This is a genomic window from Streptomyces sp. NPDC002520 (genome assembly GCF_053595235.1).
Window position 1 is genome coordinate 57,672 of the sequence record NZ_JBSFXG010000014.1, and the last position, 55,856, is coordinate 113,527.

General features: G+C 70.3%; 52 protein-coding genes and 1 pseudogene (1 of these 53 only partly in view). 20 read left to right on the forward strand and 33 right to left on the reverse strand.

The window, feature by feature from the left end; all coding sequences use genetic code 11:
• From ispG to dxr, 3 genes are all read right to left on the reverse strand, one after another.
• Position 1 carries a 1-nt sliver of a flavodoxin-dependent (E)-4-hydroxy-3-methylbut-2-enyl-diphosphate synthase gene (ispG, locus tag ACWD5D_RS20895; protein ID WP_451374223.1) on the reverse strand. The gene continues 1,157 nt to the left of window position 1, outside the view, so just 1 of its 1,158 coding nucleotides falls inside the window; the start codon is cut by the window's left edge — 1 of its three bases falls inside, at position 1; its stop codon lies beyond the left edge, outside the window.
• A gap of 169 nt (positions 2 to 170) precedes the next feature.
• On the reverse strand, positions 171 to 1,460 hold the full coding sequence (locus ACWD5D_RS20900; RefSeq protein ID WP_451374342.1) for a M50 family metallopeptidase: 1,290 nt from the start codon (positions 1,458 to 1,460) through the stop codon (positions 171 to 173).
• Positions 1,461 to 1,468: 8 nt separating this feature from the next.
• Positions 1,469 to 2,740: a 1-deoxy-D-xylulose-5-phosphate reductoisomerase gene (dxr, locus tag ACWD5D_RS20905; protein ID WP_451374224.1), complete on the reverse strand. Its 1,272-nt coding sequence runs from the start codon at positions 2,738 to 2,740 to the stop codon at positions 1,469 to 1,471.
• Between the two features lie 199 nt (positions 2,741 to 2,939).
• Here dxr and ACWD5D_RS20910 point away from each other — a divergent pair, with 199 nt between their 5' ends.
• Positions 2,940 to 3,398, forward strand: a complete 459-nt coding sequence (locus tag ACWD5D_RS20910) for a lamin tail domain-containing protein (protein ID WP_451374225.1) — start codon at positions 2,940 to 2,942, stop codon at positions 3,396 to 3,398.
• Between the two features lie 84 nt (positions 3,399 to 3,482).
• Here ACWD5D_RS20910 and ACWD5D_RS20915 read toward each other — a convergent pair whose 3' ends face one another.
• The 4 genes from ACWD5D_RS20915 to ACWD5D_RS20930 form a co-directional block, all read right to left on the reverse strand.
• The gene (locus ACWD5D_RS20915) at positions 3,483 to 5,420 is read right to left on the reverse strand and encodes an acyl-CoA dehydrogenase family protein (protein ID WP_451374226.1); all 1,938 of its coding nucleotides are present in this window, start codon (positions 5,418 to 5,420) and stop codon (positions 3,483 to 3,485) included.
• A 206-nt stretch (positions 5,421 to 5,626) separates the two neighbouring features.
• Positions 5,627 to 7,072 (reverse strand): aldehyde dehydrogenase family protein, encoded by a 1,446-nt coding sequence (locus ACWD5D_RS20920; protein ID WP_451374227.1) that lies wholly within the window; start codon positions 7,070 to 7,072, stop codon positions 5,627 to 5,629.
• A gap of 204 nt (positions 7,073 to 7,276) precedes the next feature.
• Positions 7,277 to 8,866: a PucR family transcriptional regulator gene (locus tag ACWD5D_RS20925; protein WP_451374228.1), complete on the reverse strand. Its 1,590-nt coding sequence runs from the start codon at positions 8,864 to 8,866 to the stop codon at positions 7,277 to 7,279.
• A gap of 201 nt (positions 8,867 to 9,067) precedes the next feature.
• Complete coding sequence (locus ACWD5D_RS20930) at positions 9,068 to 11,203, reverse strand: ATP-binding protein (protein WP_451374229.1); 2,136 nt, start codon at positions 11,201 to 11,203, stop codon at positions 9,068 to 9,070.
• A gap of 248 nt (positions 11,204 to 11,451) precedes the next feature.
• On the opposite strand from ACWD5D_RS20930, the gene gabT reads away from it, so the two are divergent.
• Positions 11,452 to 12,786: a 4-aminobutyrate--2-oxoglutarate transaminase gene (gabT, locus tag ACWD5D_RS20935; RefSeq protein WP_451374230.1), complete on the forward strand. Its 1,335-nt coding sequence runs from the start codon at positions 11,452 to 11,454 to the stop codon at positions 12,784 to 12,786.
• A gap of 371 nt (positions 12,787 to 13,157) precedes the next feature.
• Complete coding sequence (locus ACWD5D_RS20940; protein ID WP_451374231.1) at positions 13,158 to 13,820, forward strand: phosphatase PAP2 family protein; 663 nt, start codon at positions 13,158 to 13,160, stop codon at positions 13,818 to 13,820.
• A 125-nt stretch (positions 13,821 to 13,945) separates the two neighbouring features.
• On the opposite strand, the gene ACWD5D_RS20945 is transcribed toward ACWD5D_RS20940, so the two are convergent.
• From ACWD5D_RS20945 to ACWD5D_RS20975, 7 genes are all read right to left on the reverse strand, one after another.
• Positions 13,946 to 14,413 carry a bifunctional DNA primase/polymerase gene (locus ACWD5D_RS20945; protein WP_451374232.1) on the reverse strand — a complete coding sequence of 156 codons (468 nt, stop codon included), beginning with the start codon at positions 14,411 to 14,413 and terminating at the stop codon, positions 13,946 to 13,948.
• 165 nt (positions 14,414 to 14,578) lie between these two features.
• Entirely contained in the window at positions 14,579 to 16,009 is a 1,431-nt protein-coding gene (locus tag ACWD5D_RS20950; protein WP_451374233.1) for an NAD(P)/FAD-dependent oxidoreductase, read from the reverse strand.
• A gap of 32 nt (positions 16,010 to 16,041) precedes the next feature.
• Positions 16,042 to 16,842 carry an ABC transporter permease gene (locus ACWD5D_RS20955; protein WP_451374234.1) on the reverse strand — a complete coding sequence of 267 codons (801 nt, stop codon included), beginning with the start codon at positions 16,840 to 16,842 and terminating at the stop codon, positions 16,042 to 16,044.
• Positions 16,843 to 17,772, reverse strand: coding sequence for an ABC transporter permease (locus ACWD5D_RS20960; protein WP_451374235.1), 930 nt, complete (start codon positions 17,770 to 17,772; stop codon positions 16,843 to 16,845).
• Between the two features lie 2 nt (positions 17,773 to 17,774).
• Entirely contained in the window at positions 17,775 to 18,929 is a 1,155-nt protein-coding gene (locus ACWD5D_RS20965) for an ABC transporter ATP-binding protein (RefSeq protein WP_451374236.1), read from the reverse strand.
• Between the two features lie 8 nt (positions 18,930 to 18,937).
• Entirely contained in the window at positions 18,938 to 20,185 is a 1,248-nt protein-coding gene (locus tag ACWD5D_RS20970; RefSeq protein WP_451374237.1) for an ABC transporter substrate-binding protein, read from the reverse strand.
• 52 nt (positions 20,186 to 20,237) lie between these two features.
• Positions 20,238 to 21,773 carry a gamma-aminobutyraldehyde dehydrogenase gene (locus ACWD5D_RS20975; protein ID WP_451374238.1) on the reverse strand — a complete coding sequence of 512 codons (1,536 nt, stop codon included), beginning with the start codon at positions 21,771 to 21,773 and terminating at the stop codon, positions 20,238 to 20,240.
• 209 nt (positions 21,774 to 21,982) lie between these two features.
• Between ACWD5D_RS20975 and ACWD5D_RS20980 the strand changes: the two genes are divergently transcribed.
• On the forward strand, positions 21,983 to 22,540 hold the full coding sequence (locus ACWD5D_RS20980) for an NADAR family protein (protein WP_451374239.1): 558 nt from the start codon (positions 21,983 to 21,985) through the stop codon (positions 22,538 to 22,540).
• A gap of 211 nt (positions 22,541 to 22,751) precedes the next feature.
• On the opposite strand, the gene ACWD5D_RS20985 is transcribed toward ACWD5D_RS20980, so the two are convergent.
• Positions 22,752 to 23,594 carry a DUF4190 domain-containing protein gene (locus ACWD5D_RS20985; RefSeq protein ID WP_451374240.1) on the reverse strand — a complete coding sequence of 281 codons (843 nt, stop codon included), beginning with the start codon at positions 23,592 to 23,594 and terminating at the stop codon, positions 22,752 to 22,754.
• 356 nt (positions 23,595 to 23,950) lie between these two features.
• On the opposite strand from ACWD5D_RS20985, the pseudogene ACWD5D_RS20990 reads away from it, so the two are divergent.
• Positions 23,951 to 25,130, forward strand: a pseudogene (locus tag ACWD5D_RS20990) (adenosine deaminase).
• A gap of 29 nt (positions 25,131 to 25,159) precedes the next feature.
• On the forward strand, positions 25,160 to 25,843 hold the full coding sequence (locus ACWD5D_RS20995; protein ID WP_451374241.1) for a glycerophosphodiester phosphodiesterase: 684 nt from the start codon (positions 25,160 to 25,162) through the stop codon (positions 25,841 to 25,843).
• Between the two features lie 70 nt (positions 25,844 to 25,913).
• Here ACWD5D_RS20995 and ACWD5D_RS21000 read toward each other — a convergent pair whose 3' ends face one another.
• The 5 genes from ACWD5D_RS21000 to ACWD5D_RS21020 all read right to left on the reverse strand — a co-directional run bounded on the left by ACWD5D_RS21000 (position 25,914) and on the right by ACWD5D_RS21020 (position 29,066).
• Positions 25,914 to 26,105, reverse strand: coding sequence for a hypothetical protein (locus ACWD5D_RS21000; RefSeq protein ID WP_451374242.1), 192 nt, complete (start codon positions 26,103 to 26,105; stop codon positions 25,914 to 25,916).
• Between the two features lie 47 nt (positions 26,106 to 26,152).
• Positions 26,153 to 26,680 carry a hypothetical protein gene (locus tag ACWD5D_RS21005; protein ID WP_451374243.1) on the reverse strand — a complete coding sequence of 176 codons (528 nt, stop codon included), beginning with the start codon at positions 26,678 to 26,680 and terminating at the stop codon, positions 26,153 to 26,155.
• A 117-nt stretch (positions 26,681 to 26,797) separates the two neighbouring features.
• Positions 26,798 to 28,048: a formamidase gene (gene fmdA / locus ACWD5D_RS21010; protein ID WP_451374244.1), complete on the reverse strand. Its 1,251-nt coding sequence runs from the start codon at positions 28,046 to 28,048 to the stop codon at positions 26,798 to 26,800.
• A 28-nt stretch (positions 28,049 to 28,076) separates the two neighbouring features.
• A complete protein-coding gene (locus ACWD5D_RS21015) occupies positions 28,077 to 28,700 on the reverse strand; it encodes an AmiS/UreI family transporter (RefSeq protein WP_451374245.1) in 624 nt (207 codons plus the stop codon).
• Positions 28,701 to 28,787: 87 nt separating this feature from the next.
• Positions 28,788 to 29,066, reverse strand: coding sequence for an FmdB family zinc ribbon protein (locus ACWD5D_RS21020; protein ID WP_451374246.1), 279 nt, complete (start codon positions 29,064 to 29,066; stop codon positions 28,788 to 28,790).
• A gap of 187 nt (positions 29,067 to 29,253) precedes the next feature.
• Between ACWD5D_RS21020 and crcB (ACWD5D_RS21025) the strand changes: the two genes are divergently transcribed.
• From crcB (ACWD5D_RS21025) to ACWD5D_RS21045, 5 genes are all read left to right on the forward strand, one after another.
• A complete protein-coding gene (crcB, locus tag ACWD5D_RS21025; protein WP_451374247.1) occupies positions 29,254 to 29,691 on the forward strand; it encodes a fluoride efflux transporter CrcB in 438 nt (145 codons plus the stop codon).
• The gene (locus ACWD5D_RS21030) at positions 29,688 to 30,035 is read left to right on the forward strand and encodes a DUF190 domain-containing protein (RefSeq protein ID WP_451374248.1); all 348 of its coding nucleotides are present in this window, start codon (positions 29,688 to 29,690) and stop codon (positions 30,033 to 30,035) included. The genes crcB (ACWD5D_RS21025) and ACWD5D_RS21030 overlap by 4 nt, the downstream gene beginning before the upstream one ends.
• On the forward strand, positions 30,032 to 30,406 hold the full coding sequence (crcB, locus tag ACWD5D_RS21035; RefSeq protein ID WP_451374249.1) for a fluoride efflux transporter CrcB: 375 nt from the start codon (positions 30,032 to 30,034) through the stop codon (positions 30,404 to 30,406). The genes ACWD5D_RS21030 and crcB (ACWD5D_RS21035) overlap by 4 nt, the downstream gene beginning before the upstream one ends.
• 211 nt (positions 30,407 to 30,617) lie before the next feature.
• Positions 30,618 to 31,781 carry an NAD-dependent formate dehydrogenase gene (locus tag ACWD5D_RS21040; RefSeq protein ID WP_451374250.1) on the forward strand — a complete coding sequence of 388 codons (1,164 nt, stop codon included), beginning with the start codon at positions 30,618 to 30,620 and terminating at the stop codon, positions 31,779 to 31,781.
• 281 nt (positions 31,782 to 32,062) lie between these two features.
• Entirely contained in the window at positions 32,063 to 32,485 is a 423-nt protein-coding gene (locus ACWD5D_RS21045; RefSeq protein ID WP_451374343.1) for a hypothetical protein, read from the forward strand.
• A gap of 209 nt (positions 32,486 to 32,694) precedes the next feature.
• Here the strand turns inward: ACWD5D_RS21045 and ACWD5D_RS21050 are convergent, their stop codons facing one another.
• Both ACWD5D_RS21050 and ACWD5D_RS21055 read right to left on the reverse strand, forming a co-directional pair.
• Positions 32,695 to 33,888 carry an ABC transporter substrate-binding protein gene (locus ACWD5D_RS21050; RefSeq protein ID WP_451374251.1) on the reverse strand — a complete coding sequence of 398 codons (1,194 nt, stop codon included), beginning with the start codon at positions 33,886 to 33,888 and terminating at the stop codon, positions 32,695 to 32,697.
• A 223-nt stretch (positions 33,889 to 34,111) separates the two neighbouring features.
• A complete protein-coding gene (locus tag ACWD5D_RS21055) occupies positions 34,112 to 35,551 on the reverse strand; it encodes a gamma-aminobutyraldehyde dehydrogenase (protein WP_451374252.1) in 1,440 nt (479 codons plus the stop codon).
• A gap of 205 nt (positions 35,552 to 35,756) precedes the next feature.
• Between ACWD5D_RS21055 and ACWD5D_RS21060 the strand changes: the two genes are divergently transcribed.
• The 6 genes from ACWD5D_RS21060 to ACWD5D_RS21085 all read left to right on the forward strand — a co-directional run bounded on the left by ACWD5D_RS21060 (position 35,757) and on the right by ACWD5D_RS21085 (position 41,340).
• On the forward strand, positions 35,757 to 36,275 hold the full coding sequence (locus ACWD5D_RS21060) for an Lrp/AsnC family transcriptional regulator (protein ID WP_451374253.1): 519 nt from the start codon (positions 35,757 to 35,759) through the stop codon (positions 36,273 to 36,275).
• Entirely contained in the window at positions 36,260 to 37,642 is a 1,383-nt protein-coding gene (locus ACWD5D_RS21065; RefSeq protein WP_451374254.1) for an aspartate aminotransferase family protein, read from the forward strand. Before ACWD5D_RS21060 ends, ACWD5D_RS21065 begins: the two co-directional genes overlap by 16 nt.
• A 191-nt stretch (positions 37,643 to 37,833) precedes the next feature.
• On the forward strand, positions 37,834 to 38,574 hold the full coding sequence (locus ACWD5D_RS21070) for an ABC transporter ATP-binding protein (RefSeq protein WP_451374255.1): 741 nt from the start codon (positions 37,834 to 37,836) through the stop codon (positions 38,572 to 38,574).
• Entirely contained in the window at positions 38,556 to 39,941 is a 1,386-nt protein-coding gene (locus ACWD5D_RS21075; RefSeq protein ID WP_451374256.1) for a hypothetical protein, read from the forward strand. The genes ACWD5D_RS21070 and ACWD5D_RS21075 overlap by 19 nt, the downstream gene beginning before the upstream one ends.
• Positions 39,942 to 40,046: 105 nt before the next feature.
• A complete protein-coding gene (locus tag ACWD5D_RS21080; protein WP_451374257.1) occupies positions 40,047 to 40,460 on the forward strand; it encodes a VOC family protein in 414 nt (137 codons plus the stop codon).
• A 187-nt stretch (positions 40,461 to 40,647) separates the two neighbouring features.
• Complete coding sequence (locus ACWD5D_RS21085; RefSeq protein WP_451374258.1) at positions 40,648 to 41,340, forward strand: LAETG motif-containing sortase-dependent surface protein; 693 nt, start codon at positions 40,648 to 40,650, stop codon at positions 41,338 to 41,340.
• A gap of 108 nt (positions 41,341 to 41,448) precedes the next feature.
• On the opposite strand, the gene ACWD5D_RS21090 is transcribed toward ACWD5D_RS21085, so the two are convergent.
• The 7 genes from ACWD5D_RS21090 to ACWD5D_RS21120 form a co-directional block, all read right to left on the reverse strand.
• Positions 41,449 to 42,246, reverse strand: coding sequence for a maleylpyruvate isomerase family mycothiol-dependent enzyme (locus ACWD5D_RS21090; RefSeq protein ID WP_451374259.1), 798 nt, complete (start codon positions 42,244 to 42,246; stop codon positions 41,449 to 41,451).
• A gap of 24 nt (positions 42,247 to 42,270) precedes the next feature.
• Positions 42,271 to 43,293, reverse strand: coding sequence for an ABC transporter ATP-binding protein (locus tag ACWD5D_RS21095; protein WP_451374260.1), 1,023 nt, complete (start codon positions 43,291 to 43,293; stop codon positions 42,271 to 42,273).
• Complete coding sequence (locus tag ACWD5D_RS21100) at positions 43,293 to 44,894, reverse strand: ABC transporter permease (protein WP_451374261.1); 1,602 nt, start codon at positions 44,892 to 44,894, stop codon at positions 43,293 to 43,295. The genes ACWD5D_RS21095 and ACWD5D_RS21100 overlap by 1 nt, the downstream gene beginning before the upstream one ends.
• Before the next feature lie 59 nt (positions 44,895 to 44,953).
• A complete protein-coding gene (locus ACWD5D_RS21105; RefSeq protein ID WP_451374262.1) occupies positions 44,954 to 46,027 on the reverse strand; it encodes a thiamine ABC transporter substrate-binding protein in 1,074 nt (357 codons plus the stop codon).
• Positions 46,028 to 46,237: 210 nt separating this feature from the next.
• A complete protein-coding gene (gene rlmN / locus ACWD5D_RS21110) occupies positions 46,238 to 47,344 on the reverse strand; it encodes a 23S rRNA (adenine(2503)-C(2))-methyltransferase RlmN (RefSeq protein ID WP_451374263.1) in 1,107 nt (368 codons plus the stop codon).
• Positions 47,345 to 47,835: 491 nt separating this feature from the next.
• Positions 47,836 to 48,825 carry a metallophosphoesterase family protein gene (locus ACWD5D_RS21115; RefSeq protein ID WP_451374264.1) on the reverse strand — a complete coding sequence of 330 codons (990 nt, stop codon included), beginning with the start codon at positions 48,823 to 48,825 and terminating at the stop codon, positions 47,836 to 47,838.
• The gene (locus ACWD5D_RS21120; protein WP_451374265.1) at positions 48,822 to 49,361 is read right to left on the reverse strand and encodes a cupredoxin domain-containing protein; all 540 of its coding nucleotides are present in this window, start codon (positions 49,359 to 49,361) and stop codon (positions 48,822 to 48,824) included. Before ACWD5D_RS21120 ends, ACWD5D_RS21115 begins: the two co-directional genes overlap by 4 nt.
• A gap of 337 nt (positions 49,362 to 49,698) precedes the next feature.
• On the opposite strand from ACWD5D_RS21120, the gene ACWD5D_RS21125 reads away from it, so the two are divergent.
• From ACWD5D_RS21125 to ACWD5D_RS21135, 3 genes are all read left to right on the forward strand, one after another.
• Positions 49,699 to 50,301 (forward strand): sigma-70 family RNA polymerase sigma factor, encoded by a 603-nt coding sequence (locus ACWD5D_RS21125; RefSeq protein ID WP_451374344.1) that lies wholly within the window; start codon positions 49,699 to 49,701, stop codon positions 50,299 to 50,301.
• A 25-nt stretch (positions 50,302 to 50,326) separates the two neighbouring features.
• Complete coding sequence (locus ACWD5D_RS21130) at positions 50,327 to 51,118, forward strand: anti-sigma factor family protein (protein ID WP_451374266.1); 792 nt, start codon at positions 50,327 to 50,329, stop codon at positions 51,116 to 51,118.
• 225 nt (positions 51,119 to 51,343) lie between these two features.
• Positions 51,344 to 51,757 carry an ATP-binding protein gene (locus ACWD5D_RS21135; RefSeq protein WP_451374267.1) on the forward strand — a complete coding sequence of 138 codons (414 nt, stop codon included), beginning with the start codon at positions 51,344 to 51,346 and terminating at the stop codon, positions 51,755 to 51,757.
• A 124-nt stretch (positions 51,758 to 51,881) separates the two neighbouring features.
• On the opposite strand, the gene ACWD5D_RS21140 is transcribed toward ACWD5D_RS21135, so the two are convergent.
• The 4 genes from ACWD5D_RS21140 to tsf all read right to left on the reverse strand — a co-directional run bounded on the left by ACWD5D_RS21140 (position 51,882) and on the right by tsf (position 55,688).
• The gene (locus tag ACWD5D_RS21140) at positions 51,882 to 53,153 is read right to left on the reverse strand and encodes a phosphatidate cytidylyltransferase (protein WP_451374268.1); all 1,272 of its coding nucleotides are present in this window, start codon (positions 53,151 to 53,153) and stop codon (positions 51,882 to 51,884) included.
• The gene (gene frr, locus ACWD5D_RS21145) at positions 53,153 to 53,710 is read right to left on the reverse strand and encodes a ribosome recycling factor (RefSeq protein ID WP_132889831.1); all 558 of its coding nucleotides are present in this window, start codon (positions 53,708 to 53,710) and stop codon (positions 53,153 to 53,155) included. The genes ACWD5D_RS21140 and frr overlap by 1 nt, the downstream gene beginning before the upstream one ends.
• Positions 53,711 to 53,900: 190 nt before the next feature.
• Positions 53,901 to 54,659, reverse strand: a complete 759-nt coding sequence (gene pyrH, locus ACWD5D_RS21150; RefSeq protein WP_451374269.1) for a UMP kinase — start codon at positions 54,657 to 54,659, stop codon at positions 53,901 to 53,903.
• A gap of 192 nt (positions 54,660 to 54,851) precedes the next feature.
• Positions 54,852 to 55,688: a translation elongation factor Ts gene (gene tsf, locus ACWD5D_RS21155; protein WP_451374270.1), complete on the reverse strand. Its 837-nt coding sequence runs from the start codon at positions 55,686 to 55,688 to the stop codon at positions 54,852 to 54,854.
• Between the last annotated feature and the right edge of the window lie 168 nt (positions 55,689 to 55,856).

The following is a 55,856-nucleotide window of genomic DNA, read 5'->3' on the forward strand; positions in this document are numbered from 1 at the left end:
TCTGCTGTGCAACCCCAAGTCGTGGATCAGGATCCGGTCCCGTGAACGGCGGGCTCCAGACTTCGAGATTACGGCACCCCTGCGGGCGGCAGCACATCCCACCCGGCAAACCCACTCGATGGAAGGCGGCCCGGAACTCCGGGCTCCGGGCCGCCTTGAACGCCGGATGGCTACGAGATCTTCACCGGGTTAACCACGTCGGCGATGAGCACGAGCGCGGTGAAGCAGACGAAGACCCCCGCCACCACATAGGCCACCGGCATCAGCTTCGCCACGTCGAACGGACCGGGGTCCGGGCGGCGCAGGACGCGGGCCAGGTTCCGGCGCAACGACTCCCACAGGGCGCCCGCGATGTGCCCGCCGTCGAGCGGGAGCAGCGGGAGCATGTTGAACAGGAACAGGGAGAGGTTGAAGCCGGCGAGGAGGAACACGAAGTTGGCCAGCTGCTGGGAGGCGGGGATGTCCAGCGTGGCGATCTCGCCGGTGATGCGGGCGGCGCCGACGATGCCCACCGGGGAGTCCGGTTCGCGCGGGCCGTTGCCGAAGGCGGCGTCCCACAGGGCGGGGATCTTGGCGGGGATCGCGATCAGGTTGTCGACGGCGTCGCCGATCCGGTCGCCCATCCAGGTCAGGGACTGGCCGAAGTCCTGCTTCTCGATGACGCCGGCGGCGCTGAAACCGAGGAAGCCCGCCTTGACGTAGCCCTTGGCGTAGTTGCCGTGCGAGTCCTTCTTGGCGACCAGGTTCGTCGTGACCTTCGCGTGCAGGGTCACATCCTGGCCCTTGCGGTCGACGACGATCGCGACGTTCTTCCCGGCGCTGTCGCGGATGAGGTCGGAGAGGGTGTTCCAGTCCTTGGTGGGCACGCCGTCGAAGGAGACGATCTTGTCGCCCTTTTTCAGGCCGGCCTGGTGCGCCGGGGAGACCGGGTCGGACTTCTTGCAGGTGTCGCGGTTCGCGCTCTGGGCGATGGAGCACGGGGAGACGGCGGCGACGGTGGTGGTCTGCTGCTCGATGCCGAAGCCCATCAGCACGGTGAGGAACAGGCCGAACGCGAGCACCAGGTTCATGAACGGGCCCGCGAACATGACGATGACGCGCTTCCACGGCTTGCGCGTGTAGAACATGCGCGTCTCGTCGCCGGGCCTCAGCTCCTCGAAGGCCGCCGAGCGGGCGTCCTCGATCATGCCGCGCCAGGGGGAGGTGGAGCGGGCGGAGACCCGGCCCTCGTCGTCGGGCGGGAACATTCCGATCATGCGGATGTAGCCGCCGAGCGGGATCGCCTTGAAGCCGTACTCGGTCTCGCCCTTCTTCCGCGACCAGACGGTCGGGCCGAAGCCGACCATGTACTGCGGGACGCGGATGCCGAAGAGCTTGGCCGTGGACAGGTGGCCGAGTTCGTGCCAGGCGATGGAGACGAGCAGGCCGACCGCGAAGACCACTATGCCGAGAATGAACATCAAGGTCGTCATGCACGCGCCTCCGCGGTCACCGTCGTGGCTGTCAGTTCACGGGCCCGGGTCCTGGCCCAGGTCTCCGCTTCGAGGACGTCCGACACCGTGAGTGAAGTTCCCGCGTCCGGGGTGCCGTGCTCCTCGACCACCCGGATGACGGTCTCCATGATCCCGTTGAAGGGCAGCGCGCCGGCCAGGAAGGCCTCGACGCACTCCTCGTTGGCCGCATTGAACACCGCCGGAGCGGTACCCGCGAGCTGCCCCACGTGCCGGGCGAGGTTCACCGAGGGGAACGCCTCGTTGTCCAGCGGGAAGAACTCCCATGTGGAGGCCTTGCTCCAGTCGAAGGCCGGGGCGGCGTCCGGGACGCGCTCGGGCCAGCCCAGACCGATGGCGATGGGCCCGCGCATGTCGGGGGGTGTCGCCTGGGCGATGGTGGATCCGTCGGTGAACTCGACCATCGAGTGGACGTAGGACTGCGGGTGGACGACGACCTCGATGCGCTCGAAGGGGATGTCGTAGAGCAGGTGCGCCTCGATGACCTCCAGGCCCTTGTTGACCAGGGTCGCGGAGTTGATCGTGATCACCGGGCCCATGGCCCAGGTGGGGTGGGCGAGGGCGTCCTCGACGGAGACGTTCGCCAGCTCCGCCTTGGTGCGGCCGCGGAAGGGGCCGCCGGAGGCGGTGACGACCAGCTTGCGGACGTCGGCGCGGGTGCCGGCGGCGAGGGCCTGGAAGAGGGCGGCGTGCTCGGAGTCGACCGGGATGATCTGGCCGGGCTTGGCCAGCGCCTTGACCAGGGGGCCGCCGACGATCAGCGACTCCTTGTTGGCGAGCGCGAGGGTGCGGCCCGCCTCCAGGGCGGCGAGGGTGGGGGCGAGGCCGATGGAGCCGGTGATGCCGTTCAGCACCGTGTGGCATTCGGAGGCGGCGGCCTGGGTGGCCGCGTCCGGTCCGGCGAGGATCTCGGGCAGCGGCTCCCCCGCGCCGTACTCGGCGGCGAGTGCCTCGCGCAGGGTCTCTGCGGCGTCCTCGCGGGCGACCGCCACGGTCCGCACCCGCAGTCTGCGGGCCTGCTCGGCGAGGAGGCCGACCCGGGTGCCGTGCGCGGAGAGGGCGGTGACCCGGAAGCGGTCCGGGTTGCGCAGCACGAGGTCGATGGCCTGGGTGCCGATGGACCCGGTGGAACCGAGGATCACCACGTCCTTCGGGCCGTCGCCCGCGAGGGGGTCGTACACGAGGTGCGGGTCGGCGAGCGGGACGGGGCTGGCGGGACTGTCGGTCATCCCCCCATTGTGGCCGCTGGCGGAGGGCGTCGGGACAGCGCGTCCCTCGGGCGGGTGGGTTAACAGATTTCGTTGCCTGACGAAGCAGTTTCCCTTTTGTGGAGTATTAGTGAAGATCGCGTGATAGTACTGCGGACGGGTCGGTGGACCGCCGGCCCGTGCACGACTTCGCGAACGACATCCTTGGGGGGATCTCTTCATGCGCTCTGTGCGGATACGCACCGCCCTGCCCGCTCTCGCGGGCGCCGCCCTGCTCGCGGGCACCCTGCTCAGCACCCCGGCCGAGGCCGCCGGCGGTGTGCGGATCCACCGGGTCTGGTTCGACAGCCCCGGCAGGGACACCGGCTCGAACACCAGCCTGAACGCCGAGTGGGTGCAGATCAGGAACACCAGCGGCTCGGCGATCTCCCTGAACGGCTGGATCCTGAAGGACGCCTCGAACCACAAGTACGTCTTCCCGAACGTCAAGATCGGCGCCGGGAAGTACATGAAGGTCCGCACCGGCAGGGGTGCGGACACCTCGTCGGACAAGTACCAGGGCCGCCGCGCCTATGTCTGGAACAACGACAAGGACACGGCCACGCTGACGAAGGCGAGCGGCACCAAGGTCGACTCCTGCTCCTGGACCACGCGGGATCCGAGCGACAAGTACTGCTGAGCGCGGAGTACTGCTGTGTGCGCACGCGCCACCCGGCCCGGCAGGGGTGCCGGGCCGGGGGGGGCGCCAGTGCGGTCCGGCGGTCTAGGCGCCGTAGGGGCGCCGCTGGTTCTCCCGTTCGGAGGGGCCGGGGGTCGCGTCGGCGATCCACGGGCCCTCGCCCGAGGGGTCGATGATGCCCTCCTCCAGCCAGGTGTAGGCACCGCCGAGCACGCCCTTGACCACCTTGCGGTCCAGCTCGTCGGTGTTGCTCCACAGTCGGCCGAAGAGTTCCTCGACGCGGATGCGGGCCTGCCGGCAGAAGGCGTCGGCGAGCTGGTAGGCCTCGCGGCCGTGTTCGCCCTCGCCGCGCAGCCGCTCGGCGCGGACGCAGGCCGCGCTCATGGCGAACAGTTCCGCGCCGATGTCCACGATCCGGCCGAGGAAGCCCTGCTTGGTCTCCATCCGGCCCTGCCAGCGGGACATGGCGTAGAAGGTGGAGCGGGCCAGCTTGCGGGCGTGCCGCTCGACGTAGCGCAGATGCCCGGACAGGTCGATGTCGCGCTTGAACTCGCTGTACGACGACGGCAGTTGCCCGGGTCCGGCGACCAGCTTCGGCAGCCACTTGGCGTAGAAGACGCCGGCGTTCGCGCCCGCCCGCGCCTTGTCCGACAGGGTCTTGTCGGGGTCGATGAGGTCGCCGGCGACCGAGAGGTGGGCGTCGACGGCCTCGCGTGCGATGAGCAGGTGCATGATCTCGGTGGAGCCCTCGAAGATGCGGTTGATGCGCATGTCGCGCAGCATCTGCTCGGTCGGCACCGCGCGCTCGCCGCGGGCCTTCAGGGACTCGGCGGTCTCGTAGCCCCGGCCGCCGCGGATCTGGACCAGTTCGTCGGCCATCGTCCAGGCCATCTCGGAGCCGTAGAGCTTGGCGAGGGCGGCCTCGATGCGGATGTCGTTGCGGTCCTCGTCGGCCATCTGGGAGGACAGGTCGAGGAGGGCCTCCAGCGCGAAGGTGGTCGCCGCGATGAAGCTGATCTTGGAGCCGACGGCCTCGTGCAGCGCGACCGGCTTGCCCCACTGCTCGCGCTCCGCCGCCCACTCGCGGGCGATCTTCAGGCACCACTTGCCGGCGCCGGCGCACATCGCGGGCAGCGACAGGCGGCCGGTGTTGAGGGTGGTGAGCGCGATCTTCAGACCGGCACCCTCGGACCCGATGCGGTTGGCGGCCGGGACGCGCACCTGGTGGAAGCGGGTGACGCCGTTCTCGATGCCGCGCAGGCCCATGAAGGCGTTGCGGTTCTCGACGGTGATGCCCTCGGCCGTGGCCTCCACGACGAAGGCGGTGATGCCGCCCTTGTGCCCCTCGGACTTCGGCACACGGGCCATGACGACCAGCAGGTCGGCGACCACCCCGTTGGTGGTCCACAGCTTGACCCCGTCGAGGACGTAGTCCTCTCCGTCCGGCACGGCCGTCGTCGCGAGGCGGGCCGGGTCGGAGCCGACGTCCGGCTCGGTGAGCAGGAAGGCCGAGATGTCGGTGCGGGCGCAGCGGGGCAGGAAGGCGTCCTTCTGCTCCTGGGTGCCGAAGATCTTCAGCGGCTGCGGGACGCCGATCGACTGGTGGGCGGAGAGCAGGGCGCCGACCGCGGGGCTGACGGAGCCGACCAGGGCGAGGGCCTTGTTGTAGTACAGCTGGGTGAGGCCGAGACCGCCGTACTTGGGGTCGATCTTCATGCCGAGGGCGCCGAGTTCCTTGAGGCCGGCGACGACCTCGTCGGGGATGCGGGCCTCGCGCTCGATGCGGGCGGAGTCGATCGTCGACTCGCAGAACTCGCGCAGTTCGGCGAGGAACGCCTCGCCGCGCCGCACGCTCTCGGCGTCCGGGAGCGGATGGGGGTGGATGAGGTCGAGCCGGAAGCGCCCGAGGAACAGTTCCTTGGCGAAGCTGGGCTTGTGCCAGTCCTGCTGCCGGGCGGCCTCCGCCACTTGGCGCGCCTCGCGCTCGGTGACGTTGGTGCGTTGGGTGGTGGGGGCGGACATGAGGCTCACCTCGCCGCGAAGAGGGATGATTGCGGACCGTTCGTTACCGATCCGTGCTACTGGATCGTTGGTACCTGAATCGGGCCGCCCCCACCACCCCTCGCGGTCCGATCGGGTCGAAGCGGGAGCGTGCCGGCGGGCACGCAAACGGCCGGCGCCCCCGCACAGTGGGCGCCGGCCGTTCTGTCCGACCTGTCCGTGGCAGGTCAGAGAGCGAGACCGGTCAGGACCAGGACACGCTCGTATGTGTAGTCGTCCATCGCGAACTTCACGCCCTCGCGGCCCACACCGGACTGCTTGGCACCGCCGTACGGCATCTGGTCGGCGCGGTAGGACGGAACGTCTCCGATGACGACACCGCCGACCTCGAGGGCGCGGTGGGCACGGAAGGCGGCCTGGACGTCGTGGGTGAACACGCCCGCCTGGAGGCCGTACTTGGAGGAGTTGACGGCGGCGAAGGCCTCGGCCTCGCCGTCCACCTTCTGCACGGTGAGGACGGGTCCGAAGACCTCCTCGCGGGCGAGGGTGGTGTCGGCCGGTACGCCGGTGAGGACGGTCGGCGCGTAGGAGGCGCCGTCGCGGTCACCGCCGGTCTGCAGGGTGGCGCCGGCCTCGACGGCCTCCTTCACCCAGGACTCGACGCGCTTGGCGGCGTCCTCGCTGACCAGCGGGCCGACGTCGGTCTTGTCGTCGCTCGGGTCGCCGGTGACCTGGGCCTCGACGGCGGCGCAGATGCGCGGGAGCAGGCGGTCGTAGACGGAGGCGTCCGCGATCACGCGCTGCACGGAGATGCAGGACTGGCCGCCCTGGTAGTTGGAGAAGGTCGCGATGCGGGTCGCGGCCCAGTCCAGGTCGGCGTCGCTCGCGAAGTCGCCGAGGACGACGGCCGCGCCGTTGCCGCCCAGCTCCAGGGTGCAGTGCTTGCGCGGCACCGAGTCCATGATCGCGTAGCCGACCTTCTCGGAACCGGTGAAGGAGATGACCGGCAGACGCTCGTCCTGGACGAGGGCGGGCATCTTCTCGTTGGCGACCGGGAGGATCGACCAGGAGCCGACGGGCAGGTCGGTCTCGGCGAGCAGGTCACCGATGATCAGGCCGGAGAGCGGGGTGGCGGGCGCCGGCTTGAGGATGATCGGGGCGCCGGCGGCGATGGCCGGAGCGACCTTGTGGGCGCACAGGTTCAGCGGGAAGTTGAACGGCGCGATGCCGAGGACGACGCCCTTCGGGAAGCGGCGGGTGAGGGCGAGCCGGCCCTGGCCACCGAGGTCGGTGTCCAGGCGCTGGGCCTCGCCGCCGTTGAACCGGCGGGCTTCCTCGGCGGCGAACCGGAACACGGAGACCGCACGGCCGACCTCGCCGCGGGCCCACTTGATCGGCTTGCCGTTCTCGGCGGAGATCAGCTGGGCGATCTCCTCGGTGCGCTCGACCAGGCGCTTGCTGACGTGGTCGAGGGCTGCGGCGCGTACGTGGGCCGGGGTGGCGGCGAAGTCTTCGCGGACGGCGTACGCGGCGGCCACGGCCTCCTCGACCTGGGCGTCGGTCGGCACGCTGACCTTGGCGACGAGCCGCCCGTCCCACGGGGAGGTGACGTCGAAGGTGTCCTCGCCGGTGACCTGGCGGCCGGCGAGCCAGAAGGCGTAGGTGGAAGTCATGTGCGAGTCCCGGCCCTTCCTCGTTGGGGGTGTTCGTTCGGTTCGTCTCCACGGTAGGGCTGGGGCACCCCGTGGTCGCTTGTCCGAGTCGTACTGGTAGGGGGCGACGATGCGCCGGTTTGGCGAGGTGGCGGGTTTCGCCTGGTGGGAGGGGGTCGGCCCGGGGTGCCGGTCGGGCTCGGAGGGTGGGGGGCCGAGGCCTCGCTAGTCGGGGGAGGTCGCCTTCAGGGCGAGCCACAGCTCCATGCGGACGTCCGGGTCGTCCAGGGAGCGGCCGAGGATCTCCTCGACCCGGCGCATGCGGTAGCGCAGGGTGTGGCGGTGGACGCCCAGGTCGGCCGCCGCCGCGTCCCACTGGCCGTGGCGGGAGAGCCAGGCGCGCAGGGAGGCGACCAGGTCGCCGCGGCCGGTCGCGTCGTGTTCGTGCAGGGCGCGCAGCAGTCCGTCGGCGAACGCCTTCACCGCGTCGTCGGCGAGCAGCGGCAGCACGGACCCCGCCGCGACCTGTTCGTGCTCCACGAAGACCCGCCCGCGTCGGCGCGCCACCGACAGGGCCTGCTCGGCCTGCTTGTAGGCGGCCGCCGCGGCGATCGGTCCGGCCGGGGCCGACAGGCCGACGACCAGTTCCTCCTCGTTCGCGCCCGTCTGCTCCGGCGCGGCACGCGCCGCCTCCAGTGCCGCCGCGTGCGCGGCGCAGGCGGCCACCGCCGCGCCCCCGTCCGCGGCCAGCACCACCAGCCGCTCCCCCTCGGGCACGATCAGCACGGCCTCCCCGGACCGGGCGGCCGCCGACTCCGCGGCCTCCGCGATGCCGCTCAGTCCGTCGCCGTCCGCGCGTGCCGCGGCGCCGGTCAGGGACTCGGCGACGATCACCCGGAACGGGGCGTCCAGCAGGCCGCCGTACAGGTCCCCGGCGACGGCGCGGGCGTGGTCCGGCTCCCCGGCGAGCAGCATGCGCAGCACGGCGGCGCCGATCCGCTGTTCGGCCTCGTGCAGGGAGCGGGAGCGTTCGGTGGTGAGGGTGAGCAGGGCGATGGCGGAGTGGAGGGCGTAGCGCTCGGCGGTGCCGAGGGCGGCGGCCGTGCCGACGGCGAGCGCGGCGCGCGGGCGGCGGCCGGTGCCCAGAGAGTGCAGTTCGACCCGGTCCTCGTGGTCGGGCCCGCCGACCACCGAGGAGGCGGGGGCGGGCCGCTCCCGCAGCCGTTCGACCTCCGCGGTGAGCCGGGCGGCCCGGCGGCCGGCCCAGTCGGGTGCGGTGGCGACGACGGCGCCCGAGGCGTCGTACAGCGCGGCCCAGCCGTCGACCTGGGAGGCGAGGGCGGTGAGCAGTCCCTCGGGGCCGGCGTTCAGGGCCTGTCTGGTCAGTTCGCGCTGGGCGGCGAAGCCCGCGGTGACCGCCCGGTACTGGTCGGCGGCGATCGCGGCGGACACGGCCTTGCTGATGGCGAGGAAGGGGGTGCGGCGGGGCACCTCCAGCAGTGGCAGCCCCTCTTGTTCGGCGGCGTCGACGAGGGCCTCGGGGATCTCCTCGTAGTTGACGCCGACCGCGAATCCGAGCCCGACGACGCCCGCGCCCACCAGCCGCTTCACATACCGCCGCATCGCCTCGGGATCCTCCGCGTCCAGCTTGAGCGCGGTGATCAGCAGCAGCTCGCCGCCCTCCATGTAGGGCACGGGGTCGGCCAGCTCGCTCACGTGCGCCCAGCGGACGGGCACGTCGAGGCGGTCCTCGCCCGCGCGCACGGTCAGTTTGAGCGCGGAGTGGTGGACGAGCGAGGCGAGGGTGACGGGCATGAGGCCTTCAGGTCGGGTGGCGGAGGGAGCCGGGCGAGGATCGTCGGGAAGGAGAATCGGTGATCGGTGTGATCTTTTGGCCGCTTCGTATGAACAGACTATGCCGATTCTGCCTCACCGTACGGTCCCGTCCCGCCAGACCGTACGGTTCCCGTCCGCCTTCGCCCGGATCGCTCCTGTGCCCCGCCTCGTACGCCTCCCTCAGCCCCGCAGATCCACGAGCAGCGGCGGCGCGTGCTCCCCCCGCACCGTCGTCAGCGACAGCACCGCGTGCCCCGGCGGCACCCCGTGCGCCAGCTCGGACGCGGACCAGCGCTCGCGCTCGACCTGACGGACGGTGACGGCGCGGGCGGTGGGCGCCTGGCCGGTGATGACGCGGCGGACCATGTGCAGGGCCTTGCCGGCGGGGGTCTCGGCGATGATCTGCCGGTCGGTGACGTCCCGGGTCTCGGTCCACTCCTTGCCCCACACCTCGGCGAAGTCCTGCCCGTCCCAGGGGGTGAGCCCGGACAGCGCCACCCGGCACCCGGTCGCGCCGAGCAGCGGACCGCGCAGCGGCCGGGGTACGTCGTCCAGGGTGCGCAGGGTGAGGACGGTGCCGGCGTTCGCGGACCGCAGCCGCTGGATGCCGCGCACGGACTCCGGCGTGACGACCCCGCTCGAGTCGTCCAGCAGCAGGCAGGCGAAGAGCGACCGGTCCTCCCGTACCGTCACGCTCGCCGTGAACTGGGCGAGCACCAGACGGGCCAGGATCCGGGAGGCGTCGGCGTGCCCGCGCTCGGGCAGGTCGATGCGGACGCGGACCGGGTGGTCGAGGGCCTTGAGCGAGAACGGCCGGGACCGGCCGGAGGTGTCGAAGAAGGCGGCGAAGGCGGGCCGGTCGAGCAGCGCGATCCGGTCGGCGAGCACCGCGCCGAGGTCCCCGGGGTGGGCCATCTGCCGCTCCCGTGCGTCGAGTTCGCGCAGCAGCGAGTCCTGCCCGGTGTCGGTGAGCGCCTTGCGCAGCGCGGCGAGCGGGCCCGGGGTGCCGTCGAGGAGCTGGCGCAGTTCGGGCACGGACGGGAAGCGGCCGTGGACCGCGCGGAACGGGCCCAGCAGCTGGGCGAGGACGGTGGTGGAGCGGCGGCTGTCGCCGCCGGGGTGCGGGTCGGCGAGGTCGCCGACGAGGGCCTCGGCGAGTATCGCGGCGGCCTCGTCGGGGTCGGTGGTGCCGCCGTAGAGGTCGAGGTCGTGGACGGACTCGGGGTGTCCGATGCGGACGACGACGTCGTACGCGTCGGCCGGCCCGAGTCCGGCGCCCGCGGCGCCGACGACCACGACGGCGGCGCGCCCGGAGAGGGCGTGCAGGCACAGCGACTCGGAGAGCGGCCGGACCAGGGTGCCGGTCTTTCCGGAGCCGGCCGGGCCGACGGCGAGCACCGAGGTGCCGAGCAGGTCGGGGCCGAGGGCGAGTCCGGCGCCGCGGTAGTGGTACGGGTTGCGCGGGTCGTCGGCGGTGGTGCCGAGCCGGACCTGTCCCGTGAGCAGGTCGTGGCGGGCGTGGCGGGCGGGCAGGTCGCGCTCGCCGGAGGGGTGCAGGCAGGCGGCGGAGCCGTCCTTGAGCACGGCGCCGGTGAAGGTGGCGAGGCTGTGGGTGCCGGAGCGCACGCCCTGCCAGGCCCGGCTGATCCGCGCGTGGTCGACGTCCCGCATGAGCCCGGCCTTCGCCTCGGTGGCCAGCCGGTCTGCGGCGTCGTGCGCGCCGGCGGCCCGCAGCTGGGGCCATTCGGCGGGGTCCTGCTCGGGCGCGGGCGCCGGCTCGACGGCGGGGCCCGCCGGGTTCCAGGCGGGCGGCCCGAAGCGCCGCCAGAGCTCGCCCCAGCGGCCGAGCCGGCCGACGACGAGCAGAATGACCAGCGCGATGAGCGTGTAGTACGAGTACCAGAGGACGGCGTTGCCGACGTGGTCGCTGTTCTGGCGCCAGGAGTCTGGGGTGAACAGCTCCAGGGGCAGCACCCACCAGCCGCCGAGGTAGCCGTTCCAGAGCAGGGACCACACCAGCCAGCCGACGAGGAACGCGATCAGCGCGCCGCTGAGCAGCTGCCGGGCCGGGGTCAGCTCGGGCTCCTGCTCGGGCCGGGGCCGGTATCCGAACCGCCAGACGCCGGGCGCGGCCTTGGGCCGGGGCGTGCGCAGCCACGTCAGGAAGGTGGTGCCGTCGGGCCTCGGTGGGGTTCCGGGGGGTGCCGAGGGCATGGGGGGCATGGGGGGTACGGCGGAGCCCTCCACGGGTGCCGCGGGGCGCGGTACCGGGTTCGCATGTGTGCCGCGCGCGTCCCGCGTCCCGTCGCTGTCCATCGCCCTGCCCCCTGACCAGCCGTTCCGTCCACCGTCAGCGAGCAATCTAACGCCCCCGCAAGGGGAGTTCACCGTTTACGCGGCCGAGGATCCCTCCCGGGCGGCGGACGGCCGTGACTCACTGTTATGTCCATCGAGGACAAGCTGCCTCGCCGACAACGCCCACATGGAGCATGCCCACCCTCCACAGCCCGTCCTAGCCTGCGAGAAAAGAGGTAAGCGTCCGTAATACCCCCCAGGAGCCCCGCATGACCGCACTTCCGCAGGAGCGCCGCGTCGTCACCGCCATTCCCGGCCCCAAGTCGCAGGAGCTGCAGGCCCGCCGCACCGCCGTGGTCGCCCAGGGCGTGGGCTCCACGCTGCCGGTGTTCGTCACCCGGGCCGACGGCGGCGTCATCGAGGACGTGGACGGCAACAGCCTGATCGACTTCGGTTCCGGCATCGCCGTGACCTCGGTCGGCGCCTCCGCCGAGGCCGTCGTACGCCGCGCGAGCGCCCAGCTCGCCGACTTCACCCACACCTGTTTCATGGTCACCCCGTACGAGGGCTACGTGGCCGTCGCCGAGGCGCTCGCGGAGCTCACCCCGGGTGACCACGAGAAGAAGTCCGCGCTGTTCAACTCCGGCGCCGAGGCCGTCGAGAACGCCGTCAAGATCGCGCGTGCGTACACCAAGCGCCAGGCGGTCGTCGTGTTCGACCACGGCTACCACGGCCGGACCAACCTGACGATGGCGCTGACCGCGAAGAACATGCCGTACAAGCACGGCTTCGGTCCGTTCGCGCCCGAGGTGTACCGCGTCCCGGTCGCCTACGGCTACCGCTGGCCGACCGGCCCGGAGAACGCGGGCCCCGAGGCCGCCAAGATGGCCATCGACCAGATGACCAAGCAGGTCGGCGCGGACAACATCGCCGCGATCATCATCGAGCCGGTGCTCGGTGAGGGCGGCTTCATCGAGCCGGCCAAGGGCTTCCTGCCGGAGATCGTGAAGTTCGCCAACGACAACGGCATCGTCTTCGTCGCGGACGAGATCCAGTCCGGCTTCTGCCGCACCGGCCAGTGGTTCGCGTGCGAGGACGAGGGCATCGTCCCGGACCTGATCACCACCGCCAAGGGCATCGCGGGCGGTCTGCCGCTCGCCGCCGTCACCGGCCGCGCCGAGATCATGGACGCCCCGCACGCGGGCGGCCTGGGCGGCACCTACGGCGGCAACCCGGTGGCCTGCGCCGGTGCGCTCGGCGCCATCGAGACGATGAAGGCGCAGGACCTCAACGCCAAGGCGAAGAACATCGAGGCGATCATGAAGGCCCGCCTCGGCGCCATGGCCGAGAAGTTCGACATCATCGGTGACATCCGTGGCCGTGGCGCCATGATCGCCATCGAGCTGGTCAAGGACCGCGCCACCAAGGAGCCGAACCCCGAGGCGGCCGGCGCGCTCGCCAAGGCCTGCCACCAGGAGGGCCTGCTGGTCCTGACCTGTGGCACCTACGGCAACGTGCTCCGCTTCCTGCCCCCGCTGGTCATCGGTGACGACCTTCTGAACGAGGGTCTGGACATCATCGAGCAGGCGTTCTCGCGCATCTGAGCGAGGGTTCCGGCTCGGACGGGGCGGCTGCGGCAGGCCGTGTGAAGAAGGTGTGCGAGGTGGATGTCGGGACGCCGTTCCGACTGCCCAAGCACGACGGCCTGCCGTAGGTTCTACCCAGATGAGAGATACACCCCGCCCACAGGGGACTGTGGGCGACTTCAGGGCGAGGCCTCCCCAGCTTCGGCCTGGTCGTGCCCTCGCGCACACAACCGGCGCCTGACGGCTCCGGGATCTCCTCACCGATCGGACGGTCGCCGCCCCAAACCCCCCGGGGCGCGCGACGTTCCGATCCGGACGGCCGCCCCGGAACCATCCCCCCTGTTCCGGGGCGGCCGACCTCCTTCCGCCCCCGCAGGACCGCACCTGCGATGCTGGGCGCCGTGTCGACCGTTCTCCGCCGCGCCCTGCTCCTGGGCGTCCCGGCCGTGCTCTTCGCCCTGTTCACCTGGCAGGTCCTGGCGCACGGCCCGCTGCTGCGCCTGGACGCCCGTGTCAGCGGGGCGCTCGTGCATCCGGACGGGTTCTCCGAGGCGCTCTCCGATCTGGGGAACATCCAGGTCGCCGTCCCGGTGCTCGTGGTCGCCCTCGGCTGGGTTCTGTGGCGCGCACGGACCGTCGGCGGCGAGCGATGGTGGCTGCCGCCGCTCGCCGCGGCGGTGCTCATGGCCCTGGTCCCGGCGGTCGTCGTACCGCTCAAGGACTGGACCGCACGGCCGGGGACCCCCGTGGTACCCCCGGCCGTCGGCTTTTTCCCCTCGGGCCACACGGCCACGGCGATGATCGCGTACGGCTCCGCGACCCTCGTCGTGCTCCCCTGGCTGCGTTCGGCCCTCGCCCGCCGCCTGCTGGTCGCGGGATGCGTGCTGCTGGTCCTCGGGGTGTCGTACGGCCTGGTCCGGCGCGGCTATCACTGGCCGCTGGACGTGGTGGCCGCATGGTGTCTGTGCGCCGTGCCGCTGACCACCCTGTCCCTCGTGCCGGGCTCGCGGCGTCCGCGTCGACCGGACGGGCGGCCGACGCGAGCACGGTGATGCCGGGCAGGGCGAGGGCCAGGACCGCGAGGACCGCGACCAGAGGCCCGGAGCGTTCCGCAAGTGCCTCCAGACATGGGGTGGTTGGAGGGGGACACTCAAATTGGTCCAGGCCGACCTTCTGGTCAAGGTGTCCGACCGCCGCCGTCCGCCCGTCCGGCCAGTCCGGCCGCCGCCTCGTGCATCGCCAGCTCCAGCAGCGCCGGATCGGTGAGCGTGCCGGAACCGTCCGGCCGCACCAGCCAGCGCACGCCCCGCCCCGCCCGGCCGGGATGCGGCACCACGATCCAGGTGCCGGACCCGGCCGTGCGGATGCCGGTACCGAGCCAGCGGGCCGCGGTGCCCGGCGGCACGAAGAAGCCCACCCTGTCGCCACCCACATCGACGAGCACCGGACCGGGCCGGCCGAGCACGCGGGTCAGCACGTCCAGGGTGGGACTGCCGAGCTCGCCCGGGAGAATGAGCACGTCCCAGGCCCTGCCGGCGGGCAGCAGGGCGACGCCGAGGGGATTGCGCTCCCACTCCCAGCGGCACGCCTCGGGATCGGGCGCGGCGGACGCCAGCCACTGAAGTGCCGTCTTCGTCCCAGCCATGAGGGGACCTCCCTAGCTCTCCTGGACGCGGTCGCGTCTGTGGGAGAGAGAGGGAGGTCACCGGAGGGCATTACGCGGGTTGCCGATTTCCTTTGAAGTGACCTGCGTCACACCGACAGGGCCCGTCGGGGCGGGCGGAGCCCAGGGCTCGCGGGGAGGCCGGGCTCAGCTGTCGAAGCCCAGTCCCAGCCGGTCCATCGTCCGCAGCCACAGGTTGCGGCGCCCGCCGTGCGCGTCGGCGTGGGCCAGCGACCACTTGGTGAGCGCGATCCCGGTCCAGGCGAAGGGTTCCGGCGGGAACGGCAGCGGCTTCTTGCGCACCATCTCCAGCCCGGTCCGCTCGGTGCGCTCCCCGGCCAGCAGGTCCAGCATCACGTCGGCACCGAAGCGCGTGGCGCCCACGCCGAGCCCCGTGTAACCGGCCGCGTACGCCACCTTGCCCTGGTGGGCGGTGCCGAAGAACGCCGAGAAGCGGGAGCAGGTGTCGATCGCGCCGCCCCAGGCGTGGCTGAAGCGGACGCCCTCCAACTGCGGGAAGCAGGTGAAGAAGTGCCCGGCGAGCTTGGCGTACGTCTCCGGCCGGTCGTCGTACTCCGCCCGCACCCGGCCGCCGTAGTGGTGGACCGCGTCGTAGCCGCCCCACAGGATCCGGTTGTCGGCGGACAGCCGGAAATAGTGGAACTGGTTCGCCGAGTCCCCGAGCCCCTGACGGTTCTTCCAGCCGATCGACGCCAGCTGGTCGGCGCTGAGCGGCTCGGTCATCAGCGCGTAGTCGTAGACCGGGACGGTGTACGAGCGCACGCGCTTGAGCAGGTTGGGGAAGATGTTGGTGCCGAGCGCGACCCTGCGGGCGCGGACCGCGCCGTACGGGGTGCGCACGGCCATCCCGGCGCCGTACGGCTTCAGGGTCAGGGCGGGCGTGTGCTCGTACACGCGCACCCCGAGCCGGAGGCAGGCCTGCTTGAGGCCCCACGCCAGCTTCGCGGGGTGCAGCATGGCCACACCCCGGCGGTCCCACAGGCCCGCCTCGAAGGTGGGCGAGTTCACCTGCTCGCGCACCGCGTCGGCATCCAGGAAGTCGATGCCGTCCGAGAGGCCGTTCTCCTCCAGCTCCCGGTGCCAGTCCCGCAGTTCCCGGGCCTGGTAGGTCTCGGTGGCGACGTCGATCTCACCGGTGCGCTCGAAGTCGCAGTCGATGCCGTGCCGGGCGACCGCGGCCTCGATCTCGTCGAGGTTGCGCCGGCCCAGCTCCTCCAGCTTGTGGATCTCGTCCGGCCAGCGGGCCAGGCCGTTGGGCAGGCCATGGGTGAGGGAGGCGGCGCAGAAGCCGCCGTTGCGGCCCGAGGCGGCCCAGCCCACCTCGCGGCCTTCGAGCAGGACCACGTCCCGCTGCGGGTCGCGCTCCTTCGCATTGAGCGCGGTCCACAGTCCGCTGTATCCGCCGCCGACGACCAGGAGGTCGCAGGTCTCGGTGCCGGTGAGCGCGGGCTCGGCGTGGGGCTTGCCAGGGTCTTCCAGCCAGTACGGGACCGGCTGGGCTTCGGCAAGAGAAGCGATCCAGTTGTCTTTGCCACGACTCATGGCGCTTGGGGCCATGATTTCAACTCCCCACAGGGTTTTACGCCGTATTACGCCTTCTGCTTGTTACGGCGATTGCTGATGACCATCGAGGTCAGGACGAACAGCACGGCGACCAGGAACATGGCCGTACCGATGACATTGATCTGGACGGGCGTTCCGCGCTGCGCCGAACCCCACACGAACATGGGGAAGGTGACGGTCGAGCCCGCGTTGAAATTGGTGATGATGAAATCGTCGAAGGAGAGCGCGAAGGACAGCAGCGCGCCCGCGGCGATTCCGGGTGCCGCGATCGGCAGGGTGACCCGCACGAAGGTCTGCACCGGGCCGGCGTACAGGTCCCGGGCGGCCTCCTCCAGACGCGGGTCCATCGACATCACACGCGCCTTGACCGCGGTGACGACGAAGCTCAGGCAGAACATGATGTGCGCGATCAGGATCGTCAGGAAGCCGAGCTGGGCGCCCATGTTGAGGAACAGGGTGAGCAGCGAGGCGGCCATGACGACCTCGGGCATCGCCATCGGCAGGAAGATCAGCGAGTTGATGGCGCCGCGGGCGCGGAAGCGGTAGCGGACCAGCGCGAAGGCGATCATCGTGCCGAGGACGGTGGCGCCGATGGTCGCCCAGACCGCGATCTGGAGGCTGATGGACAGCGAGCCGCACATGTCGGCGACGCCGCACGGGTCCTTCCACGCGTCCGTGGAGAACTGCTGCCACTCGTAGTTGAAGCGTCCCTTCGGCTTGTTGAAGGAGAACACCGTGACGATGACGTTCGGCAGCAGCAGATAGGCGAGGGTCAGAAGTCCCGCGATGACGACGAGACGGCGCTTGAGCCAGGTGACGAGGGGCATTTAGACCAGATCCTCCGTCCCGGAGCGGCGGATGTAGACCGTGACCATGGCCAGGATGGCGGCCATGAGGATGAAGGAGAGGGCCGCGGCCGTCGGGTAGTCCAGAATTCTCAGGAACTGGGTCTGGATCACGTTTCCGATCATGCGGGTGTCGGTCGAGCCGAGGAGTTCGGCGTTGACATAGTCACCGGCCGCGGGGATGAACGTCAGCAGCGTGCCGGAGACGACGCCCGGCATCGACAGCGGGAAGGTCACCTTGCGGAAGGTGGTCCACGGCTTGGCGTACAGGTCGCCGGCCGCCTCGTGCAGCCGCCCGTCGATCCGCTCCAGCGAGGTGTAGAGCGGCAGGATCATGAACGGCAGGAAGTTGTACGTCAGACCGCACACCACGGCGAGCGGGGTGGCGAGCACACGGTCGCCGGCCGTCCAGCCGAGCCAGGTGGTGAGGTCCAGGAGGTGCAGCGAGTTGAGCGTGTGCACGACCGGGCCGTTGTCGGCGAGGATCGTCTTCCAGGCCAGCGTGCGGATCAGGAAGCTGGTGAAGAACGGCGCGATCACCAGAATCATGATCAGGTTCTTCCAGCGGCCCGCGCGGAAGGCGATGGTGTAGGCCAGCGGGTAGCCGAGCAGCAGGCACAGGACGGTCGCCGCGGCCGCGTAGAACACGGAGCGCAGGAACTGCGGCCAGTACTCCTGGAGCGCGTCCCAGTAGGTCGCGAAATGCCAGGTGACCTTGTAGCCCTGCTCCAGGGAGCCCGTCTGCACGGACGTGGAGGCCTGGTAGATCATCGGCAGCGCGAAGAAGATGATCAGCCACAGGATGCCGGGCAGCAGCAGCCAGTACGGCGTGAACCGGCCGCGCCTGCGCGGGGCTTTCTTCGCCGCCTCGGCGGAGGCGAGAGGCGGGGGCGCCTCGGTGAGCGTCGACATGGTCAGGCCGCCTCTTCCTCGACGCTCTCCACGCCGGCGTCGATGTCCTGGGCGGCGTCCAGACCGAACGTGTGCGCCGGGCTCCAGTGCAGGACGACGTCGGCGCCGGGGACGAGGCGTCCGTCGCGCTCGACGTTCTGGACGTAGACCGCGAACTCGTCGCAGACCGGGGTGTCGATCACGTACTGCGTGGAGACGCCGATGAAGCTGGCGTCGGCGATCTTGCCGGTGACGCGGTTGCGGCCCTCGGGGATCTCGCCCGCGTCGTCCGCGTGGGTGAGGGAGATCTTCTCCGGGCGGATGCCGACCAGCACCTTGCCGCCGGTCGTCGTGCGGGCGGAACTACGTGCCTCGGGCAGCACCAGCTTGCCGCCGCCCGCCTTCAGCACGATGTCGTCACCGCTCTTGGAGTCGACCTCTGCCTCGATCAGGTTGGACGTGCCGAGGAAGTTCGCGACGAAGGTGGTCTGCGGGTTCTCGTACAGGTCGGTGGGGGCGCCGAGTTGCTCGACGCGGCCCGCGTTCATCACGGCGACCGTGTCGGCCATGGTCATGGCCTCCTCCTGGTCGTGCGTGACGTGGATGAAGGTGATGCCGACCTCGGTCTGGATGCGCTTGAGCTCCAGCTGCATCTGACGGCGCAGCTTGAGGTCGAGGGCGCCGAGCGGCTCGTCGAGCAGCAGCACCTTGGGGTGGTTGATCAGCGCGCGGGCGACGGCGACACGCTGCTGCTGGCCGCCGGAGAGCTGGTGCGGCTTCTTGCGTGCCTGCTCGCCGAGCTGGACCAGCTCCAGCATCTCCTCGACCTGCTTCTTCACGCTCTTGATGCCGCGTCGGCGCAGGCCGAAGGCGACGTTCTCGACGATGTCGAGGTGCGGGAAGAGGGCGTAGGACTGGAACACCGTGTTGACCGGCCGCTTGTACGGCGGCAGGTGCGTGACGTCCTGGTCACCGAGGTGGACGGTGCCCCCCGTCGGCTCCTCCAGGCCCGCGATCATGCGCAGGGTGGTCGTCTTGCCGCAGCCCGAGGCACCGAGCAGGGCGAAGAAGGAGCCCTGGGGCACGGTCAGGTCCAGCGGGTGCACGGCGGTGAAGGAACCGTAGGTCTTGCCGATACCGGTGAGGCGGACGTCGCCGCTGTGGTCTGTCGTCGTCATCGTCGTCGTCACGCCCCTGTGAGCTTCGAGAACTGCTGCTGATAGGCCGTCTCTTCCTTCTGCGTCAGGGCTCGGAAGGAGTGAGACCTGGCCTGCATGGCCTTGTCGGGGAGGATCAGCGGGTTGTTCGCCGCGTTTTTGTCGATCTTGGCAAGATACGGCTTCACTCCCGCGACCGGACTCACGTAGTTGACGTAGGCGGCGAGTTCGGCGGCCGGCTCGGGCTCGTAGTAGTAGTCGATGAGCCGTTCGGCGTTCGTCTTGTGACGCGCCTTGTTGGGGATGAGCATGTTGTCGGTCGCGGTCATGTAGCCGCGGTCGGGGATGACGTAGCCGACGTCGGGGTTGTCCGCCTGGAGCTGGATGATGTCGCCGCCCCAGGCGACGCACGCGGCAAAGTCGCCCTTGGTGAGGTCGGACGTGTAGTCGTTGCCCGTGAAGCGACGTATCTGGCCCTTGTCGACGGCCTTCTGGAGGCGCGCGATCACCGCGTCGAAGTCGTCGCCTGTGAACTTCCCCGGGTCCTTGCCCATGTCGAGCATCGTCATGCCGACGCTGTCGCGCATCTCGGTCAGGAAGCCGACGCGACCCTTGAGCTTGGGGTTGTCGAGCAGGTCGGAGACCGACTTCACTTCGATGCCGTCGAGCGCCTTCTTGTTGTAGGCGATGACGGTCGAGACGCCCTGCCAGGGGTACGAGTAGGCGCGGCCCGGGTCCCAGTCGGGGGCGCGGAACTGGTCCGACAGGTTGGCGAAGGCGTGCGGCAGGTTGGACGCGTCCAGTTTCTGGACGTACCCCAGCCGGATCATGCGGGCGGCCAGCCAGTCGGTGAGGATGACGAGGTCGCGACCGGTGTCGTGGCCGGCGGCCAGTTCCGGCTGGATCTTGCCGAAGAACTCGTCGTTGTCGTTGATGTCCTCGGTGTACTTGACCTTGACACCGGTCCGCTCGGCGAACGCGTCGAGCGTGGGATGGGTCTTGCCCTTGTCGTCCACGTCGATGTATTCGGGCCAGTTGGAGAAGTTGACGACCTTCTCCTGGTCCGAGTGGTCGTCGGCGGACACGCCGCCCTGGTTCTTGGTCGCCGCGGGGATGCCGCAGGCGCTCAGCGCCCCGATTCCGCCGACCGCGAGCGCGCCGCCGGCGGAGGCGCGCAGCAGTGACCGGCGGGTCATGGCGGCCCGGCCGCTTCGCAAGCTGCGCCGCATGGCGGCCATTTCGACCGGGTTCGGGCGGTCGGCCTCGTACTGCTCCATGCTCGTGATGCCCTTTCGGGAGGGATCGGCCTGGTGGGAGGCCGGGTCGGTTCTAGCGGTCCCCGAAGATGGTGCGGTGCCAGTCCTTCCTGGCCACCGCGGTGTTGTCGAACATTACGTGCTTGACCTGCGTGTACTCCTCGAATGAGTACGCGGACATGTCCTTGCCGAAGCCGGAGGCCTTGTAGCCGCCGTGCGGCATCTCGCTGATGATCGGGATGTGGTCGTTGATCCACACGCAGCCCGCCTTGATCTCGCGGGTGGCGCGGCCCGCCCGGTAGACATTGCTGCTCCAGGCGGAGGCGGCCAGACCGTACGGAGTGTCATTGGCCAGACGAATGCCGTCATCATCACTGTCGAAGGGCAGGACGACCAGTACCGGGCCGAAGATCTCGGACTGGACGATCTCGCTGTCCTGGGCGGCGTCGGCGACGAGGGTGGGCCGGTAGTAGGCGCCCTCCTTGAGCTCCCCCTGCGGGGCCTCGCCGCCGGTGACCACGCGCGCGTAGGCACGGGCCCGGTCCACGAAACCGGCGACGCGGTCGCGCTGGACGTGCGAGATGAGCGGCCCGAGGTCGGTGCCGGGGGCGAACGGGTCGCCCAGCCGTACGGTCTCCATCAGGGCGGCGGTCCGCTCCACGAAGGCGTCGTAGAGGGGGCGTTGCACGTACACGCGCGTGGCGGCCGTGCAGTCCTGCCCGGTGTTGATGAGCGAGCCCGCGACGGCGCCGTTGGCCGCGGCCTCCAGGTCCGCGTCGTCGAAGACCACGAAGGGGGCCTTGCCGCCGAGTTCCAGGTGGATGCGCTTGACGGTGGCGGTGGCGACCTCGGCGACCCGCTTGCCCACGGGCGTGGACCCGGTGAAGGAGGTCATCGCCACGTCGGGGTGCCCGACCAGGTGTTCACCGGCTTCCCTGCCGGTCCCGGTCACGATGTTGATCACACCGTCCGGGATGCCCGCGTCGGTGGCGGCCTGGGCGAAGAGCAGCGAGGTCAGCGGGGTCAGCTCGGCCGGCTTGAGCACGATCGTGTTGCCCGCGGCGATCGCCGGGAGGATCTTCCAGGCGGCCATCTGGAGCGGGTAGTTCCATGGCGCGATCGACCCGACGACCCCGATGGGCTCGCGGCGGACGTACGACGTGTGGTCGCCCGAGTACTCACCCGCGGACTGCCCCTGCAGATGCCGGGCGGCGCCCGCGAAGAAGGCGATGTTGTCGATGGTGCCCGGCACGTCGAACTCGCGGGTGAGCTTCAGCGGCTTGCCGCACTGCAGGGACTCGGCGCGGGCGAAGTCCTCGGCGCGCTCCGCGAGCACGGCCGCGAACCGGTGCAGGGCGTCGGAACGCTCGCCCGGGGTGGCGGAGGACCAGCCCGGGTAGGCCTCGCGCGCGGCGGCGACGGCCGCGTCGACGTCCTGCGGACCGGCCAGTTCGTAGGTGTACACCTCCTCGCCGGTGGCGGGGTCGACCACGGCGTGGGTACGGCCCGAGGTGCCCTTCGTCAGCCGGCCGGCGATGAACTGCGCGCCGTCCGCGAAGCGGTCCTGTGCGGGGAATCGTTCCGGGGTGGCGGTGCCCGGGTTGTGCATGTCGCTCTCCTCCGCCGTTCGCCCCGCCCAGGGGGGCGAGTGGCGTAGCTCCAGCTCGATTTGAGTGCCGATCCTGACAGAGCACTAGGGCGCCAACAAGTGATTCCGTTGTTGCCTTTTGGTTACGCGACGGAATCTGTCGACCAGGTGTCGAGTCGATGCGGAAAAGGACGGACGGAGTGTCAGTGGTGCGTGCCACACTCGCGTGCATGGAGACGATCAACGGAGTGGAAGCCCTGATCAGGGAGGTTCGGGCGGGGGCCCGGATCAAGTACCTCCACTTCTGGGGGCACCGCCCGCGACCCGACGGCAGGATCGGCGCGAGCTGTCTGAGCCAGTGGTGGCCGTCACCCTTCGTAGTGGACGGGGTGGAATACGCGACGGCCGAGCACTGGATGATGGCCGGCAAGGCGCGGCTGTTCGAGGACGCGCAGGCGGAGCGCCGGGTGCTGGAGGCCGGGCATCCCGCCGAGGCGAAGAAGGCGGGGCGGCTGGTCCGGGACTTCGACGAGGAGATATGGGAGCGGGAGCGCTTCGGGATCGTCGTCGAGGGCAGCGTCCACAAGTTCACGTCGGACGCCGGTCTGCGCGCGTTCCTGCTGAACACCGGGGACCGGGTGCTGGTGGAGGCGAGCCCCGTGGACCGCGTGTGGGGCATCGGCCTCGCGGCGGACGACGCCGCGGCGTCGGATCCGGAGCGGTGGAAGGGGCCCAACCTGCTGGGGTTCGCGCTGATGGCGGCGCGGGAGCGGATCCGGGGCGGGTGAGCGGGGACGGGAGGCTGGCCGTCTGAAAGGGCGGGGCGCGTCTGCGGGGGGCGGGGGCGAGGGCGGGGCGCGTCTGCGGGGGCGGGACGCGTTGCGAGGGCGGGCGCCGAGCGCGTGCGGGGAGCGTCCGCAGCGGCGGGGTGGGGGACAGCGAGGCCCGCTCGCCTCGAGAGGGAGGCGGGCGGGCCGGCAACGGCTGTTCAGCGCCGGGTCACTGGGGCAGGACCGGTGCCGACACGCTCGGGGCAGAGTTGTAGAACGGGTCGGTGTCGGAGTTGTTGTTCCTGTCGTCGTTCACGGCGGCGACGATGGCGATCACGATGAACGCGATCCCCGCGACGCCCAGGACGATGCCGATGATGCCGGTGATGAAGCCCGCCTGGGCCTGACCCCGGTTGGTGGCCTCGCCGCGGTCCGCCCGCTTCTTGCCCTTGACGCCGAGGATCACGGCGATGATGCCGAGCACCAGCGAGGGCAGGCCGTAGAAGCAGAACAGAACGCAGGACAGGATGCCCAGCACCATGGCCGCGGTGCCCATGCCGTTCTCAGGGGCCATCGGCATGCCCCAGCCGTACCCCTGCTGGCCGTACCCCTGCTGGCCGTATCCCTGCTGGCCGTACGCCTGCGGGTAGGCCGGGTAGCCGGGGTAGCCGTAGCCGCCGGATGTCGCCGTCCCCGGCGCACCGGGGCCCGTGGGGGCGACCGGCGGGGGCGGGACGGCGGGTCCGGCCCAGCCCTGCCCGGGAGCCGAGGGCGCTCCGGGCAAGCCGTAACCGGGCGTGCCCGGAGCGGCGGGAGTACCGGGGACGCCGGGCGGGCCCGGGGTGCCCGGGGCACCGGCAGGGCCGGGTGTCCCGTAGCCGGCGGACGGCATGGAGATCATGGTGGCCTGGTCGTGCACGGACGGCGGCCCCGACGGGGGCACCTGGTCCTGCGCCGGCGGCTGCTGTCCGGGCGCCTGCTCGGGCGCCTTCTTCTCCAGCGAGGGCTTGTTCTCGGGCGCCACCCACGGGTCGAAGCCCGCTCCCCCGCCCGGCTGCGTTCCGTCCGTCACGTCCCCATCCCCCTCGGTCTGATCGTCAGGTCATGGTAGATCCTCGCGGCGCAGCCACCGGGCCCAGCCCACCACCGCCCGATGCCAGCCCACCACCGCCCGGGCCCAGCCCACCACCGCCCGAGCCGGCCCACGGCCACCCGAGTCGGCCCACCGTTCCCCCGCCGCCCGTTTCCGCCGCGGGCGTCCCGACCGCCGCGCCCGACCACCACACCACCGCCCCGCCCGACCACCACACCCACCGCCCCGCCTTCCCACCGCACCCGACCAGCCCGCCACCCCGCCGCGCCGCACCCCTCCCCGCCTTCGAGCCCGCCCCCGCTCGGGCCCCGCGCCTCGGCCTAGGATGAGCCGGCATCACCGATCAGCCGATCACCCGCGCCCGCCGCACGGACCGTGCCTCCGCGGGCGCCCATCCGGGGAGGACCCTTGACCGAGCGCAGCACCGAGCCCACCGCCGAGCACGGCGCGGAAATCAGCGCCCTTCCCGCGGCCCGTGTGGGCGACCGCGATCTGCACGCCTTCGTCGCCGGACTGCCCAAGGCCGAACTGCACGTCCACCACGTCGGCTCCGCCTCCCCCCGTATCGTCTCGGCGCTGGCCGCCCGGCACACCGACTCCAAGGTGCCCACGGACCCCGAGGCCCTGGTCGACTACTTCACGTTCACCGACTTCGCGCACTTCATCGAGGTGTATCTGTCGGTGGTCGACCTCGTGCGCACCCCGGAGGACGTCCGGCTGCTGACGTACGAGGTCGCCCGGGACATGGCCCGCCAGCAGGTGCGCTACGCCGAGCTGACCATCACGCCCTTCTCCTCGACCCGGCGCGGTATCGACGAGAAGGCGTTCATGGACGCGATCGAGGACGCCCGCAAGGCGGCCGAGGCCGACTTCGGGACCATGCTGCGCTGGTGCTTCGACATCCCCGGTGAGGCCGGTCTCGAGGCCGCCGAGGAGACGGCCCGGCTGGCCACCGAGGACCGGATCCGCCCGGAGGGCCTCGTGTCGTTCGGCCTCGGCGGGCCCGAGATCGGCGTGCCCCGGCCGCAGTTCAAGCCGTTCTTCGACCGGGCGATCGCGGCCGGCCTGCACTCGGTCCCGCACGCCGGTGAGACGACCGGCCCTCAGACGGTGTGGGACGCGCTGACCGAGCTGCGCGCCGAGCGCATCGGGCACGGCACCAGCTCGGCCCAGGACCCGAAGCTGCTGGTCCATCTCGCCGAGCACCGCATCCCGCTGGAGGTCTGCCCGACCTCCAACATCGCCACCCGCGCGGTCCGCACCCTGGACGAGCACCCGATCAGGCAGTTCACCGAGGCCGGCGTGCTGGTCACGATCAACTCGGACGACCCGCCGATGTTCGGCACCGACCTCGACAACGAGTACGTGGTGGCCGCCCGTCTGCTGGGCCTGGACGAGCGGGGCGTGGCCGGCCTCGCGAAGAACGCCGTCGAGGCGTCCTTCCTCGACGAGGCGGGCAAGGCGCGGATCGCGGCCGAGATCGACACGTACACCGACACCTGGCTCGCCCCCTGAAGGCCGGGGCCGCGGTCACAATGGGGGCCATGCAGACCGTGACTGCCGTCGCCCACCGCGGCGACCCCTATCTCTTCCGCGAGAACACCCTCGACTCCCTGCGGTGCGCGCTCGAACGGGGCGCGGACGCGGTCGAGATCGACGTCCGGCTCACCCGCGACGGCGTCCCCGTACTGCTGCACGACGAGACGTTGAAGCGGCTGTGGGAGGTCGACCGGCCGCTGTCCGCGTTGTCGGCCGAGGAGGTGCGCGGGCTGACGGACGGAGGCGTGCCGACGCTGGCACAGGCGTTGGCGGCGACGGACGGCAGCCGGGTGATGGTGGACATGTGCGGCCGGGTCGACCGGCGGGTCGCGGAGCGGGTCGTGGACGTCGTCCGGCAGGAAGGCGCCGGGGAGCGGGTGTACTACACGGCGGAGGCCGAGGCCATGCTCGCCGTCCGCGCCGCCGACCCGGCCGCCGAGATCGCCCTGACCCGCAAGACCCTGGCCCCGCCCCGGGCCGGGATGCTGGAGGCGGTGAAGCCCCGCTGGCTCAACTACCGCTTCTCGCTGGTCGACCGGGATCTGGCGGCCCGTGTCCACCACGACGGCTATCTGCTGTCGGTGTGGACCCCGGACACGCGCCGCTCGATGCGCCGCCTCCTCGACCTGGGCGTCGACTCCGTCACCACGAACCGGATCAACGCCTTGCAGACGCTCAGGCAGCCCTAGGGGGTGCCGCTCCCCTTCCCCCCTCCGGCCCGGCGCGGCACAGCGCCCGGCCGGGTGGGCGGGTCGGTGGTCACCGGCGCGTGCCGCGCTCACCGCTCCCTGTGTCGTCGCTCCGTTCGCCCTCCGCCTGGGACGGCTGGGTCCTCGGGACGTCGGGGTGCTGTTCGGGCACTGAGCGCTCACCGGTCTCGTCGCGCTCGCCCTCTGCCTGCGAGGGCGTACGCGAGTACCACGTGTCGTAATCCGAGGCTCCGGATTTCATGACGGGCCTCCTTCGTCGCTCCCCTCCATGCTCCCTCTCCACGCGCGTCACGGCGAGACGGGTTCGAGCCGGTGGTCCGTCGCGGTCAGCGCCTCCAGCCGCTTGATCTTCTGCCGTACGACGTACAGCGGGATGACCCCGAACACCCCGAACGACATGTCGATCACGGTCCACCAGAAGGGGATCCCGCGCACCGGTCCGCAGATCAGCGCGAGCGGGATGATTCCGGCGCAGGCGATCATGCCGAACTCGACGACCCAGATGTTGCGGACGGGGTCGCGGTAGGGCCCGTAGAAGGCGACCGCGATGACGAGGTGCGCGAAGGCCAGCCAGTCCGTGCCGTACAGCACGAAGGGGTACTCGGCGTCGACGGCGTCCAGCCCCTGACGCACCCGCGCGATCCAGTCCGTCAGCGCCGGCAGATGCTCCGGCACGGACAGGGCGCGCAACACGTCCTCGGTCCAGTGGAGTTCGTGCACCAGCGGGAAGGCGGTGGCCCCGCTCAGCACGAGACACACGACGAAGAAGGCCAGCCAGGCGCGTATGCCCTTGAGTTGGGCGGCTCTGTCGCTCATGGCAGGAGCGTACGCCCGGAATTGAACATGTTCAAAACACGTGCACGCACCCCGCGAGGGGCGCTGGTCGCAGCGCCCCTGAGGTGCCCCGCCCTTCACGGGGCCGGTGGTGTCGGGTCAGGCCATGGAGACCGCGCACTTGCCGCGGTCGGCCTTCATGGGGCCGGCGGCGCTGGGCCGGACCTCGAAATCGAAGATGGAGGTGGGGATGTACAGCGAGCAGCAGGCGTTGGGGATGTCGACGATGCCGCTGATGCGTCCTTCTATGGGGGCGGAGCCGATCAGGAGGTAGGCCTGCTCCCCGCTGTAGCCGAACTTCTTGAAGTACTCGACGGCGTTGAGGCAGGCCCTGCGGTAGGCCAGCGTCGCGTCCAGGTAGAAGTTCGTGTCCGTGTCGTGGTCGACGGAGATTCCGATGAAGGTGAGGAACTCCGTGTACCGCGGTTCGACGTTGCCCGGGACGAACACCGGGTTGGTGGAGATGCCGTACGTCTCCATGCCGCCCTTGATCAGGTCGACGTGGAAGTCGACGAAGCCGCCCATCTCGATGGCGCCGCAGAAGGTGATCTCGCCGTCGCCCTGGCTGAAGTGCAGGTCGCCTCCGGAGAGCTTGGCGTCCTTGACGTGTACGGGATAGAAGACCCTCGATCCCCGCGTGAAGTTCTTGATGTCCTGGTTGCCTCCGTTCTCACGGGCGGGCACCGTGCGGGCGCCTTCCTCGCGGATGCGCTGCGCGAGGTCGCCGGTGGCCGTGCCGGCGAGCGCGTTGTTGGCGTCCGGCGGTACGGCGAGCGGCGGGACCCGGTTCGGATCGGTGTCGATCAGCGCCTTCTCGCGCGCGTTCCAGCGGCTGAGCATCTCGGCGGACGGGGCGGTTCCGAACAGCCCGGGGTGGGTTATTCCGGTGAAGCGGATGCCGGGCAGGTGGCGGGAGGCCGCCTGCTGGCCGTGGAAGTCCCATATCGCCTTGTAGGCGTCCGGGAAGTAGTCGGTCAGGAAACCTCCGCCGTTGGCCTTGGCGAAGATGCCGGTGTAGCCCCAGCTCTGGCCTGCCGCGTCCCCGGACTGCTGGGGCACGGGGCCGAGGTCGAGGAGGTCGACGACGAGCAGGTCGCCCGGCTCGGCACCCTCCACGCCTATCGGGCCGCTGAGCATGTGAGGGATGGTCAGGTCGATGTCCCGTACGTCGTTGGCGGAGTCGTTGTTGCCGACCTGGCAGTCGGTCCAGTCACGGCACTCCATGCGGAACTCCGCTCCCGGCTTCACCATGGCGACCGTGGGGACGTCCGGATGCCACCTGTTGTGTCCGGGGACGTCCTGATCACGCATCGACTTGCTCTGGTCCACATTGAAGATGACTTCGGGCATGACAGCTTCCTCGTTGTTTTCGATCGGGTCACGCGGTTGCACCCGGGCCGACCTGGGTCGGCTGCCGCGACGACTGGGTGAGTGGCCACAGCGCCCCGAACACCACCACGGCGAAGGCGCCCAGTGCGATGGCGGTCTCGTCGGGGTGCTTCCAGTAGCCGGAGAGCAGCAGAGCGGCGGGGATCACACCGGTGACCCAGCCCTCGATCGCCGTGACCCAGCCGACGTAGACGCGGAGCCTGTCCTTCTTGAGTCCGAGCAGCAGGAAGAACAAGAACCACAGGAATGCCCAGTAGAGCCAGATGGCTCCGAACGGGTAGTCCTTGAAGAGGTGGAAATTGGCGAACGAGTACCCCAGGGCGACGATGGCCACAAAGAGTGAGTAATAGCCGACACCGTCGGATTCGATGCCGGCCAGAAGGCAGATACCCACATAGAGGTAGGTAAAGCCGAACAGATAGATTCCGGACGCCGCCAATATTTTTTTCGGGTCGTTGTCGGCGACGAAGATGAGGTACGTCGGCGTCAGCACCTGGAGTGCACCGACGAAAAGGTTGAACACTCCTCCTGACCGGGCGTCGAACATTTCCAGGAGCATCAGCCCGTTCATGAAGAGCACCGCACCGACGAAGAGCAGTCCCACGTTTGCCACAGGGACGCACCTCCTAAGTCCGTGTGGGGAGGACGTCCGTGTCCGGATGTCGACGCATGAAACGTATCGCCGTGTCGACCACCGCCCTCAGGGGCGCGGCAACCGGGAGAGCGCGGGGTGCGGTTGCCTGCGCGGCCGCCCGCCGGGAGGCACCTCGGAAACCACCGCCGGAGCCTCGCGGGACTGTTCCTCGCGGGCATGGAGCGCCGTGACCGCGGGCGAGGTCCGCGCAATTCCGGGGGCAGAGAACACACGCCGTGCGGCGCCCGCGCAAACAGGGCAGTCCCAGGATTTGGGTGCAGTCCCGATCGGCAACTTCACGTCGAACGTCCCGCAGCTTCTGCATAGATATTCGTAGGTTGCCATCAGCGACCTCCGGCGCCTTTTTCCTCCCTTCCAGGAGACGTCTCGTAAAACCCCGTGTCAAGCGGACGAGGACGGCATGGAGAACGCCGCACGGGCGTCACTGAAACGCGTGCCGATAAAATCGCCGTACCGAGGCCGTGGCGACGCATTCGAGTCGCGACCACCGGCTCATGAGGGGAGCGACGCCGTGGGTGAGGCGCGTCGACTCGCGGACACCCGGCGCCGGCATGCGCACGTGCTCATCGCCGTCGCCGCGGGCGGGGCGGCGGGCGCCTGCGCCCGGTACGCGGCGGCGTTGCTGTGGCCGACCGGCGCGGCGGCGTTCCCCTGGACCACGCTGTGCGTGAACGCGGTGGGATGTCTGATCATCGGCGCGTTCATGGTGGCGGTCACCGAGGTGTGGGCCGCACCCCCGTTGCTGCGCCCGTTCTTCGGCACCGGGGTCCTCGGCGGCTTCACGACCTTCTCCACATACTGTGCCGACATCGAGCGCCTGGTGCGCGAAGGCCGGGCCGGCGTCGCCCTGACGTACCTGGCGCTGACCGTGGTGGCGGCGATGGCCGCCGTGACGATCGGCGTGGTCGGCGCCCGCACACTCGTCCAGGTGATGAGGGGATCAAGATGAGACTCAAGGGTCGCGCGCTACATCTGACGATCTTCGTCGATGACACCGACACGTGGCATCACAGGCCTCTGTTCACGGAGATCGTGCACCGTGCCCACCGGGCCGGGCTGGCCGGGGCGACCGTGTTCCGCGGCGTGGAGGGGTTCGGGGCGGGTTCGGTCGTCCATACGACACGGCTGCTGTCCATGGCCGACGACCTGCCGGCGGTGGTCGTCATCGTCGACGACGCGGACCGGATCCGCGCCTTCCTGTCGGAGCTGGAGGAGTTGCCCATCGAGGGCCTCGTCGTCGTTCAGGAGGTCGAAGTGATCCACTACGAGGGCCGCAAGGCCGACAACCCATGAGGTTCCTGCTCGTCGCACTCGGCGGCGCCGTCGGCGCCCCCTTGCGGTACCTCACGGACCGGATGGTCCAGGCCCGCCACGACACCACCTTCCCCTGGGGCACCTTCGCCGCCAATGCCGGCGGGTCGATGATCCTGGGCGTGTTGACCGGTGCGGCGCTCTCCGGGGCCGCCTCGCAGGATGTGCAGCTCCTCCTGGGTACCGGCCTGTGCGGTGCTCTGACCACGTACTCCACGTTCTCCTACGAGACTCTGCGGCTGGCCGAGGCCGGGTCGCGCTTCTTCGCGGCGGTCAACGTGGTCGCCTCGGTCATCGCCGGACTCGGTGCCGTCTTCGTCGGCCTGGCCCTCGCGCAGGCCGTGTTCGGATAGCCGGCCGTGCTCGCGTCGGCGGCCGCCGTACGCCCCGGGCGCCCGAACTCCCGCCGCCGGACCGATGAAAGCAGCCGCATGCCTATCCAGTAGCCCTTTGTCGCACGGTCGGCGGGGATTGAAGCACCGACAGTCGCTCGACTAAAATTGCAACTTCCTCGGTGTCAGGCTCCGTTTACCGGTTCAGCGGCCTCACCGACGGAGGACGACCATGGCAAAGATTCTTGCGGTGCTCTATCCCGATCCCGTGGGCGGTTACCCCCCGGACTACGCCCGCGACGAAATTCCCAGCATCACCGGCTATCCGGGCGGACAGACCGCACCGACCCCGCAGGCCATCGATTTCACCCCGGGACAGCTCCTCGGCTGTGTCTCGGGCGAACTGGGACTGCGCGGTTTTCTGGAGGACCGAGGCCACACCTATGTCGTGACCAGCGACAAGGAAGGGCCCGACTCCACCCTGGACCGCGAGCTGGCCGACGCCGACGTGGTGATCTCGCAGCCCTTCTGGCCCGCCTATCTGACCCCCGAGCGGATCGCCGCGGCTCCCCGGCTCAAACTCTCGATCACCGCGGGCATCGGCTCGGACCACGTCGACCTGCCGAGCGCCATCGACCACGGCATGACGGTGGCGGAGGTGACGTTCAGCAACAGCATCAGCGTGTCCGAACACGCGGTCATGCAGATCCTCACCCTGGTGCACGACTACATGCCGGCCCACGAGTGGGTGACCGCCAAGAAGGGCTGGAACATCGCCGACAGCGTCTCCCGCTCCTACGACATCGAGGGCATGGACGTCGGCGTCCTCGGCGCCGGCCGTATCGGCCAGGCCGTGCTGCGCCGCCTCAAGCCGTTCGCCGTCCGCCTGCACTACCACGACGTGCACCGGCTGCCCGAGGAGGTCGAGCGGGAACTCGGGCTGACCTGGCATCCCGACGTGCGCTCGCTGGCCTCCGCGGTCGACGTGCTCTCGATCCACGCTCCGCTGCATCCGGGGACGCGGAACCTCTTCGACGAGGACATGATCGGCGCCATGAAGCGGGGTGCGTACATCGTCAACACCGCACGTGCGCTCATCGTCGACCGGGACGCCGTGGTGCGGGCTCTCGAGAGCGGGCAACTGGCCGGTTACGCCGGTGACGTCTGGTATCCGCAGCCGCCACCGCCGGACCACCCGTGGCGCACCATGCCGCACGAGGCGATGACGCCCCACGTGTCCGGCTCGACCCTCTCCGCACAGGCCCGCTACTCGGCCGGTGCCCGGGAGATCCTGGAGTGCTGGCTCGACGGCCGCCCCATCCGCTCGGAGTACCTGATCGTCGAGGGCGGCGGGCTCGCCGGAACGGGAGCGCGCTCCTACACCGTCGCCGGATAACGAATAACGCCACCGGACCCAGCGGCAGTAAATCAGCAGAAGATCCCTGAAGAAGATCCGGCGGAGATCCACTGGAGATCCCACAGAGATCCACCGGATGAATTCCCCTCGCGCCTGTGAGCGGATTCACCCCATAGCCCCTGGACTGGTCCACCCCATACCCTTAGCGTCCTTAAATAGATTGTTTTTCCCATATGCGTAGGAACCGGCGCCGCGCATACTGTCTTGCACACACGACCAAGGGTGCACGCCGGAAAGTGGAAGGTGGATCAGTGAGCAGCATGGACGCCGTATGGGTTCGGGGCGTGAATGGCATTCAGTTGCATCACGTGACCGATCTTCAGGATGCCGGCAGGTTTCTGGGCAACGCCGCGATGGCGCTGCGGGCCGCGCACGTGAGGACCGGCACCGACCACTTCTCCGGCATCGCCGCCGAGCTCAAGAGCCTGACGGAGCGCGTGCGCGAGCTCGAGGACGAGGCACGGTCGAAGATGCACGACCTGCACTCCACCGATCCCGAGCGGTTCGCCCGTTGCCGGGACGGCCACGAGCCGTGGCCCGGCGAGATCCCGGCGGGGTTCATTCCGCGCCACACCTGCAAGGACGAGTGCCTGTACCACGACCACGACGTCCTGGACGCCCTCATGCAGTGCACCTGCGGCCGGCCGCCGTGCCAGGCCTGCGAGATCGGCGGGAAGCTCTGACGGAGACGGGCGGAAAGCTCTGACGCAGACGACGGGCGGGCACCGGTGATCGGTGCCCGCCCGTCCACGTGTGGGCGTACGGCGCTCGGGCCGGTTTCACGCTCTCCTGGGGCTGCGCCGAGGAGGCGGCGGAACTCGCCGCCCGGCTCGCCGCCCAGGACCCACTCCCGTGGCCGGCCCCCCTACCCGTACTCGGGCTGCTACAGCCCCTACAGCCCCACGATCTTGTTCCAGCGCTGCGCGTACTCCACCCGCTCCGCGGACGTGATGTCGCGGGCGATGGCGAGGCGCCCTCGCATGGTGTCGTCCGGGAAGATCAGTGGGTTGTCGGCGAGGGCGGCCGTGTCCTTGTCCTTGGAGGCGGCCAGGACGTCCCTGGCGGCGGGGACGGGGCAGACGTAGTTGACCCAGGCGGCGAGCTTCGCGGCGGTCTCGGGGGCGTAGTAGTAGTCGATCAGGCGCTCGGCGTTGGCCTTGTGGCGGGCGCGGTCGGGGATCATGAGGGAGTCCGACCACAGCTCGGCGCCCTCCTCGGGGACGACGAAGCGGATGTCGGGGTTGTCCGCCTGGAGCTGGATGACGTCGCCGGAGTAGGCCTGGCAGGCGAGGACGTCGCCGCTGACCAGGTCCTTGGTGTAGTCGTTGCCGGTGAAGCGGCGGATCTGGCCCCGGTGGATCTCCTTCTCCACCTGGTCGCAGACGTGGTGGAAGTCGTCCGCCGTCCACTTGGTGATGTCGACGCCGTTGCCCTGCATCAGCAGCGCGAACGACTCGTCGAGGCCGGACAGGAGGGTGACCCGGCCCTTGAGGTCGTCGGCCCAGAGGTCGGAGACGTGCCGGATCTCGCGGCCCAGCTTGCGGCGGTTGTAGGCGATACCGGTGATGCCCGACTGCCAGGGAACCGTGTGCAGGCGGCCCGGGTCGAAGGCGGGCGAACGGAGCAGCGGGTCGAGGTACTTCGCCACGTTCGGCTGGTGGGCCCGGTCCATCCGCTGCACCCAGCCGAGGCGCACGAACCGCGCGCACATCCAGTCGCTGATGACGATCAGGTCGCGGCCGGTGGACTGGTGGTTCATCAGGGCGGGGCTGATCTTGCCGAAGAACTCGTCGTTGTCGTTGATCTCCTCGGCGTAGTCGACGGAGATCCCGGTGCTCTCGCGGAACGCGTCCAGCGTGGGCCGCTTGTTGGGGTTGTCGTCGTCGGTGTCGATGTACAGCGGCCAGTTCGCCCAGGTCAGCTTCTTGTCGGTGGCGGACTCGTCGCGTACGGCCCGGTCGGCGGGCTTCACGTAGGCCGCGGGCACCCCGCAGCCGGCCAGAGCGCCGAGGGCGGCGGTGCCGCCGAGCGCACGCAGCAGGGAACGGCGGGACACGGGACGCGGAAGCGAGGATGTCTGGGGCACCAACGAAGGATGCCGCGCCGCCGCACGCAGCGACAATCGACGCTGCGTCAAGCACGCCGAGTGGGACCCGACACCTTGTCGATCACAGCCGCACAGTACGGAGAACCCTCGCGCGGCACGAAGAAGCGGCCCCGGACGGGGAGGTGAACCCGTCCGGGGCCGCACATTCGGGGCCGGCTCACGCCGACCGCCCGGAGCCGGGAAGGCCCGGCTCCTTTGACTCCTACGAGTCCAGCGACGTCATCACGTGCTTGATCCGCGTGTAGTCCTCGAACCCGTACGCCGACAGGTCCTTGCCGTAGCCGGACTTCTTGAAGCCGCCGTGGGGCATCTCGGCGACCAGCGGGATGTGGGTGTTGATCCACACGCAGCCGAAGTCCAGCTTCTTGGACATGCGCATCGCGCGGCCGTGGTCCTTGGTCCACACGGAGGACGCGAGGGCGTACTCGACGCCGTTGGCCCACTCGACGACCTGGTCCTCGTCGGTGAAGGACTGGACGGTGATGACCGGGCCGAAGACCTCGTTCTGGATGATCTCGTCGTCCTGGTGCAGGCCGGAGACGACCGTCGCCGCGTAGAAGTAGCCCTTGTCGCCGACCTGGTGACCGCCGGCCTCGACCTTGGCGTGGGCGGGCAGCCGGTCGATGAAGCCGGACACCTGCTTGAGCTGGTTCGGGTTGTTCAGCGGGCCGAAGGCGACGTCCTCGTCGTCGGGCTGACCCGTCTTCGTCTCCGCCGCGGCCTTCGCGAGCGCCGCCACGAACTCGTCGTGGATGGACTCGTGGACCAGGACGCGGGTCGCGGCCGTGCAGTCCTGGCCGGCGTTGAAGTAGCCGGCGCCCGCGATGCCCTCGACGGCCGTGGCGATGTCGGCGTCCTCGAAGACGACGACCGGCGCCTTGCCGCCCAGCTCCAGGTGGACCCGCTTGACGTCCTTGGAGGCGGACTCGGCGACCGAGATGCCCGCGCGGACCGAGCCGGTGATGGAGGCCATCGCCGGCGTCGGGTGCTCGACCATCTGGCGGCCGGCCTCACGGTCGCCGCAGATGACGTTGAAGACACCCTTGGGGAGGATCGAGCCGATGATGTCGGCGATCAGGACCGTCGAGGCGGGGGTCGTGTCCGAGGGCTTCAGGACGACCGTGTTGCCCGCGGCGATGGCCGGGGCGAACTTCCACACGGCCATCATCATCGGGTAGTTCCACGGCGCGACCTGGGCGCAGACGCCGACCGGCTCGCGGCGGATGATCGAGGTCAGGCCGTCCATGTACTCGCCGGCCGAGCGGCCCTCGAGCATACGGGCGGCGCCCGCGAAGAAGCGGATCTGGTCGACCATCGGCGGGATCTCCTCGTCCCGCGTGAGCCCGGCCGGCTTGCCGGTGTTCTCCACCTCGGCCGCGATGAGTTCCTCGGCGCGCTCCTCGAACGCGTCCGCGATCTTCAGGAGGGCCTTCTGCCGCTCGGCGGGGGTCGCGTCGCGCCAGGCCGGGAAGGCCGCGGCGGCGGCCGCCATCGCGGCGTCGACGTCCGCCTGCCCGGACAGCGGCGCGGTCGCGTACGCCTCACCCGTCGCGGGGTTGACCACCTCGGTGGTCCGTCCGTCGGCGGCGTCCCGGAACTCACCGTCGATGTAGTTGCGCAGACGACGCAGCTCGGTGCTCACTGCCGGCCTCCTGATCTGTTCGAGGGTTCGATCTCTGCAGCGTGTGCGGCCCGTGTGGCCGTCCAGTCGCTGAGACACCCCAACACTAGTCGGCCGACCCACGTTTTCAACACCCCTGACGCCACTACTTCTGCGAAATCCGCAAGCTTCGGAGCCTGAAACAACGAATTTCATCGCTCGGGCCTTGCGAAACTGTCGAGGTCTCGTGCACAGTGAGGTCGTGGCCAGTCGAAGCGCAGACCAGAGGGACTCGTCCCGCGAGTCCAGGAGCGGCACTCCTACGTTGGATGCCGTCTCCCTCGCCATCATTCAGCAGCTCCAGGAGGACGGCCGTCGGCCGTACGCCGCGATCGGCAAGGCCGTCGGCCTGTCGGAGGCGGCCGTGCGCCAGCGCGTCCAGAAGCTGCTGGACCAGGGCGTGATGCAGATCGTCGCCGTCACGGACCCGCTCACCGTGGGCTTCCGCAGGCAGGCGATGGTCGGGATCAACGTCGAGGGCGATGTCGAGTCGATCGCGGACGCGCTGACCGGCATGTCGGAAGTCGAGTACGTGGTGATGGCCGCGGGCTCGTTCGACATCCTCGCGGAGATCGTGTGCGAGGACGACGACCACCTGCTGGACGTCATCAACAAACGCATCCGGGCGCTGCCCGGCGTGCGCTCCACCGAGAGCTTCGTGTACCTGAAGCTGAAGAAGCAGACCTACATGTGGGGAACCCGATAACCGTGACCCAGAAGGACCTCAGCCGCACCGCGTACGACCACCTGTGGATGCACTTCACCCGCATGTCCTCGTACGAGAACTCCCCCGTCCCGACCATCGTCCGGGGCGAGGGCACCTACATCTACGACGACAAGGGCAAGCGCTACCTCGACGGTCTCGCGGGCCTCTTCGTGGTCCAGGCCGGTCACGGCCGCACGGAACTCGCCGAGACCGCCTTCAAGCAGGCCCAGGAGCTCGCCTTCTTCCCGGTGTGGTCCTACGCCCACCCGAAGGCCGTCGAGCTGGCCGAGCGCCTCGCGGACTACGCCCCGGGCGACCTGAACAAGGTCTTCTTCACCACCGGCGGTGGTGAGGCCGTGGAGACCGCCTGGAAGCTCGCCAAGCAGTACTTCAAGCTGCAGGGCAAGCCGACCAAGTACAAGGTCATCTCCCGCGCGGTCGCCTACCACGGCACCCCGCAGGGCGCCCTGTCCATCACCGGCCTGCCGGGCCTGAAGGCCCCGTTCGAGCCGCTGGTGCCGGGTGCGCACAAGGTGCCGAACACCAACATCTACCGCGCCCCGATCTTCGGTGACGACCCGGAGGCCTTCGGCCGCTGGGCCGCCGACCAGATCGAGCAGCAGATCCTGTTCGAGGGCCCCGAGACCGTCGCCGCGGTCTTCCTCGAGCCCGTGCAGAACGCCGGCGGCTGCTTCCCGCCCCCGCCCGGCTACTTCCAGCGCGTGCGCGAGATCTGCGACCAGTACGACGTCCTGCTCGTGTCGGACGAGACCATCTGCGCCTTCGGCCGCCTGGGCACGATGTTCGCCTGTGACAAGTTCGGCTACGTCCCGGACATGATCACCTGCGCCAAGGGCATGACCTCGGGCTACTCCCCGATCGGCGCCTGCATCGTCTCCGACCGCCTGGCCGAGCCGTTCTACAAGGGCGACAACACCTTCCTGCACGGCTACACCTTCGGTGGCCACCCGGTGTCCGCCGCGGTGGGCATCGCCAACCTCGACCTGTTCGAGCGCGAGGGCCTCAACCAGCACGTGCTGGACAACGAGGGCGCCTTCCTGCAGACCCTGGAGAAGCTGCACGACCTGCCGATCGTCGGCGACGTCCGCGGCAACGGCTTCTTCTACGGCATCGAGCTGGTCAAGGACAAGGCCACCAAGGAGTCGTTCAACGACGAGGAGACCGAGCGCGTCCTGTACGGCTTCCTCTCCAAGGCGCTCTACGACAACGGCCTCTACTGCCGTGCCGACGACCGCGGCGACCCGGTCATCCAGCTCGCCCCGCCGCTGATCTCCAACCAGGAGACCTTCGACGAGATCGAGCAGATCCTGCGCTCCACCCTCACGGAGGCGTGGACGAAGCTCTGATCATCCGGCTGGATGATCGGCACCGGCCCCGGCGCCCTCCGTTCGAGTGAGAACGGAGGCCCGGGGCCGTGTGCTGTCCGGCCTCGTGTCCGGCTCCTGCCTAGCGTGCCAGTGACCGATCAGCCCAGCCTTCGTTCCCCCATACGAGGGACGAGGCACGGGAAAAACGGATCAGAACCGAGGTGTACGCCATGGAGGCCCCGCCGGACAACGACGTGCTCTGGGCACGCTCCCTGCACTACAGACACCCCGACGGCTCGCCCGGGATCACCGGGGTCTCGCTCGGTGTGCAGCAGGGCGAGATCCTCGCCGTCAGCGGGCCGCGCGGCAGCGGCAAAACGACTCTGCTGCGTTGCCTGTCCGGTCTCGCCCGGACGCAGCGCGGCGAGGTCTGGTTCAACAGCTCGCCCGTGCACACCCTGGGCCCGATGGCCCGTGAGCGGCTGCGCCGCGACCGGTTCGGCTGGATCGACCCGGCCCCCGCGCTCGTACCGGAACTGAACGTCTGGGAGAACGCCGCGCTCCCCCTGATGCTGCGCGGCACCAGCCGCCGCCGCGCCAAGGTCGCCGCCCTGGAGTGGCTGGAGCGCCTGGACGTCGGCGACCGCTCCCGCAAGCGCCCGCACGAGCTGCTGCACGCGGAGCGCCAGCGCGTGGCCATCGCCCGCGCCCTCGCCACCGGGCCCACGGTGCTGTTCGCCGACGAGCCGACGGCCCCGCTGCACCGCGCCGACCGCGGGCACGTGCTGCGCACGCTCACCACGGCCGCCCGCTCGCACGGCATCACCGTCGTCCTCGCCACGCACGACGCCGACACCGCCGCCCTCGCCGACCGCGCGATCGCGATGCTGGACGGGCGGCGCGTGAACACCGTGCACCTGCCGGAGGTTCCCGAGACGGAGGGCCGGGCCGCGTGCTCGCTCTCCGCCTGACCCGTGCCCGGCCCGCCGTGCAGCTGCGCCGCCTGCTGGTGGCCGGGGCCTCGGCGGGCACCGGCTTCCTCCTGCTCGGCACCCTCGGCTACGCCATGGGCCACCCCCAGACGCCGGGCGCGGCGGTGCTGCGCCTGGCCTGGTGCGTGGTCCCGATCGCCGCCACGGTGTACCTGGCGCTCGCGGTGGCCCGCACGGACCCCGGCACCCGGCCCCGCCCCGGGCTCTCCGCCGTGGGGCTCGGCCCCGGCCGCCTGATGGCGATCTCGTGTCTGACCACGGCGCTGGCCTGCGCCCTGGGCTCGACGCTCGCCCTGCTGGTCTTCCTGCACCTGCGCGGCGACCTGGACGGCATGCCCTTCGACGGCGCGGCCGCCCAGCTCCTCGCCTCCGAGCAGTCCCTCCCGGTCGCGGCGACCCTGACCCTGCTGGCCCTGGTCCCGATGGCCGCCTCGGCGGCCGTGGCGCTCTCCCTGCGTCCGAGGGACCCGCGCCCGGCGGTCAGGGGGGCGCGGGGATTCGGCCGCTTCGGGTCGTACGGTCGCACGTCGGGGCGCGACACGTTCGGGTCGTACGGCAGGTTCGGGGCTCGGTGGTACACGGTCGTACGGCAGAAGTCGGCCACGTCCCGGACGACGGCCGGGGCCGGCACCGACCCGGAACCCGATCCCCAGGACGGCGCTGTCGGTGACGGCGGCGACGAGGCCCCCGGCACCGGCGCCCCTGAGGCGGTCGTCGACTGGTCCGGCGTTCTCCCGGCCCCCGCGCCGGCGCGCGAGGTACCGGCGGGGCTCCCCTGGGGCATCGCCCTGCTCGCCGCCGGGCTCGCCGTGCAGGCCTACGCCGGCCGCTCCACCCCGACGCCCGAGCTCACCGACCTTCCCGTCGAGGCGGTCGCGGTGCTGGCCGGCTGGATCGTCACCGCATTCGGACTGGTCCTGGCCGCGCCGGGGCTCACGTACCTGTGCGGGCGGCTCCTTCAGTCGGCCGCCCCGGGTGCGCTCAGGCTGCTGGCGGGCCGGGTGCTCATGGCGGAGGCGGCGCGCATCGGCCGCCCGCTGGGCGTGGTCTGCGCGGTGGCCTCCGCCACCTTCGCCATGACCGCCCGGTACGACGGCTTCACCCCCTCCTTCGGGCCGCTGACCACACTCGGTCTGCTGGTGGTCTCCGGCTGCACGCTGGCGACCCTGCTGACGGCCGCCGTCGAGGCCCGCCAGTCGCGCGCCGACACCACCGCCGCCCTTCTGCGCCTGGGCGCCCCGGCCACGATGCTGCGCAGCGCCGCCGCCCTCCGCGCGGGCGCCCTGCTCGCCCTCTTCGTCCCGCTCACGCTGGTGATCGCGAACCTGGCCGTGCTCGCGCGCTGAAGTTGTCCGAAAAAAATTTTGCGGGCCGCCGATGATTTTCACGGCGGCCCGGCGTCTATCCAAGCGAACGACGACAAGCGCACGGACCACAGGGAGTGACCCTCGATGTACCAGCAGATGATCTTCGTGAACCTGCTCACCAACGACGTCGCCGCCACGAAGAAGTTCTTCACCGAGCTGGGCTACACGATCAACCCGCAGTTCAGCAACGACGACTGTGCGTGTGTCCAGATCAGCGACACCATCGTCGCGATGCTCATGACGAAGCAGCACTGGTCCCAGTTCACGCAGAAGGAGCTGGTCGACTCCACGAAGGCGAGCGAGGTGCTCCTGTGCCTGAGCGCCGAGAGCCGCGAGAAGGTGGACGAGCTCGTGGACAAGGCGCTCGCGGCCGGCGGCACCGTGCACAGCGAGCCCCAGGACCACGGCTTCATGTACGGCCGCTCGTTCGACGACCTCGACGGCCACACCTGGGAGGTCATGTGGATGGACCCGGCCGCGGTCCAGGCCCAGGGCTGAGCCCCAAACGTCCCGGCGGCTAACAAAAGAGTAAAGTCAACGGCCCTAGGTGGCATATGCGTTGACAGTTCTTACAGAGCGCTTATAAACCTGTGAGCCTCTTGGGGGAGTTGGGGCCCCGTCTCTCATCCGGCGCCCCAGCTGCCCCTCAACCCCCCGCAGTTATGCACTCTGTAAAGGACAAACGTTGTCCATATCTCGTCGTGGCGCACGTCGTTCCGTGCGCGTTCTTGGTGTTGCCTCCGCTTCCGCCGCACTGGCCCTCGGGGTCGCCGGCCAGGCGCTCGCATGCAACATCAGTGAGTTCTCCGCCGAGGCCAAGTGCGACGGTGACAAGGGCGTCATCGTCGTCTTGGACAAGGACCCCTCCGGCACGCCGGCGGTCATCACCGTGTTCCGCAAGAGCGTGGCCGGTGTCGAGACGCAGGTCGGTCAGCCGCAGGAGGTCAAGGGATCTACCGAGGGCGTCCCGGTCACCTTCTCCGAGGACTGGCAGCCGAACGCGACGTACCGCGTTCACGTCAAGGCCGGCAACGCTGTCGACGAGGACATCAAGCAGGACAAGCAGGACCTGGTGACCCCGTCCACGGCCTGCAAGAAGGAGGAGTCCCCGACTCCGACTCCGCCGGCCACCCCGTCGCCGCAGCCGTCGAAGAGCACCCCGGCCCCGACCCCGTCGGCGTCCGAGAGCACCCCCGCCCCGGCCGCCACGCCCGGCGACAACGCTCCGTCCCCGGCGACCGGTGACTCGAACCTCGCCGAGACCGGTGCGAACTCCAACACCGGCCTCGTCGCCGGTGTCGCGGGCGCGCTGGTCGTCGTCGGCGGTGGCGCGGTCTTCTTCGGCATGCGCCGTCGTGGGGCGAAGAACGGCGGCTGACGCCGTACTTCGCGACACCGCTCGGTAAACGCTGCGGCCCGTCCCCGTATCCCCGGGGGACGGGCCGCAGTTGTGTTCGTCGGGAGCCGGGACCGCCCGCGGCCGTGGTCAGCCGAAGCTGGAGTGCTCCAGCCAGAACTCCAGCACCTCGCGCTCGCCCAGCACTTCGAGGCCGGGGGCGTCCAGCGGCAGCCGCCGGTAGAAGGCGAGCAGGACCGAGGTGAGCGGGCCGCGCAGGGCGACGGTGGCCTTCTCGTGGCCGCGGCGCCAGCCGAGGCCCTCCTCCCCCAGCTCGATGATCCACTCGGCGTTCAACTCCGGGGCGGCGTCGGTGGGGTGCAGATGGATGCTGCGGCCGGGGCCCCGCAGCTCCTCCGCCTGCGGAAGGGCGCCGGTGCGCTGGGCCCACTCCATGAGCTCGAGCCATTCGTCCACCGTGTCGGCAGCGATCTCGGGCGCCACCTCGTAGGGCACGCCGGCCGTGAGCGCGGCGTCGGCGCGGTGCACGGTGATCTCATGCGTCATGCGCCGGGCCCAGAAGGCGGTGTCGGGGTTCCCCGACCAGGACCACACCTCGGTGTCGGGGCCGGCCTCGCGCAGCGCGGCGACGACCCGTTCCCCGGTCTCCGCCAGCCACGCGTCCAGGGCCTTCGCGTCGCCCCGTTGCTCCGGTCCGCCGCCGCCCGGCACCCGCTCGGGCGGGATGTTCTCCTGCGCCCGGTTCTCCACGATCGCGGTCACCCAGCGCAGAGCGCCGCCCGTGTGGCGTACGAGCTTCTCCAGGGACCAGTCCGGGCAGGTCGGCACGGTGGCGGCGAGATCCGTGCCGGAGGTCACGATGTCCCTCAACCGGCCTACCTGTAGGGCGATTTCATCGCAGTAGCGGTCGTGCGTGAGCAAGGTCATGTCCTCACCCTAGGGGCATGACGATCACCCGAGCACGACGATCTCGGCCGCGTCGAACGTGACGCCCGCCTCGGCTCCGGCCTCCGGCGCGTCCCGGAGCGCGCAGGCCGCCTCCAGGAGCGGGCCGCCGTCCCGGGGCCGCAGGCGGACGGCGACATGGGTGCCCCGGAAGGTGCGGGCGGTCACCGTGCAGGGCAGGCCCTCGTCGGCGGCCACGAGCCGTACCCCGGCGGGCCGGACCAGCAGCGGCCGGCTGCCCCGGGGCGAGCCGTCGGGCACGGGCAGCTTGCCCCACGGGGTGTCCGCCGCCCCGTCCGCGACGGTCGCCGGGACCACGTTGTCGAAGCCGAGGAAGCGGGCCACGAACTCGTCCGCGGGCCGTTGCCAGACCTCCAGCGGCGTCCCGGACTGGGCGATACGGCCGTCCCGCATCACCACCACCCGGTCGGCCAGCGCGAAGGCCTCGCCCTGGTCGTGCGTGACGGCGAGCACGGTCGTCCCCAACCGGCCGAACAGTTCACGGAGTTCGACCACCAACCGCTCCCGCAGCGAGCGGTCCAGCTGACCGAGGGGCTCGTCGAGCATCAGCAGCCGGGGCCGGGGTGCCAGCGCCCGCGCGAGGGCCACCCGCTGCTGCTCGCCCCCGGACAGCGCGGCCACGGCCCGCCCGGCGGCGCCGGGCAGCCCGACCAGCTCCAGCAACTTCCCGACCTCGGCTTCCCGTTCGCCCTTCGGCACCCCGTGCATCCGCAGCCCGAACGCCACGTTGCCGCCGACGTCCCGCTGCGGGAAGAGCTGATGGTCCTGGAACATCAGCCCGACGCCCCGCCGGTGCGCGGGCACGCCCGCCTGGTCGCGGCCGTCGAGCAACACCCGTCCGAAGTCCAGCTGTTGGAGGCCGGCCACGGCCCTGAGCAGGGTGGACTTCCCGCTGCCGCTGGGCCCGAGCACGCACACCACCTCGTGCTCGGCGACGTCCAGGCCGACGGCGTCGAGCACGGGCCGTCCGCCGAAGCGCACGGTCGCGGCGTCGAGGCTCAGCAGCATCAGAACTCCCCCGTCCGGTCCGTGCGCAGCCGCTCCAGCACGAGCAGCGCCGCGGCGCACACCACCATCAGAATGGTCGAAAGGGCCATTGCCTGGCCGTAGTTGAGGTCGCCGGGACGGCTCAGCAGCCGGGCCACGGCGACCGGGAGCGTCGGGTTGTCGGGCCGGGCGATGAACACGGTGGCCCCGAACTCGCCGAGGGACACGGCGAAGGCGAACCCGGCGGCGACCAGCAACGCCCGCCGCACCAGCGGCAGATCGACCTCCCGCCACACCCGCCAGGGCGAGGCCCCGAGCACGGCCGCCGCCTCCCGCAGCCGTCCGTCCACCGCGCGCAGCACGGGCAGCATGGTCCGTACGACGAAGGGGGCGCCCACCAGCGCCTGTGCGAGCGGGACGAGGATCCAGGACTGCCTGAGGTCCAGCGGCGGCTTGTCCAGCGCGATCAGGAAGCCGAAGCCGACGGTCACGGCGGACACGCCGAGCGGCAGCATCAGCAGCGCGTCGAAGCCGCGCACCAGCCGTCCCGCGTCCCGGCGGGCCAGCGCGGCGGCGGCGAGGCCTCCGATCAGCACGGCGATGGCGGTGGCGGCGACGGCGTACTCCAGGGACGTCCACACGGCGTGCAGCGGCGCCACCAGGAAGGTGCCGCCGTCGGAGTCGGTCAGCGCCCGGTAGTAGCCGAGGCCGGGCGCGTCGAGGGAGCGCCGCACGAGCACGGCGAGCGGAAGCACCAGCAGCAGCGCGATCGTGACGAGGACCCCGGCGAGCAGTGTCCACTGCCCGGCGCCGCGCGGCCGGCGGGCGGTGACGGAGGCGTCCACCAGGCGCAGGGCGCTCTCCCGCCGCCGTACCGTCCAGGCGTGCACGGCGAGGATCGCGCCGACCGCGACGAACTGGACGAGGGTGAGGACCGCGGCCGTGGAGAGGTCGAACATCTCGGAGGTCTGCCGGTAGATCTCCACTTCGAGGGTGGAGAAGGTGGGCCCGCCGAGGATCTGGACCACGCCGAAGGAGGTGAAGGTGAACAGGAACACCATCAGCGCGGCGGCGCCCACGGCCGGGGCGAGGGCCGGGAGGGTGACCTTCCGCCAGGCCGTCAGCGGGGCGGCGCCCAGCATCCGGGCGGCCTGCTCCTGCCGGGGGTCGAGCTGCGCCCACAGCCCGCCGACCGTGCGGACGACGACCGCGTAGTTGAAGAAGACGTGCGCCAGCAGGATCGCCCACACCGTGGTGTCCAGGCGTACGCCCCACACTTCGTCCAGCAGCCCGTTGTTTCCGACCAGCGCCAGGAAGGCGGTGCCGACGACCACGGTCGGCAGCACGAACGGCACCGTGACCACGGCCCGCAGCAGTTGCTTGCCCGGGAAGTCGAGCCGGGCGAAGACGTAGGCGGCGGGCAGCGCGAGCAGCAGGGTGAGCGCGGTGGAGGCGAGCGCCTGCCAGGCGGTGAACCACAGCACGTGCCGGATGTCGGGCTGCGTGACGACGTCCGCGATCCGCCCGAACCGCCAGATGCCGTCCGCCTTCAGCCCGCGTGTGACGATCGCGGTGACGGGCCAGGCGAAGAACACGGCGAAGAACGCGACGGGCAGGGCCATGAGCCCCAGCCGCGCCGCGCTCCCGCGCCGGTTTCCGACGGCCGCTTCCGTGGGAGCGGCTACTTCAGTACGAGCGACGTCCACGCCTTGACCCACTGGTCGCGGTTGGCGGCGATCTTGTCGGGGGCCATCGTCTCGGGGTGCGCGGCGGCCGGCCCGTACTTCGTGAAGTCGGCGGGGACGGCGGCGCCCTTGACCACCGGGTACACGAACATGTTCAGCGGCATGTCCTGCTGGAACTCCTTGGAGACCAGGAAGTCGAGGAACGCCTTGCCGCCCTCGGTGTTCTTCGCGTTGCTCAGCAGCCCGGCGAACTCGACCTGCCGGAAGCAGGTGCCGTTCGACACCCCGGTCGGGGCGGTGCTGGGCCGCTTCTTGGCGTAGATGACCTCGGCGGGCGGGGAGGAGGCGTACGACACCACGAGCGGCCGCTCGCCGCCGGCCTTCTTCCCCTCGGAGGAACCGGAGAACTCCTGGTAGTAGGCCTGCTCCCAGCCGTCGACGACCTTGACACCGTTGGCCTTGAGCTTCTTCCAGTAGCCCTGCCAGCCGGTGTCGCCGTACTGCGCGGCGCTGCCGAGCAGGAAGCCGAGGCCGGGAGAGGAGGTGGCCGCGTTCTCGGTGACGAGGAGGTTCTTGTACGCGGGCTTGGCGAGGTCGGCGAAGGTCTGCGGCGGGGTCAGCTTGTGCTTGCTGAAGTACGCCTTGTCGTAGTTGACGCAGATGTCGCCGTGGTCGACGGGCGTGACGCGGTGCTTGCCCGCGTCGAGCTGGTAGGCGGCGTCGACCGTGTCCAGGCCCTTCGCCTCGTACGGCTGGAAGAGCCCGTTGTCGAGGGCGCGGGACAGCAGGGTGTTGTCGACGCCGAAGAAGACGTCGCCCTGCGGGTTGTCCTTGGTCAGGACGGCCTTGTTGACGGCCTGTCCGGCGTCGCCGTCCTTGAGGACCCGCACCTTGTACCCGGACCGCTTCTCGAAGTCCTTGAGCACGTTCTTGGAGACGGCCCACGAGTCGTGGCTGACGACGGTGACGGTCTTGGAGTCCTTGGGTGACGCGGTGTCCGTCGACCCGCACGCGGACAGCGTGACGAGACCGAGCCCGACGGCCACGGCCACGAACGTCTTGTTGTGCACTGGATGTCCTCCTGGGGTTGGCCAGGAAGAACGCGGCCCCGCCCGGATACCCGGGCTGGGCACGACAGCTTGAGTGATGACCGAACTTCCTACCCAGAATGACCTGGGCGAGGTTCAGAGGGTCTGCGGCCCGATTGCCGCACTCTCAGCGCTGTGGCGCTCCCCTGTCGGAATATGAAGATGTGAGTGACGTAATCGAACCCGGCCAGATTACCGCTCGGTGGCCGCGAGCTGTCCACAGGCCCCGTCGATCTCCTGACCGCGGGTGTCCCGGACGGTCACCGGAACGCCGTGGGCGGCGATGGCCTCCACGAACGCCTTCTCGTCCTCGGGGCGCGAGGCGGTCCACTTGGAGCCGGGAGTCGGGTTCAGCGGAATGAGGTTGACGTGCACGGGCTTGCCCCTGAGCAGCCGCCCGAGCCGGTCACCGCGCCAGGCCTGGTCGTTGATGTCGCGGATGAGCGCGTACTCGATGGAGAGCCGGCGCCCGGACTTCTCCACGTACTCGAACCCGGCGTCCAGCACCTCGCGCACCTTCCACCGCGTGTTCACGGGGACGAGCGTGTCGCGCAGTTCGTCGTCCGGAGCGTGCAGGGAGATGGCGAGCCGGCACTTGAAACCCTCGTCGGCGAACCGGTGGATGGCGGGCACGAGGCCGACCGTCGAGACCGTGATGCCGCGCTGCGAGAGCCCGAGCCCGTCCGGGGCGGGATCGGTGAGCGCGCGGATGGCGCCGACGACCCGCTTGTAGTTGGCGAGCGGCTCGCCCATCCCCATGAAGACGATGTTGGACAGCCGCGCGGGTCCGCCGGGGACCTCGCCGTCCCGCAGCGCCCGCATGCCGTCCACGATCTGGTGGACGATCTCGGCGGTGGACAGGTTCCGGTCCAGACCCGCCTGCCCGGTCGCGCAGAACGGGCAGTTCATCCCACATCCCGCCTGCGAGCTGATGCACATGGTGACCCGGTCCGGGTAGCGCATCAGCACCGACTCGACGAGCGTCCCGTCGAACAGCCGCCACAGCGTCTTGCGGGTCTCCCCCTCGTCGGTCGACAGATGCCGTACGACCGTCATCAGGTCGGGAAGCAGCGCCTCGCGCAGCTTCTCGCGCGAACCGGCCGGGATGTCGGTCCACTGCTCGGGGTCGTGCGCGTATCGCGCGAAGTAGTGCTGCGAGAGCTGCTTGGCGCGGAACGGCTTCTCCCCGATCTCGGCCACCGCGTCCTTGCGCTCGGCGGGCGAGAGGTCGGCGAGGTGCCGCGGCGGCTTCTTGGCTCCGCGCGGGGCGACGAAAGTGAGTTCTCCGGGCTTAGGCATGGCTGTACCAGTGTCTCAGATCCAATTGGGTGACCTGAGGGTGTCGGTCGCCACGACTGTCGTCACTGGTCGTCACTGAGCGACCTCGGACGGCCTGGGGACGGCCCAGCCTGTGAGGTGCCCGAATGAGGTGAACCAGGAGTACATCAGGTGGCCGCCGCTTTCGTCAGCCCGCGCCAGACAGCACTGCCGGACGTGAGCGGCTCGCGCTGCCACGTAGTCTCGTTCTGTCCACACGGCAAGGACGGGGGCGTTCAATCGATGGCGAAGCCGGTACGTGCAGCACTGGGGGAAGTCTGGCTCGAGTGCCTGGTCTGCCATCAAGCTCTACCGAGCGGACAAGTGACGGAGCTGCGCCCTTCGGACGAGGACGGCCACGAGGCGGAGTACGGCCGTCGGACACCAGGTGGATCTTCCTGGCCGGTCCGCCGCGCGACCCATGCCGGCCCCTTGCTTCCTGCCGGCCTCCTACTTCATACCGGCCTCCTGCTTCATGCCAGCCTCTCGTCCTTGACCGCCAGCTCCCGGTCGCCCTGCCGATAGCCCACGGTGCGGATGCCGAGCGCGGCCTTGAGCTGTCGGGCGGGCACGACCTGGGGAGTGGGGGCGGGGGCCCGGCCCGGTTTCGGCAGTGGGTAGGCGGTGGTGGTGGCGGTGTGGAAGGTGATGTTGCCCTCCGTCTTGGTGAACAACTGGTGGACGTGTCCGTTGAGGCAGGTCACCGAGGAGAACCGGCGCAGGAGCGCGATCACCTTCAACGCGTCGTCCGTGCTCCAGCCCCACCGGGGGTACATGGCGAACAGCGGGATGTGGCTGAAGACCACGATGGGGGTGTCCGACGACAGCCCCGCCAGGTCCTTGCGTACGAAGTCGATCTGCTCGGTGCCGAGGTGGCCCAGCTTTTCCAGGCTCAAGGTGTTGACCAGGGCGATGAAGTGCACACCGTGGGTGTCGAAGCTGTACCAGCCGTCGCCGAGCGTGCCCTGGCCGAAGATCTTCCGGTACGCGCGGCCCGCGTCGCCGATGGAGTCGTGCTCGCCGGGCACGGTGAAGACGCGGTCCGTCCGCAGCCTGGTCAACATCTGCCTGACCTGGTCGAACTGGTCCGTCGTGGACAGGTGTGTCAGGTCACCGCTGTGCATGACGAAGTCGGGCCGGAAGCCGAGCGTGTTGACCTGGCCGATCGCTTCGGCGAACGAGCCGGCCACGTCCATGTTCGCCGGCCCGTGGAAGCCGATGTGGCTGTCGGAGACCTGCACGAACCGCAGGGTGCCGGTGTCGTGCGCGGCGGCCTCGGCGACGCTCCCCCGGGAACCGGCGACGTGACTGATCACCTCTCCGCCGGCCACGCTCAGCACCACGGCCCCGCCGAACCATCCCGCGTGCCGCATGAGTTGACGCCGTGTCATGCCGTATTCCCCATCGGGCTGGTCGGCGGCGCCGTCCTGGACGGGATCCTGAGCCTCACGGTACCCGGTCATCGGGTCACCTCCACCTTGGCCGTCATGAAGGGATGAATGGTGCAGAGATATGCGTAGGTGCCCGGCTTGGTGAACCGGTAGCTGTAGGTGGCGTGGGTGGCCAGAGCGGGCGAGTGCATCGGTCCGCCCGCTCCGGTGCTGGTGACGGTGTGGGCGTCGGTGTCCTGGTTGGTCCAGGTCACCGTCGTGCCCGCGGTGACCTTCAGCGTGGCCGGGGAGAACGCGAAGTTCTTGATCGCCACGGCGTCTCCCGTCACCGGCGCGTCGGCCGCGCCCGTCTTCGGCGAGCTCATGGGCATGCTCATGCTGGGCATCGGCGGGGCGCCGGGCGCGGTACTCGCCGCATGCCCCGGCGCCGAGGCACCGGGCATCCCGGCCACCTGACGCTGGCCGGGGCCGGGCGCGATGGCGCCGGCCGCGGGGGAGTGCGGGGACTGGCCGCACGCGCTCAGGAGTCCCAGGGTGGCTGTCGTCACGGCTGCGAGCCCGGCCGCGACGCGTGATCGCCTGCCGAGATGACCAATGTTCGAGTACATGGTGGTGGTTCCTCACCGGTCGGGAAGAGGGGGAAGGTGGGCGGCCGAGCAAGCGCGGCGGGCTGACGCACGCGGGGTCCGCGTGTGACGGCCGCGCGTCCCGCGACGGGCCCGGCGGGGCGGGGGTTCACGTTGCGGCGGCTGTGCGGCGACGCTCGTCGGCGATGTGCCGTGTGTCTCTGTTCTTGTCTGACTTCACGGGCGCAGGCACCGGTCGGTTCGACCGATACGCACCTTTTGCCGACTTTCCTTGCGCCCCCCGAGGCGGAACCCCTCAGCACAGGCACCCCGCCGCACGCGACACGACAAAAGAACGCATATGCGTAACGATCGACTTATGCCATGGAGTGCTCGCAAACGTGGCCGAACAGCCGATACGGATCGCTCCGCGCGCCGTGTCACTGGTGAAGGGACTATTGCGGCCACGGACGAGGAGCTGATCCGCACTCTCTATGCCGAGCACGCGGGTCCCCTCTTCCACTACGCGCTGCGCCTGACGTCAGGAGACCGGCAGTGGGCCGAGGATGTCGTACAGGAGACGCTCTTGAGAGCGTGGCAGCACCCCGCCTCGTTCGAGCCACGGCGCGGTCCTGCCCGGGCCTGGCTGTTCACGGTCGCCCGGCACCTGGTCATCGACGCCCACCGGGCACGGCGCGCCAGGCCGGCGGAGACCGGCGGCGAGGCCCTGGAGCGGCTCGCCGAGCAGACGGTGGGCGAGGACCAGATCGAGCAGGCACTGCAGAGCTGGGCGGTGGCCGACGCCATCCGGACGCTGTCCCCGGACCACCGCGCCGTACTGGTCGAGACGTACTACCGGGGCCGCACCATGGCGGAGGCCGCGGACGTGCTCGGCATCCCGCTCGGCACCGTCAAGTCGCGGACGTACTACGCCCTGCACGCCCTCCGGCTTGCGCTGCAGGAACGGGGCATCGAGCCATGACCGAGGCTTGGAGGAGGTGCCGTCCATGAACACGGACCACGACGCCCTGCGGATGGCGCTGGGAGGGTACGTCCTGGGCGCGCTGTCCCCGGCCGAAACGGAACAGGTGCGCACCCACCTGGCGACATGCGACGCATGCCGGGCGGAGCACGAGCAGCTGGCCGGACTTCCGGCGCTGCTCGCGACGGTCACCGCGGCCGAAGCGGCAGGCCCGGCGGTGCCCGCCGGCCACGAGGATCCGGCCGACCGGTTGGTACGGCGGGCGGCCGAGAGTGTCCAGGGCACACCGCGGGCACCGTCCGACATCTCGACGGCACCCCAGGACCCCGGGACAGGGCTGATCGACAGGTTGCTTCAGCAGGCCGCCGCCAGGCGCCGCAGGACCTGGCGGTTGCAACTGGCCGGCGCGACCGCCTCCCTGCTGCTGGTCGCTGCGGCAGCGGTCGGCGGCACCTGGCTGGCGACCAGCACATTCGTGACAGGTCAGGGCAATCAGCCCGGACCCGTCGCGCCGACTCCGTCGCGCACCTTCTCCGGCAGCGATTCCACCACCGGTGTCACCGCCTCGGTGAAGGTCTTCCCCTCGGCCTGGGGCAGCGTCCTGCAGGTCTCGGCCCATGGCGCCCCGGCCGGCGTGATCTGCCACCTGCAGGCGATCGGGCCCGGCGGGACCAGGGCGGACGCCGCCACCTGGCGGGCCGGCGAGTATCCGGCCGGAACGAGGATTCCAGGGGCGATCCCCTTGGCTCCGGGAGCCATCGAGCACTTCGAGATCATCGCCGGGAACGGACAGAAGCTGGTCACGATCCGGGCGTGAGGTCAGCCGGAACCCGCCACACCGGGCAACCGGGAGCCGCGAGGCAGAGAAGCAGAGAAAACGCGCAAAAGGTGCAAATACCTCGAACCTTATGCCCCTCGTCGTGCGTAGTAATGGGTGAGCGCTCATCACAGGTTCCGGCGTACCGACCGCCTCCGACTTCCCGGCGGTCCCCGTCTTGGTCCAGCCTCCGCACCCACACAGAAGAGCCAGAAGACCATGTATGTGACCGATTCCGAGCGCACCGGCTCACGGCCCTGCTCCCAACGGGCGACGCTGACCCTGCCCGCACGGGAGGCGCATGTGTCCGCCGCGCGCCACTTCACGGCGGATCTGCTGCAGTGCTGGAGCGTTCCCGAGAGCGAGCGTGACTCCGCCGTTCTCATCGTCGACGAACTCACCGCCAACGCCGCCCAGTACGGCCGCGAGCGCATGACGTTGGTACTCGTCCTCGACCACGGCACCCTGTCCATCATGGTCAGTGACTCGGGAACCGCGGTGGAGCGCGCTCCGCACGACGTCGCCCCGGACGAACACGGCCGCGGCACCGGCATCGTCATGCACCTCGCGCAGTCGACGGAGATCCACCAGACGCGCAGTGGCCGGGAAGTCCGCGCCTGCCTCCGGTGCTCGGCATGACCGGCCCCCGGGGGCTGCCGGCTCGACCGGATCGTGACGCCGTCCGGTCCTCGCTCGGGTACGGCAACGGGCCCCGCCCTGTGCTCGGGTGGGGCCCGCGATCCGTGTCGCGCGCGGCGTGGGATCAGCCGCTGCCGACGAAGAGCACCAGCAGAAGCCAGACCACGGGGGCTGTCGGAAGCAGGGAGTCCAGCCGGTCCATGATGCCGCCGTGGCCCGGGAGCAAGGTGCCCATGTCCTTGATGCCCAGGTCCCGCTTGATCATGGACTCGCCGAGGTCGCCCAGGGTGGCGCTGACCGCGACGGCGAGGCCGAGCAGGAGCCCCTGCCACCAGGTGCCGTCGTCGATCAGGAACCGCATGCACAGCGCGCCCGCGACCATCGCGAACAGGACCGCGCCCAGCAGGCCTTCACGGGTCTTGCCGGGGCTGATGCGCGGAGCGAGCTTCTTCCTGCCGAAGCGCCAGCCGACGGCGTAGGCGCCGGTGTCGCTGACGACCGTCAGGAGCAGGAAGGTCAGGACCCGCCAGGGGCCGTCGTCGGCGGTGAGCATCATCGCGACGAACGTGGCGAGGAACGGCACGTAGAACGCGGCGAAGACACCGGCCGTGACGTCCTTGAGGTAGCCCTCCGGCGGTTCCGTCATGCGCCAGACCAGCACCGCGAGGGACGTCAGCGCCATGGCCACCCACGCGCCCTCGGCGCCGCGCACGTACCCGGCGACGACCATCGCCGCTCCGCCCACCGCGAGCGGCACCAGCGGCGCCTTGATGCCCTTGCGCTCCTGCAGCCTGCTGGTCAGCTCCCACAGGCCGACGACCACGGCCACCGCCACCACACCGACGAACACGGCCTTGACGACGAACAGGGACGCGAGGATCACCACACCGAGCCCGACGCCGACCCCTATGGCCGCGCTCAGGTCACGGCCCGCGCTCTTCTTCTGCGGCGCGGGCGCCGGCTGTGGGGCGTCGGGCATGGGCTCCGGATTCTGCGAGGGACTCTGGGTGGGGCTCGGCGTCGGGTTCGGCGTCGGGTTCGGCGTCGGATGCTGCGATGCGTGATGCGTCTGCTCTGCTGCCCGGTACGAGTGCTGGGGGCCGTAGGGCGTCCGGTGCGGCTCGTACGACGTCCACTGCGGCTCGTACGGCGCCTGCTGCGGGACGTGCTGCGTCTCGTCTCGGAACAAGGGGCCGCTCAGCCGAGCGGCCCCCCGGTCCTCGTCCTGGCCGCCGTCGTACTCGGGCACGACGGGCATGGGGCGAGTCTGCTGCGCCTCAGGCGCATCGTATGCGGGACCCGCCGGGGCAGCCCCCTGGGCGGGCCCACCAGCGGTGGGCCCCCAGTATCCGGCCTGCCCCGCCGACGGCGGTGCTCCCCAGGAAGAGTCGCTCATCAGACTTCGAGCAGCTCCGCTTCCTTGTGCTTCAGGAGCTCGTCCACCTGGGCGACGTACTTCGCGGTGGTGTCGTCCAGCTCCTTCTCCGCACGACGGCCCTCGTCCTCGCCGACCTCGCCGTCCTTGATCAGCTTGTCGATGGCGTCCTTGGCCTTGCGGCGCACGGAACGGATGGACACCCGGGAGTCCTCGGCCTTGCCCTTGGCGACCTTGATGTAGTCGCGGCGGCGCTCCTCGGTGAGCTCGGGGAACACCACGCGAATGATGTTGCCGTCGTTGCTCGGGTTGACGCCCAGGTCGGAGTCGCGGATCGCCTGCTCGATGTTGCGCAGCGCGGTCTTGTCGAACGGCGTGACGACGGCCATGCGCGGCTCCGGCACGGAGAACGAAGCCAGCTGGTTGATCGGCGTCGGCGCACCGTAGTAGTCGGCCACGATCTTGTTGAACATCGCCGGGTGCGCACGGCCGGTGCGGATCGCGGCGAAGTCCTCCTTGGCGACCACGACGGCCTTCTCCATCTTCTCCTCGGCCTCGAGGAGGGTCTCTTCGATCACCACTTGCTCCTGCGTGTCTTGAGTAAGGCCCGGCTGCGGTTCCTCGATCGGGCGGCGGCCGGCTGCGTCGCGTCTTCTTCCTGCACGGTTCCCGACCGGCAGGACATTGTCCATCCCCCGGCCTGGGTGCGTCCCGTCCGTCCCCCGGACAGGTGGCGCACCCGCACCCCGGGCGAAGGGGGTATGCCGGTCAGGCCCGGCTGTCCTGGTCACCCACGAGCGTGCCGATCTTCTCACCCTTGACGGCCCGCGCGATATTGCCCTCGGCGAGCAGTTCGAACACGAGGATCGGGAGCTTGTTGTCGCGGCAGAGCGTGATGGCGGTGGCGTCGGCGACCTTGAGGTCGCGGGTGATGACCTCGCCGTAGCCGAGGGCGTCGAACTTGACGGCGTCGGGGTTGGCCTTCGGGTCGGAGTCGTAGACCCCGTCCACGCCGTTCTTGCCCATGAGCAGCGCCTCGGCGTCGATCTCCAGGGCGCGCTGGGCGGCGGTGGTGTCGGTGGAGAAGTACGGCATGCCCATACCGGCGCCGAAGATGACCACGCGGCCCTTCTCCAGGTGGCGCACGGCACGCAGCGGGATGTAGGGCTCGGCGACCTGGCCCATGGTGATGGCGGTCTGCACCCGGCTGTCGATGCCCTCCTTCTCCAGGAAGTCCTGGAGGGCGAGGCAGTTCATGACGGTGCCGAGCATGCCCATGTAGTCGGAGCGCGCCCGGTCCATGCCGCGCTGCTGCAGCTCGGCGCCACGGAAGAAGTTGCCGCCGCCGATGACGACCGCGACCTGGGCACCGTCACGCACGACGGCCGCGATCTCGCGGGCGATCTTGTGCACCACGTCGGGGTCCACGCCGAGGCCCCCGCCACCGGAGAAGGCCTCTCCGGACAGCTTCAACAGAAACCGGCCGTGTACTTTGCCGTCGTCGTTCTTCTGGGCCTTGGTGGTCATGGGGATCCCGCCTCTTTCACGTGTTGCACATACGAAGAAGGCCATTGCCGGTTGGGGTCGCTTTTCGCTCCCATGCGCGGCAATGGCCTCCTCGTCAGATCTGCTGCCGTCCGCCACGTGCCTGGGTGCGGCGGTGTGCGCGGACGGCTGCTGTCGACCCTATCGGGGTCTGGCGTCGATCGCGGTACGGACTCAGATGCCGACCTTGATGCGCGAGAAGCGCTTCAGGGTCACACCGGCCTCGTCCAGAACCTTCTGGACCGACTTCTTGTTGTCCAGCGCGTACGGCTGGCCGAGCAGCGTGGCGTCCTTGTAGAAGCCGTTGACGCGCCCCTCGACGATCTTGGCGATCGCGGCCTCGGGCTTGCCCTCGGCGCGGGTGGTCTCCTCGGCGATGCGGCGCTCGGACTCGACGACGTCGGCCGGCACCTCCTCCTGGGAGAGGTACTTCGGCGCGAAGGCGGCGATGTGCTGGGCGACGCCCTTGGCGACCTCGGCGTTCGGCTTGTCGAGCTCGACGAGGACACCGATCTGCGGGGGCAGGTCGGGCATCGTGCGGTGCATGTAGGCGAGCACGAAGCCGTCGGCGAACTGCGCGAAGCGGTCCAGCACGATCTTCTCGCCCAGGTTGGCGTTGGCCTCGTCCACGAACGCCTGGACCGTCTTGCCGGGCTCGATCTCGGAGGCCAGCAGGGCCTCGATGTCGGCCGGGGAGGTCTTGGCGACGTGCTCGGCGATGGTCTGGGCCACGGCCTGGAACTTCTCGCCCTTGGCGACGAAGTCCGTCTCGCACTTCAGCTCGACGATGACGCCGGAGGAGTTGTCGTCGGCGATGACGGAGACCACGGCGCCGTTCTCGGCGGAGCGGCCCTCGCGCTTGGCGACGCCCTTCTGGCCCTTGATGCGCAGTGCCTCGACGGCCTTCTCGACGTTGCCCTCGGCCTCGTCCAGCGCCTTCTTGCAGTCCATCATGCCGGCGCCGGTGAGCTCACGGAGCTTCTTGACGTCGGCGGCGGTGTAGTTCGCCATGAGTCTGTGAGTCTTTCTCGAAGTCTTGGCAGATCGGAGATCCGCACGGTCAGTGATCCACATGTAGCCACGGATCACGGACACCGTGCCGACCTACGGATGAACAGCGGGGGCGGACTTCACCGCGCCGGAGGCGCTGTCGGATGCGGTACCGCCCCCGCCGTCAAC

Coding starts and splice junctions, on each gene's coding strand:
- ACWD5D_RS21040 (WP_451374250.1), top strand. CDS start 30,618: ATGGCAAAGATTCTTGCGGTGCTCTATCCCGATCCCGTGGGCGGTTAC.
- ACWD5D_RS20930 (WP_451374229.1), bottom strand. CDS start 11,203: ATGGACAGCGACGGGACGCGGGACGCGCGCGGCACACATGCGAACCCG.
- ACWD5D_RS20925 (WP_451374228.1), bottom strand. CDS start 8,866: ATGCCCGTCACCCTCGCCTCGCTCGTCCACCACTCCGCGCTCAAACTG.
- ACWD5D_RS20965 (WP_451374236.1), bottom strand. CDS start 18,929: ATGACGACGACAGACCACAGCGGCGACGTCCGCCTCACCGGTATCGGC.
- dxr (WP_451374224.1), bottom strand. CDS start 2,740: ATGACCGACAGTCCCGCCAGCCCCGTCCCGCTCGCCGACCCGCACCTC.
- tsf (WP_451374270.1), bottom strand. CDS start 55,688: ATGGCGAACTACACCGCCGCCGACGTCAAGAAGCTCCGTGAGCTCACC.
- ACWD5D_RS21130 (WP_451374266.1), top strand. CDS start 50,327: ATGAACACGGACCACGACGCCCTGCGGATGGCGCTGGGAGGGTACGTC.
- ACWD5D_RS20915 (WP_451374226.1), bottom strand. CDS start 5,420: ATGTCCGCCCCCACCACCCAACGCACCAACGTCACCGAGCGCGAGGCG.
- gabT (WP_451374230.1), top strand. CDS start 11,452: ATGACCGCACTTCCGCAGGAGCGCCGCGTCGTCACCGCCATTCCCGGC.
- ACWD5D_RS21030 (WP_451374248.1), top strand. CDS start 29,688: ATGAGACTCAAGGGTCGCGCGCTACATCTGACGATCTTCGTCGATGAC.
- ACWD5D_RS21020 (WP_451374246.1), bottom strand. CDS start 29,066: ATGGCAACCTACGAATATCTATGCAGAAGCTGCGGGACGTTCGACGTG.
- ACWD5D_RS20950 (WP_451374233.1), bottom strand. CDS start 16,009: ATGGCCCCAAGCGCCATGAGTCGTGGCAAAGACAACTGGATCGCTTCT.
- ACWD5D_RS21125 (WP_451374344.1), top strand. CDS start 49,699: ATGCCATGGAGTGCTCGCAAACGTGGCCGAACAGCCGATACGGATCGC.
- ACWD5D_RS21090 (WP_451374259.1), bottom strand. CDS start 42,246: ATGACCTTGCTCACGCACGACCGCTACTGCGATGAAATCGCCCTACAG.
- pyrH (WP_451374269.1), bottom strand. CDS start 54,659: ATGACCACCAAGGCCCAGAAGAACGACGACGGCAAAGTACACGGCCGG.
- ACWD5D_RS21140 (WP_451374268.1), bottom strand. CDS start 53,153: ATGAGCGACTCTTCCTGGGGAGCACCGCCGTCGGCGGGGCAGGCCGGA.
- ACWD5D_RS20945 (WP_451374232.1), bottom strand. CDS start 14,413: ATGGCTGGGACGAAGACGGCACTTCAGTGGCTGGCGTCCGCCGCGCCC.
- ACWD5D_RS20940 (WP_451374231.1), top strand. CDS start 13,158: ATGCTGGGCGCCGTGTCGACCGTTCTCCGCCGCGCCCTGCTCCTGGGC.
- ACWD5D_RS21005 (WP_451374243.1), bottom strand. CDS start 26,680: ATGAGCGACAGAGCCGCCCAACTCAAGGGCATACGCGCCTGGCTGGCC.
- ACWD5D_RS21100 (WP_451374261.1), bottom strand. CDS start 44,894: ATGGCCCTGCCCGTCGCGTTCTTCGCCGTGTTCTTCGCCTGGCCCGTC.
- ACWD5D_RS20975 (WP_451374238.1), bottom strand. CDS start 21,773: ATGCACAACCCGGGCACCGCCACCCCGGAACGATTCCCCGCACAGGAC.
- ACWD5D_RS21120 (WP_451374265.1), bottom strand. CDS start 49,361: ATGTACTCGAACATTGGTCATCTCGGCAGGCGATCACGCGTCGCGGCC.
- ACWD5D_RS20995 (WP_451374241.1), top strand. CDS start 25,160: ATGCAGACCGTGACTGCCGTCGCCCACCGCGGCGACCCCTATCTCTTC.
- crcB (WP_451374249.1), top strand. CDS start 30,032: ATGAGGTTCCTGCTCGTCGCACTCGGCGGCGCCGTCGGCGCCCCCTTG.
- ACWD5D_RS20970 (WP_451374237.1), bottom strand. CDS start 20,185: ATGGAGCAGTACGAGGCCGACCGCCCGAACCCGGTCGAAATGGCCGCC.
- ACWD5D_RS21045 (WP_451374343.1), top strand. CDS start 32,063: ATGGACGCCGTATGGGTTCGGGGCGTGAATGGCATTCAGTTGCATCAC.
- ACWD5D_RS21095 (WP_451374260.1), bottom strand. CDS start 43,293: ATGCTGCTGAGCCTCGACGCCGCGACCGTGCGCTTCGGCGGACGGCCC.
- ACWD5D_RS21070 (WP_451374255.1), top strand. CDS start 37,834: ATGGAGGCCCCGCCGGACAACGACGTGCTCTGGGCACGCTCCCTGCAC.
- ACWD5D_RS21080 (WP_451374257.1), top strand. CDS start 40,047: ATGTACCAGCAGATGATCTTCGTGAACCTGCTCACCAACGACGTCGCC.
- ACWD5D_RS20955 (WP_451374234.1), bottom strand. CDS start 16,842: ATGCCCCTCGTCACCTGGCTCAAGCGCCGTCTCGTCGTCATCGCGGGA.
- ACWD5D_RS20910 (WP_451374225.1), top strand. CDS start 2,940: ATGCGCTCTGTGCGGATACGCACCGCCCTGCCCGCTCTCGCGGGCGCC.
- ACWD5D_RS20900 (WP_451374342.1), bottom strand. CDS start 1,460: ATGTTCATTCTCGGCATAGTGGTCTTCGCGGTCGGCCTGCTCGTCTCC.
- ACWD5D_RS20960 (WP_451374235.1), bottom strand. CDS start 17,772: ATGTCGACGCTCACCGAGGCGCCCCCGCCTCTCGCCTCCGCCGAGGCG.
- rlmN (WP_451374263.1), bottom strand. CDS start 47,344: ATGCCTAAGCCCGGAGAACTCACTTTCGTCGCCCCGCGCGGAGCCAAG.
- fmdA (WP_451374244.1), bottom strand. CDS start 28,048: ATGCCCGAAGTCATCTTCAATGTGGACCAGAGCAAGTCGATGCGTGAT.
- ACWD5D_RS21115 (WP_451374264.1), bottom strand. CDS start 48,825: ATGACCGGGTACCGTGAGGCTCAGGATCCCGTCCAGGACGGCGCCGCC.
- ACWD5D_RS20980 (WP_451374239.1), top strand. CDS start 21,983: ATGGAGACGATCAACGGAGTGGAAGCCCTGATCAGGGAGGTTCGGGCG.
- ACWD5D_RS20920 (WP_451374227.1), bottom strand. CDS start 7,072: ATGACTTCCACCTACGCCTTCTGGCTCGCCGGCCGCCAGGTCACCGGC.
- ACWD5D_RS21000 (WP_451374242.1), bottom strand. CDS start 26,105: ATGAAATCCGGAGCCTCGGATTACGACACGTGGTACTCGCGTACGCCC.